Origin of the sequence: Mucilaginibacter psychrotolerans (genome assembly GCF_004519315.1) — a bacterium.
GTDB classification, from domain to species: domain Bacteria; phylum Bacteroidota; class Bacteroidia; order Sphingobacteriales; family Sphingobacteriaceae; genus Mucilaginibacter; species Mucilaginibacter psychrotolerans.
This window is the reverse complement of the sequence record NZ_SOZE01000022.1, coordinates 1-55,304: the sequence shown is the minus strand read 5'-3', so window position 1 is coordinate 55,304 and position 55,304 is coordinate 1. Positions and strand designations below refer to the sequence as shown.

Here is a 55,304-nt window from a genome sequence, read left to right as displayed (position 1 = left end):
ACCTCGCTACCGGCAGGGGTAGGGTTTGGTGTCGCTTGATTCGGCTGCTGCTGTTGTATCTGAGGTTTTACGGCTACGTTATTGCCTGTTTGCGGCTTGTTGTTCATCAGCCACAGGCCTACGCCTAAAAATACCAATAAAAGGGCAGCTGCGCTGCTCCACCAAAGCCAGGCAATTTTGCGTTCCTGTTTCACCGGGAACTTTTTGCGTAGTTCCAGCCAGGCCTCGTCGGCAGGTGGCGATTCGTAATTATCAAACACCTCCCGTATGCGGCTGCTTAGCTTCTTATCAAACTGCTCATCCATGGGTTTGCGTTTCTGTTGTTAATAACTGCCTTAATTTATCCTTGGCCCTGCTTAAATACACACGCGATGAACTAGCCGGCAGGTTTAATATTTTGCCAATTTCATCGTGGTTATAGCCATCAATTTCGTACATGTTGAATATCGTGAGCTGTAGCTGCGGCAGTTGTTTCATTACTTTTAAAATATCCTGTGCGTTCAGGCTATCTATGGCGCTGGCATTGCTGCCCACGCCAACGGCATTATCCAGATCGGTATGGGCCTGGTGTTTTAGTTCTTTGCGGCGCCTGTCAATAGCCGTGTTTACCACTATGGTGCGCAGCCATGCCTTAAAAGGTTTGTCGGTATTGTATGTACTTATGTTGTTGAACACTTTTATAAACGCATCATTTACAACTTCTAAAGCATCATCCTGGTTAATACTATAGCGCACGCTAACACCCATAGCATAGCCATAGAACTGCTTATATAGCAATTCCTGGTGCTTAAGGCTGCCGGTTTTGCATTTACCTACTATTTCATCTTCGGTAATGCGGTGGGTTAGATGCATTAAAAACTGTTAGTTCCGGTTGTTTACAAATCATTACGCCGCCTGCGGGCAAAACGCTACAAATAATACCAAATAATTTATAAAAATAAAAACCCCGTAGCTTTTTTAAGCTACAGGGCACATTTGCCTGGCGGCAATATCAGTTAACTCTTTTTAAATCGTATTGCAAGCTAAGCGTATCAACGCTGTTAACGGCTATCTTTAGCGAAGTGCCATCATAGGCATAATCGTACTCGCCAAATAAGCGCACTTTTCTGATGGTAGAAGTTGCTGAATAGGTGTTATCCTGGAATTTTATACTATTGGCAGAGATGTTCCACAGACCTATACTCCCGGCGTGCACGGTGCTGGTGTCGCCTGTTACCTTGTAGGTAAAATCGCTGTTTAGGGTAACGGATATATTGGCTTTAAGGGTATCAATTTTACTGGCACCAGTTGAACGGTGCAGCCTGCGGAATTCGCCGGCAAAGGTTCCGTTTGGATTGGGTACGGGGTCACTCGGCTTATTAGGGGCGCAACTGCCCAATAAGGCTATCACGATAGTTAACAGGGGAAGTAAATAAGTAAATCTTCTTTTCATGAGCTATTTGGTTTCAATTGGGTTTACGCAGCAATTTAATAAAACGCTACAAAAAGCCTTTTATTTTGAGGCGTTTTTAGCCTCGTTCCAAAACACATCCATCTCTGTCAGCGTCATATCCTGCAATTGCTTGCCGTTTTCTTTGGCTTTACTTTCCAGATATTGAAAACGCTTAATGAATTTACGATTGGTTTTCTCCAGCGCATCCTCTGGGTTTATATTGATGAAACGTGCGTAGTTGATGAGCGAGAACAGCAGGTCGCCAAATTCAGCCTCGGCCTTTTCCTGGTCAATAGCAGTGCCATCGGCAACGTTAAATTCATCTTTAAACTCCTGTAGTTCTTCTTCCACCTTGGCCCAAACCTGCGTTTTGTTATCCCAATCAAAACCTACGCCGCGGGCCTTCTCCTGTATGCGCGATGCTTTTACCAATGCCGGCAACGATGCAGGCACCCCGCCCAATACCGATTTATTGCCTTCTTTAAGCTTTATCTGTTCCCAGTTGCGTTTTACGTCTTCCTCGTTGCTTACTTCAACATCGCTGTAGATGTGCGGGTGGCGGTTGATGAGCTTATCGCATATGCCATTGAGCACGCCCGTGATATCGAAACTATCGGTTTCTGATGCAATGCGCGAGTAAAAAACCAGGTGCAGCATCAAATCGCCCAGCTCTTTTTTTATCTCCTGCATATCGCCGCCCAGTATGGCATCGCTCAGCTCGTAAGTCTCTTCGATGGTGAGGTGGCGCAGGCTCTCCAGGGTTTGCTTTTTGTCCCAGGGGCAATTGATGCGCAGATCATTCATAATGGTGAGCAGGCGCTCAAAAGCACCCGAAGGTGTGGCAGAAGCAATAGGCGGCGTTAGTGACATAGGCCGTAAAGATAGCTTTTTCAGTTTGCAGTTTGCAGTTGGCAGTTTGCAGTTGGATTTGCGTTTAACAATTTGAAATTTAGAAAAACAATCCTGTATGTTTAGAACTTGCCCACTGCCCACTGCCCACTGCCCACTGCCCACTGCCCACTGCCCACTGCCCACTGCCCACTGCCCACTGCCCACTGTTAACTGGAAACTGCCCGCAGCATCTCCCTCTTCCCCGGTGCTCCCGGTGCTTTCTCTACCTTAAGGCCAAGGGCTTTTACCATACGCTTAAGGTTGCCGGTAATGGCATAGGTTACAAATACGCCGCCCGGCTTTAAAAAGCTTAGGGTATGGTTTATCGCAGCTTCGTCCCACATTTCGGGCTGGTAAGCTGCGGCGAACGCGTCGAAATAGATGATATCGAATTTTTGTGTGGAAGAGAAGCTTAGCAACGGGCACCGGGCGGTTTGCAGCTGGATGCTATCGCTGAAACTGCTTTTGGCGGTTAAAGATGCCGGGTAGGTTTGTAAGAAGTTGTTCCAGGTGGTAGCCGATATAAATTTATCATAACCTGTTTGGGCAATCATTTCGGGGCTGAGGGGGGAGGCTTCAATGCCGGTATAATCGAGGCCGATGTTTTGGGCTGCGCAATAATCGGCACTGAGCAGGAAATTAAGTCCGGTTCCGAAACCCACTTCTAAAATGCTCACGGTTGCGTGAATAGTTGGCGCGTTCAGCAGGAAATAAACCAGGCCCGATTGCAGGAACACGTGCCTGCTCTCTTGCAAGGCACCATTACGCGAATGGTAATTTTCGCCTACCTGCGCGTTATAGATCGTATTAGAACCATCGGCAGTGGCAACTATGCTTAAATGTTGGGGTTGTTGGTTAGCATCCATATTGATGCGCCAAAACTAAGGAAATATCAATGTTTTATTACAACACAAGATGGGGCGAGAAATTGTCAATCCGAAATCGAAACTCCGAATTCCCACTAAGCTACCATCGATAGCAGGCTGTTCAGTTTGTGGCAATAATCGGGTAGGGTTACCTGTCCACGGTCGTAAGCGGCAACCAACTCATCAAGTTGTTTGGCTATGTCGCGCCTCGAATCTGAATTCAACTCGGGCTTTATGGTTTTCAATTTATGGTTAATGGCTTTGGCCATCAGCAAAGGCTGTACATCGCGGGTTTCGGCCACCAGTTTGCTCATTTTCTGGCGCTGTTGCTTGTCGAACTTTAATATAAAATATACGATTACGCTGCCAACCACCAGGAAGAAGGAAAAAGTAAATAATGATGAGGAGAAAATTGCTTCCATAGCGCCCTGTATTTTTTTAATATACATTTAATACGATATTACGAGACGATTGGTTGCAGAGGGAATTAATTTATTGGAAATGGGTGTGATTGACTTCTTTTCAAACAGCACAATATCAATCAATTAAAAATTAAAATGTGGATAACTAATAGGTGTCAATGCTATCCCGCAGGCTTGATGCGCGTAAGGTTTAAAATAGATTAAACCCGCGCCTAAACTTGCGCAATTACGATTTATGCTTATTTTTAGGGCAAATATTGCAAGGCTTCTAAAAAAAACTTATGAGTATTAAGAAAGGCGTATTAATTTATGAATCAGGTTTCCGTAAAGATAACGTAGGTGATTACGTTCAAAGTTTAGCTGCACTACAATTTTTAGGTGGCAAAGCCGATACTTATTTGAACCGCGAATTGCTTAACGAATACACCGGCGAAGAGATAGCCCTGATTATGAACGGCTGGTTTACCCACCATCCAAAAAACTGGCCACCTGTTAAGAATATATTGCCCTTTTTTATCTCCTTCCACCTGAATGTGCTGGCGCAGGAGCACTTTTTAAATACGCCGCAAATTGTAGATTACTTAAAGCAACACGCCCCTATAGGCTGCCGCGACCGCAAAACTGCCGAAGTACTTAGCGCCAAAGGTATAGATGCTTACTTTTCGGGCTGCTTAACGCTTACCCTGGGCGAAACCTATGCCAACCCGCAAAAAGAACGCAAAGTGTATTTTGTAGATACCAAGTACGAAGCTATAAAACGCGATAGCTCGCTTATTGGCTTCAGCTGGATATTGCTCACAAAATACAGCACCATAAAAACCATATCGCAACGCCGATCGGGCTTTACCAATTTACGGTGGATGATACGGGCGGCCAGTTTCTATAAAACCTACTCGCCGTATTTTACCGACGAGGTGCTTACCCAGGCCGAATACGTAAAACACGCCGACCCGCTGAAGACTTATAAAGACGAGGACGAAAAATTTGAGTACGCCAAAGAACTGCTGGGCAAATACGCCAAAGCGGCCTTTGTGGTAACCAGTCGCGTGCATTGCGCCCTGCCATCGATAGGGATGGGCACGCCTGCTATTTATGTAAATGACCTTAACCAGGGCGAAGTAAGCGAATGCCGCATGGATGGACTACTGGAACTGTTCAACGTAATTGATTTTGAAGACGGTAAACTTACGCCCCGCTTTAAATGGGATGGTGGAAAAATAAATTTTGATACCAAACTTAGTAACAGCCCCGCTTATTTAAAGTTGAAACAAGATTTGATGGCTAAGGTGAAGGCTTTCGTGACACGATTAAGCGATTAGACAGGATTAAAGGATTAGCACGATTAGACAGGATTAAAAAGTTTAACAGGATTAAAGGATTAGCACGATTAAACAGGATTAAAAGATAAGCAGGATTGAATCCTTTAATCGTGTTGATTTTGCTCCGTTAGAAGAGGTATGTCGTAATCTTGTTAATATTCTGTCTCTCTAAATAGAATCCTGTCAGATTACCCCAATCCCTTAATCCTATTGATGGCGCACTACGCAAACAAAATCCTGTAAAATCGTGCTAATCCTTAAATCCTGTCAACTCCTGTTAATTCCTGTCAACTCGTGTTTAATCCTTTTATCGTGTTTGCTGTCATACCAAACAATAGCTGCCAAGGTTCCGTTATAAGGCCAGCCATGTTATATACCAAATAGATGCCTGTAAATAATTCAAAAACACGGGGGGCTTACCCTAAGTGTTCGGAAGCTTTGAAAAGCGTAAAGGGACGTGCGATTCCCTTCTTGAGAGGGATGGAGGGGTATGTTGGTACGCTATGCGTTACGCCATTGCATAGTGGTGAACAAACGCCTCCCACCACACCATCTACCACGCCCCCTCTTGAGAGGGGAGTAAAAGGTATATTTCGAACAATCAAGGGTTTGTACCCTAAAACATTCCTATATCTTTGCGCCATGTTTTTTAGGCCGTTATTTAAAGCCCCTTTGCCGGCTTTTATCATCTTGTTTTTTGCGGGCGTTTGCCCGGCTTTCGCTCAATCAACCAGCAAAACCAACGATTCTACTCCGTCGTTTCAATTTAAAACCATCGTTATCGACCCTGGCCACGGTGGCAAAGACCCTGGCGCCCATGGTGGATATTCAAATGAGAAAGCCGTGGCACTCAGCATAGGCAAAAAGCTGCGCGATGCCCTTAACGACCAGATGCCCTACCTCAATGTGATCATGACGCGCAGCACCGATAAATTCATAGAACTGCACACCCGCGCACAGATAGCAAACGATAGCAAGGCCAACCTGTTTATATCCATCCATTGCAACTCTACCCCGCAGCGTATAGGAACGCGGCGCGGCGCTATGCTGCTGCTGTACGGTTTCCACCGCAAGCAGGAACAACTAGAAGCCCTGCGCGAGAACGCTTCTATTTACCAGGAGAAAGATTATCAGCAAAAATATAACGGCTACGGTGAAGATGCCGCCATGAATGCCATCGTGCTGGCCGCGTTCCAACAGCGTTACCGCAAGCAAAGCGTGCAATTTGGCGAGTTGTTGAATACAGAATTTACCGAAACCGATGGTCGGGCCAGCGCGGGGGTAAAAGAGCAGGGCGTACTGGTATTGCAGCAAAGCGGTATGCCGGGCCTGCTGATAGAAACGGGCTACATCAACAATGCCGAAGACGAAAGATATCTCAACTCAGATGAGGGGCAGAACCAGATCGTACAATCCATCATTCGGGCTATCAAAAAATATAAGGCCGGTTTCGGTAGTTAATTGCAAAGCGCAGGAAGCCCTCTTGCCGGTTACTCGTTCCCGCTCATCCAAAAAACTGCACCGCCAATGGCCATAGCGGCAATTAAAATGCCTATAAGCGTATCTAATATATGCCTTAATATCTTTTTGGGTTCGGCCTCGCGGCGGTTTATAACCGGTATAAGCGTGTATTTTATGACGAAAAGTAATAGAAGGGCGATGATGCTTACCAGGTAAAACACCTTGCGGAAGTGTATCGATTGCAGTATAGGATCCATATTTGGGGCTTGTTACCGCTGTACTAACAGTGTTTTAGCCCTTATTGTTGGCTTTAAATGCAAATGGCGCTGTTTGCAGCCCCTAAACCAATAATTAAAGTTATTTTTTATTTATCTAAACACAAAGGCAAAGGCGTTGTTATCTTTATAACAAAAAAGAACAACAATTAAAAGCAAACAGATATGAAAGATCAAGCAAAAATTATTGCAGCGCTTTTAGTGGGCGCTGCGGCCGGTGCCGCATTAGGCCTGTTACTGGCTCCCGAAAAAGGTGAAAACCTAAGAGGCGACATTGCCGATTACGTTAACGACCTGGTGGAAAATGCTAAAAACAAAGCACAAAATGCCGCCGGCAGCGTAAAAGAATACAGCAGCAACGCTGTTGACTCGGTAAAATCAAAATATAACGACCTGGTTACAGGCGCAGGTAATGTGGTTGATAGCGCACGCGGCACTGCCGAAGATGCTATTAGCTCAGCAAAAAATTATGCCCAAAACGGTGCCGACGAAGCTAAAGGCCGTGTAAAATCTGCTGCCAGTGACGCCAACAGTGCTATACAAGGCGCATAAGACACTCGCTGCAATAACGCAAAAAAACCGGTGATGAGCCGGTTTTTTTGCGTTTGTTGGGATTGGATATAAGATTTGACAACTTTCTAAAAGTTGTCAAATCTCTTTGGTTGCCGTAGCTAATGATCAGGAATAGAACCACTCTTTAATCACCACTCACCATTCACTTATTTCACCACCCAGGTATTATCGGCTTTAACAGCATCTACAAAAATGCCGGTATCTAAAGTAACCGATTTAAGGCTTTTGCCAATTACTGCTTTAAAGGTTACGTAAACCTCTTTTTGGTTGGCTTCCCATACGGCAGGGGTTTTGTGTATGGTTTGGGTTGTGCCATCGGCAAAAGTTAATACCACATCAAAAGGTATAGCAAAACCGCCAACATTGCTAACGGTAAGCGTATAGCCATCCTTGCCTTTTACGCCCGTGGTAATAGCCAGATCGTTATAGCCATTGCTAAAGAACCAGTTGTTGAAGAACCAGTTAAGGTTTTTGCCCGATACATTGCTCATCGAGTTGAAATAATCCCATGGAATGGGGTGCTTGCCGTGCCACCTGTCCATATAACCGTGCAGAGATTTCTTGAAGAGGTCGTCGCCCAGGTAATCTTTTAAAGCCAGGTAGCTTAACGATGGCTTGCCGTAGGCGTTGTTGCCGTAGCCGCCTTTTTGCTCGCTGCTCATGGTAATAATGGGTTGATCTTCGGCGGTAGATTTATCACCTATCCAGCCGTTGATGCGGAACTGTTTGTAAAAGTTATCTGCTTTTTCTTTACCGTTTTCGGCGGTGCCTATCAGGTATTCCAGCGTGGTTGCCCAGCCTTCGTCCATAAAAGCGTATTTGCTTTCGTTGATGCCCATATAAAAAGGGAACCAGGTGTGTGCAATCTCATGGTCCTGCACCAGTTGGGCAAAGGTAGGGTCGCCAAACTGGCTATCGTTCACCATCATGGGGTATTCCATATCGGCAAAGCCCTTAAAGGCGGTCATTTTAGGGAAGGGGTAAGGCACTCCCGGCCAGTTGGCGCTGAACCAGCCCAGTGCGTTACGGCCATACTGTACCGATTTCTTGAAATCGAAAGCAGCTTCCGGGTAAGCAGCTTGCATGCTGCTACGGCGGCCTGTGGCTTTATCAACCACAACGCTGCCCGCATCCCAAATATAATGGTCGCTTATACCTACAGCCATATCGCTGATGTTATCCGCTTTCCATACCCAGGTGTTGGTAGGGTTTTGGGCGGTTACATTTTTGGCTTTGAGGTCGGCCAGGGTAGCTACGTTGATGGTAGAGTCGCTGGTAAAGGAGGCGGCAAGGCGTTTGGCAACCTCGGGCTGTAATAACTGTGCCGGGTTTTGCAGGGTACCTGTGGCCCAAACAATAAAGTTTTTGGGTACAGTTACGCTGAGGGTGTAATCGTTAAAATCGTTGTAAAACTCTTTAGAGTCTACAAATTCTACACGGTCCCAGCCCTGGTAATCGTCGTAAACCGATACACGTGGGTAGAAATAGGCCAGGTAAAACGAAGTAGAATCGATCATGCCCTCGCGACCGCTCTCCTTACTTACATCAAAGTGCCATATAAAATCCAGCTTTACCGAATCGTGCGGCATTAGCGGTTTGCTTAAGCCCACGCCGGCGTTTGTAGCCGAAGCAACTTTGTTATCCCATTTCTTTTTTTGGCCATTCACCAAAAAGCTATCTACCTGTATACCTTCGGTAAGGTAATCAAGACTGGCACCGCCATCGCGCGAGGCACCAGGGCGGTGAATATTCAGGATAAGCTTAATGTTGAGCCTTTTTAAAGTATCGGGGCTGTTGTTGATGTAGGTGATCTGCTCCACGCCTTTTACGGTGCGGGTGGGTGGGGCCAGGGTTATGGCAATGTTATAGCGGCCAAAGTTTTGCCAGTATTTGCTGCCGGGCTTACCATCTGGCGAGCGGGTACCTTTGGTGTATGCCTGCTTAATTTCGCGCGGCATATACAGGTTTTGGGCCTGCAGTTGTAATAAAAACAAACTGCACACCGCAGTTAACGCAATGGTTTTAAACATAAATTACGAGGTTATAGGGTGGATATATAGAATGTAATGATTAGCGCGCAAATTAGGTAATATACCGTTAATTGTTGAGACGATATTGGTAAACGAATTGTTACAATGTGTTTGTGATATTAATTTGCGTGGCCCCGATTAATTATTTTTCTTTGTTTCAAAGTTATTTTAGTAGGGGTATTAAATAACTCTGCAAAGCCGGGCGAAAGCCTGGCTTTTGTTGTTTTAGCACGAATTGATTGCACACTGATTTCACGAAAGAGGACGAATTTCACGAATTGATTGACAGGAGGTGCAACACCAATCGCTAACCTCTATTCTCCACCCTCTACTCACTAATATACTCCTTCGCAATCAGCATAAACAGCTTATCGTTGTCTTCCGATTCATCAAAATTTTCCTTCAGCAGTTGGGTAACTTCATCATAATGCAGCAGTTTAGCTATCATGATGAGCATGCGGTACGAGGTTATATTCACATGTTCCAACACCTGCACGTACAGCATCAGGTCCAGGTCGTTCAAAGCGGCGAGGGTTTGTTGCTCGTCCAGGCAAAACTCATCTTTTACAATTGATTTTATGGGGTTACACTCATCTTTATCAGGTATTTTACCTATCAGCTGGTATATCTCTTGCATGCGTAAAATTTGCTTTTTTACGTCGCCGCCAATTTCCTCTATGGCCAATTGGAGGCCTTTAGATGAGGCGAGGCTTATCAAATGCTCCAGGTTTTTATCCAGGAAGCATTTGCCGCTATAAATACGGTTGAGGTGGTGGGTGAAAAGTTCCTCTAATAGCGCTTGGTTTGTAGGAATGGGTGTAACTTGCATATTCATAAAAGGTTAGTGTTGGGCTTGTTTAAAAATGGCATCTGTTGTAGCATGTAAAATAACCTGCAGGTGTAAATTATTTTAATTACCGGGTTGCAGCTATCTATATTGATACCTTTGCGTTACAGTAATACCATATGAAATATAAATTAGGCGATTTTGTTCGCTTTGTAGACGAAAAAATGGAGGGTTACGTAACCCGCATCATTGATGAGCAGATGATTGGCGTTACCGGCGACGATGATTTTGAGATACCGGTGCTGGCCAGCAAGGTAACCTTTGTACACGGCCATGCCAAACTGGTGGGCGATGAGCGGCCCGAAGACATCATAGAGGTGGATTTACCTGCCGGCGAGTTCAAAAGCAAAGGCGTTTTTGTAGCCGTAATTGCCGATGCCAGGGCCAATTCGGTAGTGCACCTGCATTTAGTTAATGAAACATCGTATCAGCTGCTGGCATCGGTTAGTACCGAGCAGAACAAGCAATATAAAGGTGAGTTTGCAGGTATTATAGAGCCGCGCAGCTATGCCAAGGTATATTCGGCAAAGTTGGCCGATTTGCAGCTGTGGCCAAAGCTCTTGTTCCGGGTGTTGTTCCATACCAAACAAAACCAGCCTGCCCTTGCTCCGTTGGATGTGAGTGAGCAATTTAAGGCCAAAGATTTTTCGGGCGCAAAAAAGAATGTTCCTTTTATCAATCAGTTAGGTTGGATGATTCAGCTGGACGAGGCCGAACTGGTGATCGATGCCCAGAAGCTAAAAGAAAGTTTTTTTAAACCCGCCGAAGAAAAGCAGGTGGTAGCCAAACCACAAAGCGAAGTTGACCTCCACATCGAAAAACTGCGTACCGATCACCACTTTTTGGGTAGCAGCGAGATCCTCAACATACAGCTTACCAACTTTAAGCATGCGCTGGATGCAGCCATAGTGCACCAGATGCCCGAAATTACCTTTATACACGGTACCGGCAACGGTACCCTCAAAAACGAACTGCATAAACTGCTCAGCAAAAGCAACAAAGTACAAACCTTTATGGATGCCCGTAAGGAGAAGTTCGGCTACGGGGCAACTAAAGTACTACTGAAGTAAAGCTGATGGTCGGGAAATAAACTTTTGCTTATAAGTGGTTTATGCTTTGCTGGCACGATATTTTCGTTTAATTTTAAGTGCCAATTAAAAACACTAAAGCATCAATCGTTATGGAAAAAGCCAATCAAATCTCGCGCCGTAGTTTTATACAAAAGGGGGCCATAGGTACCGGTGCGCTCCTGCTGGGGCAAACGTTAAATGCGCTTAGCAAAGAGAAAAAAATGGGCATTGCCCTGGTGGGGCTGGGTTATTACAGCAGCGGGCAACTGGCCCCGGCCTTGCAGCATACTAAAAACTGCTACCTGGCAGGCATCGTAACCGGCACGCCCGCCAAAGCCGAAACCTGGGCCAAAAAGTATAACATTCCGCAAAAGAACATCTATAACTACCAAAACTTCGATGAAATAGCCAAGAACCCGGATATTGATATCGTGTACATTGTATTGCCGGTGAGTATGCATAAGGAGTTCACCATCCGTGCAGCGAAAGCGGGCAAGCATGTGCTATGCGAAAAACCTATGGCACTCAACGCTTCCGAATGCCGCGACATGATCGCCGCCTGCAAAAAGGCAAATCGCCTGCTCTCGATAGGCTACCGCCTGCACTTTGAGCCGCACACTTTGGAGGTGATGCGCCTGGGGCAGAAAAAAGTATTTGGCAAGGTTACCCAGATAGATACCGGCAACGGCTTCACCTACGGCGGCGACCCTAACGCCTGGCGGCTTAAAAAGGCCATGGCCGGTGGCGGCGGACTGATGGATATGGGAATCTATTCCATACAGGGTTCGCGATACACTTTGGGCGAAGAACCCATAGCCGTAAGAGCTACCCAGGAGAAAACCAAACCCGAACTATTTAAGGAAGTTGATGAGACAGTATTTTGGGAGCTGAAGTTCCCCGGTGGGGCAAAGGTGACCGGCAAAAGCAGTTATAACAACAACTGGGGCTACCTGAATGTGCAGGCCGAGCATGGCAATTTTGAGTTAGAACCTGCTTTTGGCTATGGCGGTTTAGATGGTAAAGTAAACGGCAAGCCTATGAATATCCCCAACATCATTCAACAAGCCGCTCAAATGGACGATTTTGCCACCTGCGTAGCGCTCAACAAGCAAAGCCGCGTACCCGGCGAAGAAGGCCTGAAGGATATGAAAATAGTAGATGCGATTTACCGCAGTTTGGATAGCGGGAAGTGGGAGAATATATAACCGGGATTGAGCGGATTTAACTTCTATCAACTATTATACGACAAAAAAGCATGGATGCTCCTATAATTGGAATGTTTTTAAAATTTGGCAGCGAAGAAAATATTAGGGATTTATATGAAAATGGTACGATATACCTTAATACAATCCAATATTTTAGGCGTGTTGAAGATAACCAGCTAAGAGGTGATTCTTATGAAGGAATATCTCGAATTAAAAATTACCCACCCGGGACCTTTGAGATTCCATCCTTAAAGTTTAAAGGCAATTATCTTAACATTCATTTAAGGGAGTCGCATGAAGAAGTATTGGGGAATATCTTTAGCTTGTATTGCATATCTTCATTTACGATAAATAATCCGTTGACTTTTGAGATGGATTCACGTGTTTTAGGATTCGGTTCACATTGCCTTATGATTAAAGATAATCTTGCTTTTCTGCGTAAAATAGAACACGGACTTAAGGGTATCGGACTTGAATTTAGTCATGGTTTTGTGAAGTATTATGATAAGAATAAGATTAACGGGCGCATCAACTTATTTCAAAAACCTTTAGAATTCTCTTATCAAAAGGAATTTAGATTTTACGTTCAGTCCGATATTTTTGAACCGCTGATGATTAAAATAGGAAGCCTCGAAAGTATATCTGAAGTTGTTTCCACTTCAGATATTTTATCGTTGAAACTTGTTGCCGGGAAATAATTGCTAATTATGCAAACCTCCGATATCACCGATCCTCTTTTCCTGAAAGCTGTGGAAGCTATGGCTGTTGTTTTTTTTAACGCAATCATTTAATCATTTAAACGGCGAAGCCCTTTTGAGCACCTTAAAGAATAAATAAAATACGAAAAATCAACGGTTCAGACCGCACCAGGGATTGAAAGGGGGAGCCACGGCGCGGCAGGCTTGCGCGTAAAGGCAACGGGGCCGAAGCGCAGCGTAGCCCGACAAAGCCCGGCCCGCAGGGGGTGCCATCATCTGAATCAGGATTTTCAGAATTAAAGAATTTTCAGAATTTAAAACAAGACGCTGAGTTGAGCATTCCCTCTAACATCTTCCCTCTAACCTAAAAAAATCCTAATCCCCACCTCCCCAAAACTAATCGCTAAATCACTATATTTATACACCCCTATGTATAAGTTATATATGCGTATAAAAAGATTAATCATGCTGGCAATTTTGCCGCAGCTGCTAACCCTGCTGGGTTGTAAACCAAAAACCATGTATGGCAATAACCCCGAGGTAGGCAAGTACTACCCAATCAACGGCATCAAAATGTATGTGGAAGAGTATGGCAGCGGCCAGCCCTTGCTGATGATACACGGCAATGGCGGCGATATGAGCTCCTTTACCGAAAACGTGCCTTACTTTGCCAAAAAATACCGGGTAATACTGGTGGATAGCCGTGCCCAGGGTAAAAGCGTGGATGCCAGCGCTTCGTTGAGCTTTGAGCAAATGGCCGATGATTTTGCTGTATTGCTGGATACGCTGAAAGTACCCAAAGCTTACGTACTGGGCTGGAGCGACGGCGGCATTAACGCCCTGCTAATGGCCATGCGCCACCCGGATAAGGTAATTAAACTGGCCTCAACAGGCGCCAACATATGGCCCGACAGCACCGCGCTTGACCCGGAAGGCTGGAAACAGAGCGAGAAGTATTATAACGAAAATAAAAACCGCGTTTGGAAAACCCCGCGCGCCAAAAACAGCTGGAAGATTTTTATGCTCGACTGGAACCAGCCCAACATAAAATTGACCGAGCTGCAGCAAATAAAATGCCCTGCGCTTATCATAGCCGGCGACCATGATGTAATACGAGATAAGCATACCCGGCTGATACAAAGTAATATACCCGGCAGTGAACTGTGGATAGTGCCCAACAGCGGCCATGGCACTTTGATAGAGCATGCCAAAGAATTCAACAAAAAAGTGGATGAATTCTTTGAAAAGTGACCTATTTTGTCACCGGTTATTCATATATTACATGTTTAAACATTTAATTTTAGCTAATCTCAATCCTTTATATATCTTTGGGACGTAAAAAATATTAACACAATAACTTAAACAAAATGAAAAAGACACTGTTTTTAGTCGCTGCTGCATTGTTGATGCAGACGGCTGTATTTGCCCAAACTACCTGGAAGAATGACAAAGCCCATTCGCATGTAACTTTCACCATCACCCACTTAGCGGTATCTGATGTTGATGGTACTTTCAAAGATTTCGATGCTACCATCGTTGCTGCAAAACCAGATTTCAGCGATGCTAAAGTTACTTTCGTAGCGCAAACTGCATCGGTAAATACCGAGAATGACCGTCGCGATGGCCACTTGAAAAGCGAAGAATTTTTTGATGTTGCTAAATTCCCAACCCTTACTTTCGTAAGCACTGGTGTTACTGCTGCAGGTGCCGGCAAATACAAACTGGCAGGTAACTTAACCCTACACGGCGTTACCAAACCGGTTGTTTTTGATTTTGTGCACCGTGGTACTATCACCAACCCAATGAGCAAACAACCATCTGCGGGTTTCAAAGTAACAGGTACTATCAAACGTTCTGATTTCGGTTTCGGCAGCAAATATGGTTCGCCAATGCTGAGCGACGAAGTTGAACTGAGCGCAAGCGGTGAGTTTGGTCAATCTAAATAATAATTTTTCAGTCTATACGCAAAACGCGCCTCAAGGATAACCCAGGGGCGCGATTTGTTTTATATGGCTTTTAGTTTTGTTTCTCAGATACGGTTGAAGGTCATTGTTCTGCCGATGAACTTAAAGTGCCAGTAGCCCTTTACTTTAAGCGCGCCCTCATTGTTGATATAGGCCGATGAGTTCCAATGTTTGCCGGCCTGGGCATCGTATATCATGCCGTCTTCCCAGGAATTCGTCTCGGGCTTATAAACTAGTTTTTCGAGCACGTTCATACCCAATAGCTTGCGGTTGCGCAGCGCCGGGTCGGGGTTGTGCTTGTCGGTCCAGCTTTCCATGGCCTTGTCTCCAGCGCCATTATTGAACCAAACAATTTTGGCTTTAAACTGGCTATCTTCCTTAAAAACCTGAACGATTAAGTTCTTTTCCTGGTTTTGCCATTTGCCGCATATTTGTTCTTCAGCAGCAACAGATGCTGGGGCAGTTTTGCCCGCGTTTACTGCAATGAGCAACAATCCAAAAAAGCTTAGTAAAAACGAATGGCTCATAAAAAACTTCCGGTTAAGTTATACAGCATTGCCAGCGCAAATAAAATGCCAAAGCATTATAATACTAAGACGCTTTAAAACTATGCTTTGTTATAAAGCCGCGAGGATAATTTTTAGTACAGGTGTAGCGGAAAATAAGCTGGTTGTCAGCCTCGGAATTTTTCGCTTTGCTTATCTTTTGGGCTGCCTGGGAGGGCTTTGCCGTTTAAAGGATTTTAGAGTGCACAGAATGCACAACCACACGATGATTTTCGGCGTTGAAGAATTAGGCAGATTCGAGCCCACCACCGGGATCACAAAATGTTCCTTCATTTTACGACCTTCCGGGTTTTTGTCGAATCAAAAACAGTTGAACTATTTAAAACACTAAAATCCTCGGGTGTTGAGGATTTTAGTGTTTTAAGTAGACTGGTAATCAATGGCATCAATCAGTTCGCCACATCATTATTCTCTATAGACCTCCGGCTTTTATTGACACCATCATTTAGCCCGCCAAACTTATAATTCAGGCTGATGCCGAACGACCGGTAATAATCGCGCGAGTTGTACAATTGGTTAAAATCGGGCCCGAAGATGCGGGTAATATTATTCCGGTAGCCGGTGAAAGGGTTATTTACACGTGCAGCAAAACCCAATTTGTTTTTGATTAACTCTTTATTCATACTGAAGGCGGTACTAACAAAGCTATTAGAATAACCCTGCAAGCCGGTAGGGTTGCGGCTAACCACATTCAGGTCGGCATTTACCGCCCATCCCTTATTGAAACGTAGCCCGTTTGAAAGCGAAAAGGAGTACATTAACCGGTCATTATGAACAATCTCGCCATCTGCAATGCCCTGCAGCCACAGGTACATCACGTTGCCATTCAGGCTTACATTGTAAATCTTACAAACCGGATAGGAAACGGACAAATTACTGCCAAAGCTGCTTGATTTGCCTGTATTGGCATAGCTGGTGCGGGTAACTTGTGTTGCGGGGTCAAAGTCGGCTACCTGTAAATCCAGGTTGTTCATAAAGGAATAATCCAGTCCTAAGTTTAATGACAGCTTTTTGTTACTGCTGAACCCTGCCTGCACATCGTTCAGTAATACAGGGCGCAGGTTAGGGTTGCCTGTTAACTCGAAGTTGGGGTTTGAGCGATCTATATAGGGATTAAGCCTGTTGATACCCGGCCTGCGGATACGTTGCGAAAAACCAAAATTAAGCGCGGTTTGATCACTGAAATTTTTACTCACCGCGATGGACGGCAGTATGTTAAAATAATTCTGATCGGCCACTGTAGCCGTACTGATAAAATCCGCCCTTATCACAGTTCCCTCTACCCTTACCCCGGCATTGATGTTCCAGCTTTTTAAATTGACCTGATAGGAATTGTATGCACTAAACACATTTTGCTTGTTGGTGTATTGGTTGGACAATGCTGCATCCGCATCAAACTGGCCGGTAGCATTGTTGAAGCTATTGTAGCCAAAGTTGCTGTTACTGCTGCGCAGTATACCTTTTACACCAGCCTCAATGTTTACCTTCTTTACAGGGGTTACAAAATCAACCTGGAAAGTATGCTCATTGAATTTTTGTATGTCGGTTTGGGTATAATCCGGCGTGTTGAAATTTATAGGATTTGTGATCGTTACATCCCCGTTGCGATTATTCCGGTTATCAGCATACTGATACGAGAAGGTTAGTAACCTGTTTTTAACCGTTTTAAAGCCAATCTGATAATTAACGGCGGCATCCCAGCCGTAACTGGTCCCTTTATTATTGTTCAGCAGATCGTAAGACTGGAGGGGCCCATTAGTGCCGTCGAGGCTGGATACCTGTGCCATATGATCGGTTGCACGGCTGCCATTCAAGTTAAACTGCCCTGATAGCAAGTGAAGCGAATCAATTTCGTAGCTCATTTCTGTGCCAAAGTAAGCTGTTTTATTATTTGACCGGCGATCTCCTGTTTGCAGCAGGCTGGTTGCGTTGCTGCCAAAGGTCTCCCTGCTATTTGTAAAAGTAGTTTTAGGCGTGTTAGCAACGCTTGCGCCGCCAAAGGCAGCAATAACAAATTTACCGCTTTTAGCTGTGAAAGACCCTCCTGCACCGGGGCCGCCAACGGGGAAGCTTTCATTTGCATTCAGCGATCCACTGTAACCGTTATTCAGTTTTTTTACAGTGATGATGTTGATGATGCCTGCCAAGCCCTCCCCATCGTATTTAGATGGCGGAATGGTGATCACTTCTATTCGTTGGATAGTGGAGGCTGGCATACTTTTCAATATCGCATTTAAATTGTTTTCCATACTGGGAGAGGGCCTTCCGTTAATGAGCACTTTAAAGCTGGAATTGCCTTTCAGCAGGATATTCTCCTGGCCGTCAAGGGTAATGTAAGGGATCTTGTGCATCATTCCCAAAACGCTATTGGATTTGCTTTCAGGGTCTGCCTGCAGGTCGTAGATGATCCGGTCTGCTTTTTGTTTGATGATGGGCCTTGAACCGGTTATAGCTACTTCTTTTAAGCTGTTAACCTGCTGTTTTAGCGCAATTAAACCCAGATCGGTGTCTTTATGCAGGTTAAGCAAAAATGTTTTTGGTGCGTAACCCAAAGTCACGATAACAATGTGATAGGTTGATGGTGCCAGCATCGATAAAGAAAATGAGCCATCTTCCTTGCTTATCCCGGCCCTGATGGTTTCTCCTTTGTCGTCGTTTAACTTTACGGTTACGAAGGCTAATTTAGTATTTGTGGCCGAATCAATTGTGGTGCCTTTTATGATCAGTTTACCACTATTTGCTTGCCCGAGTACACTGCCGGTTTGCGCGATCACAAAGACAAGTAATAAAATTATGCCTAAGAAATGTTGTTTAGTTTTCATGGTGTTAAAATTTAAGGTGTTAAAATTTTGGGCAAAGCAATCCACGTAAAGGCTAAAGGCCTTTTAAAAATTACTGTATTTACCTGATGTGTATTTTAGGGTAAGCTAACCGGAGTGCGTATTAAAGCGATTGTTTATCGCGATGATTCCGGATAAAAAGGTAGTATAAGAAGAAGCCGGCAGCTACAAATAACATCTCCACGCCATAAGGGAGCGGTGATTCTTCGGCACTGTAAGGGATAAACTGCATAACAATCAACCCCATGCCGGTAGTTGATAGAATGATAGCCCATTTCATGGCTTCGGTACCAAAGCCGGAAAGTTGCTGCAAAAATTTCAGCCCGATTTCATCTAAAGGGCCTGCATCAATAATGCGTTTCTTTAAACGGTAGTTATATAAGGCAAGGATGAATATGGCGATAAGTATAAAGAATATAATGACGATGATAAAGGGCATTAACTGTTTCATGATGTTGCGATTTAAATGATTTTGGTACAGTAGTCCTTAAAAATAACACAACGGTTGCAAATATTTTTCTTTAATTTTTGCAACTGTTAGTCCGCCATTACAGACTACTCTGATATGTTTGATGAAAAGGAAATTGTTTCCAGGGTATTAAAGGGAGATTTTCGTGCTTTTGAGCTATTGGTCAAACAATATGAGAAGCTGGTTTTCTTTGTAGTGAATCGCCTGGTGTATAACCAGCAGGATAAAGAAGATATTTGCCAGGATGTTTTTATAAAAGTACATCATAGCCTGCCCAAATTTCAATTTCAGTCTAAACTATCTACCTGGATTGCCCGTATCGCTTATCTCACAACTGTTGATTATATTAAAAAAAGGAACAAAAACCAAAAGGCTGATTTTCAGGATGATATAGATAATTATCATTTTACCGAAAATAGCCCTGAGTCTGAACTGGTAAAAAAGGATACTGCAGCGTATGTTAACCTGCTTATTGAACAAATGCCGCTGCAGTACCGCACCGTTTTAACCCTATATCATTTAAATGAGTTTACCATCCCCGAAATTGAACAGATCACCGGCATACCGGAAGGAACGGTTAAAAGCCACCTTTTCAGGGCAAGAAAACTATTGAAAGAAAAAATTGACCACGATCTTAAAGATTAGATTATGAAAAAGCTGACCGATGAACAGATCCAGGCGATGCTGGAAATTGAATTGAGGGCACCTGCCGATACTTTATCCGCCCCGGAAGATGAGCAGGTGCAACGCTATCAGTCTTTATTTCAGAAATTAAACCGGGAGCCTGAACAGGGTTTGCCGTTTAATTTTGCCTCAAAAGTTACCGGCCGATTAAAAATTAAATTGAAGAGGCGAAGCGACATACGCTTTAATCTGCTCGCCTTATTGGGTATAGGCGTTGGCTTACTATTGGTCTACGCACTTTTAACTGTGGTGGACCTTACCGCAGGAAACCAATTTTTACTATCGATGCTTAAATTTAAATGGCTCCTTATTTTGGGCACTGCCGTTCTATTAGGTTCTTTGATGTTTGAGCAGAATGTGGTTGAAAAGAACCAGGGTATTTAGTGGTAAAAAATAAGGTTTCAGCAATTTAGCAAATACGTTCCAATCATCTTCCATTTACTTTAATTGCAGATTATGCATAAAGGTTTTATAATACGCATTTACCCTCCGGTTTTAATAATGGGCCTGAAAAGGAATTGTCGCCCCTTTTTTAGATAATTTGTAAACTGTTTAGCACGTTCAATTGATCCATGAAATGATCCAAATGATGTCCGGTCAGGGCACCCTCCTGGAAATTTTAAAATCCTGAAAGTTCTGATTCAGACAGCAGCCAACCCGAATTCTTCTATATTTGAGTTGTAAACCATACATCTCTCATTCATGAAAAAACCGCTACTGCTACTGCCGGTCCTACTGCTATCGTTCTCCGCATCGGCTCAAACAAAAAATATATACCATAAGGGTTGGGTAGATTTTAACAAGAACGGCAAGATGGACGTTTTTGAGGACCCCGCGCAAACCATAGACAAACGCGTGGCCGACCTGCTAAGCCAGATGACCGTGGAAGAAAAAACCTGCCAGATGGCCACGCTGTATGGCTACAAACGGGTGCTGAAAGACGAGATGCCGGTAGACCGTTGGAAAACCGAGATATGGAAAGACGGCATTGCCAATATTGATGAAGAACTGAATAACCTCACCTCGCATACCGACGATGCGCCTACCCAATACTCTTACCCCTTTAGTAAACACGCTACCGCTATAAATACCATTCAACGTTGGTTTGTAGAAGAAACGCGCATGGGTATCCCGGTAGATTTTACCAACGAGGGTATCCACGGGCTTAACCATGATAGGGCTACGCCACTGCCTGCGCCCATATCCATCGGCAGCACCTGGGATAAACCTCTCGTGCGCATGGCCGGGCAAACCGTTGGCCGCGAAGCCAAAGCCCTGGGCTATACCAATGTGTACGCCCCGATTTTAGACCCCGCGCGCGACCAACGCTGGGGACGCGTAGTGGAGTGCTATGGCGAGAGCCCTTTTCTGATCGCCGAGCTGGGCAAGCAAATGGTGCTGGGCATACAGGAGCAAGGCGTAGCATCAACCTTAAAACACTATGCCGTTTACAGCGTGCCCAAAGGTGGCCGCGATGGCAGCGCCCGTACCGACCCGCATGTGGCGCCGCGCGAGATGCACCAGCTTTACCTTTACCCCTTCCGCAGGGTGATACAGGAGGCGCACCCCATGGGTGTAATGAGTAGTTATAACGATTGGGATGGCGTGCCCATAACCGGTAGTTATTACTTTTTAACCGAGCTGCTACGCGAGCAGTTCGGCTTTCAGGGTTATGTGGTGAGCGATAGCGAGGCGGTGGAGTTCCTGTATTCCAAACACCATGTTGCAGCTGATTATAAGGAGGCCGTGCGGCAGGCGGTAGAGGCGGGCCTTAACGTGCGCACCAACTTTACCATGCCGCAAACTTTTATCCTCCCGCTGCGCGAGCTGATTAAAGAGAACAAGATATCCATGAAAGTGATCGATAGCCGCGTGGCCGATGTGCTACGGGTGAAATTCAGGCTTGGGCTGTTCGATAGTCCCTACGTGAAAGACCCTGCCGCAGCCGATAAGGTGGTGCATACACCCACCGATGCGGCCATGAGCCTGCAGATGAACCGCGAGAGCATGGTGCTGTTGAAAAACGCGGGCAACCTGCTGCCGCTGGATAAAAGCAAGCTGAAGAATATACTGGTTACCGGTCCGCTGGCAATAGAGACCAATTATGCCATCAGCAGGTACGGCCCATCACACAACCCTGTTACCACCGTTTTAGATGGGATAAGGAACTACGTTGGTTCTGGCGTAAAAGTAAACTACGCCAAAGGCTGCGATATGATAGATGCCACCTGGCCCGAAAGCGAAATCATCGAAACGCCTTTGACTGCAACGGAACAGGCAGGTATCGATTCAGCAGTGGCGCAGGCACGGCTTTCTGATGTGGTGATAGCCGTAGTTGGCGAGGATGTGGACAGGGTAGGCGAGAGTCTCTCGCGCACGGGGCTAAACCTGCCGGGCCGCCAACTGAAGCTGATACAGGCTTTGCAGGCAACCGGTAAGCCGGTGGTGATGGTGATGATAAACGGGCAGCCGCTCACCATTAATTGGGAAAATAAGTATGTGCCGGCCATTTTAGAGGCCTGGTTCCCCAGCGTGCAAAGCGGGCAGGTAATTGCCGAAACGCTTTTTGGCGATAACAACCCCGGCGGTAAGCTTAGTATCACCTTCCCAAAAACAACGGGCCAGATAGAGTTCAACTTCCCCTTTAAGCCAAACGCCAATGCCGGGCAGGGCGGCCCAAACAGCTGGGGCAAAACCAGTGTGAACGGCGCGCTTTATCCCTTTGGATATGGCCTGAGCTATACCACCTTTGCGTATAGCAACCTGGTGGTAACGCCCGATAAACAGCATTCGCAGGGCGATTTCAGCGTATCGGTAGATATTACCAACACCGGCAGCCGCAAAGGCGATGAAGTGGTGCAGCTGTACCTGAAAGATAACGTGAGCAGCGTAACCACCTACGAGTTCGACCTGCGGGGCTTCGAGCGAATAACCCTGGCTCCGGGCGAAAAAAAGACCGTGCAGTTCACCCTCCACCCGGACGACCTCGCCCTGCTGGATAAAAACATGAACTGGACGGTAGAGCCGGGCACCTTTACCGTGATGATAGGCGCATCGTCGGAAGATATTAAATTGAAGAAAGAGTTTGTGGTGGAATGATGAAGAAGTTATTCAATAAAAAAGAATGGATATTAGACGAGGGGGTATCTGTAAAAGGGCTCCTGGCCGATATTACTGTGGGAGTAAAGTATCCGGAGTACGAACAATTCCTGTCGTTTAAACCCCAAGAGCGGATTAAGCAAATCGACAAATTCCATAAGGAAGGCCTTAAAAAGCTCGTCGACCTGAAATTATTTGATGAATACACCGTAGATGAAACAAAAAAACGCCCTCGTTGGATAAAAACTAAGGTGCCGTTAAGAGTAGCGGAGGTATTAAATAAGTTGGATTTTGTAACCGTACATATCAAATCTATTGATAAGGCCACAAAAATTAAAAAGGAGGAAGCAATTCGGGATAGGTTTTTTTGTGTGAAGATGACCGTGGTGATTCGCTACGAAGGCCTCAAGGTAAAAAAGGAGGATATTGAAAAAAGATTTGTATTGGTAAAAGCATCTTCTTTTGAAAACGCGTATGAGATTTTAGAAAAGAGTAAACATGATTATGCGTCGCCCTATTTAAACTCCGATGGTAGGCTGGTGAAATGGGAGATTGAAAGCTTTGATGATTGTTTTGAGACAGATATTTTTAACGCTGCCGATTTTAACAACCCGGAAGGGGTAGAGGTTTATTCGATATTGAAGAAAAGGAAAGCAAAAAATGCAGTAGTTTGGGATGGGAAGTAACACTATATAAAAAAACATCATACGGCCTGGCACCTTAACCCGATCATCCATGAAATAATTTTTCGCGCTTACACTCTTAATAACCATTTGTGCAAGCTGCCCCCAAACCGCTAAACCACCAGCTGCAAAACACCGGCATGTGAAATCGAAATCTACAAAAAAAGCTACTCCTGAAAGAGGCGATACGCTGCTAATAAGTACCACATCGGCTGTGAGGGTAGATCTGGATACGATACAGTTAGATCACCTTCGGAAGAAATACGGAGATGAAGGCTTTTATGTAGGCGCAGATGACGATGTGTTTTATGCCTATGGCACTGATTCGGTGTTGAAAGCGAATAACCTCCCTGAGGTATCCGCACCGGGAGATAGGTATAAATATTTGAAATTCCTGCGAAGCAATGGGAAGGCAACCATAGTGAAAATTGATACGCTTTCGCGGCCTATTAATTACTTTTTCCTCAAGCCATCGGCAGCGCCATACCAACCGGATATAACCGACCCTGAAGGGGAATATAAAGCTTTTTTTGAATGATTTACGCAGTCGATAATGTTTTCCCATCCTCGCAGTGTCTCTTTGAAAAGTACGCTGCGGCTTTTTTTAACTTCTGTTTTTTTGTATTTTAACAAAGTATTTTAAGTCACCCCGAAAACCTAAGCATAAATATAGATGTCAAAAATAGCGCCCTCTGCATCAAGCCTAAAAGCAATCCTACTATTAATATTGTTGGTGTTTTCCTGTACGCTTGCCAACGCCCAGCACATCTATTCTATAACGGGTAATGTGAAGGACGACGGCGGCAACCTGCCCGGTGCAACGGTTTATATTACCGGCACTAAATTAATTACCGCTTGCAACGCAACTGGCGATTTCTTGTTCGCTAATTTGGTGCCCGGTACTTATGGGGTGGTGGTACAAATGGTGGGTTATAAACCGCTGGCAAAATCGGTTACGGTTAACGGGCAGTCGGTGAAAGTTGATTTTAAGTTAGAAACAGTAACTAACAGCTTGCAGCAAGTGGTGATACATGCCGAAACCAATTGGGAAGAGCATTACCGGATATTCCAAAAACGCTTTTTAGGCACCACATCCAACGCATCTGATTGCAAGATCATCAACCCCAAAATACTCCATTTCCATTTCGATAAGGAAACAAGCGTACTGAGCGGCAGCGCAGAAGAATTTTTAATTATAGAGAATCAGGCATTGGGTTACCGGATAAAATACCTGCTCACCAATTTTGAGTATAACGAGCAAACGAGCATTTTAAAGTACCAGGGCTATCCCTCGTTTGAGGAGATGCAGCCAAAGACCGACCGCGTGGCCCAAGCCTGGCAACGCAACCGCGACAAAGCATACAAAGGCTCTGTGATCCATTTTTTGCGGGCGATATACAACGGCAACGTTTATACCAGCGGCTACGAAATTTTTAAGGTGTTGAACAAACCCCTGCCCGGCGAGGAACCCGACCCGAAGAAACCCATCTTCTTCGACAGGCGGCCCGTGCTATGCGATTCGCTGGTGAAGGTGGTAGATGCCGATTTTAAGGAACTCAGCTTTAAAGATTGCCTTTTTGTGCTCAACTACCGCGAACAGGATGCCTCGGAACTGGCTGCCAGCGGTTATAAAATAGACAAACCGGTGGGTGGCCGGCTGCCTAATGGACAGATATCGGTAGTGCGCCTGCTCGACCCCAGTGTGACCATAGATGCCAACGGCAACTACAGTGACCCTGGCGGCTTGTTATTTGAGGGTTACATGGCCTGGGAGCAGGTGGCCGATATGCTACCGCTGGAATATGGCAAAGCGGAGTAAGGGTCATTGGGTTAAGCAGTTTTTAATCCGCGAAATTCAATCAATATCGATGAAAAAAAATCAGTGAAATCATCATCAAATCGGTGAAATCAAACTATAATCGGTGCAATCACAAGCAATATCGGTGTAATCAAAAAAATGGAAACTATCACCACACGGTTGGCTACATTAGCCGATATGCCCGCATTGCTGCAATTTGAGCAGGGCGTAATTACGGCCGAGCGCCCCTACGATTCAACCCTCAAACCCGATCCGGTAAACTATTACGATATTGAGCTGATGATTGCTGCCCCGCACATCCACCTGGTTGTGGCCGTACTAAACGGTGAGCCTATTGGCAGCGGCTACGCCCGGATACAAGAATCTAAACACTTCCTGAACCACCCGCAACACGCTTACCTTGGGTTTATGTACGTATTGCCGCAACACAGGGGCAAGGGCGTAAACAACCTGGTGATGCAGGCCCTTAAGGATTGGGCCGTAAGCCAGGGCATAACCGAATTGCAGCTGGAAGTGTATTACGACAACGCCCCTGCAATAAAAGCCTACGAGAAAAGCGGCTTCAGCAAAAGCATGATACAAATGCGTATGGGTTTGTAAATACGGCTATCACTATCATTAAATTAAGGAACCCCATGGGGGTTCAACGTCGGTAGCACAATAATGAGCCACGCAAAATCGTGCCGTCAGGTACGAAACTCGCGATGTTGCGTACCTAACGGCACGCTAAAATATCTGCTATTTGTTTTCTACCGACATTTTGCACCTATGGCGCAACCTCAATAAACCTTAACTTATTCACATTGATACGGCTATTGTAAATTTATCCGGTGCTTGGTTCGTATCGGGCTGATATGTAATACCTTTATACTACAGCGCTAATTAGAACCTATCATGAACTTTGCAAAATTCGCCTTTACCGATGGTATTAAAGCTTTACAGGAACAAAACGGCAGCCGCCAAAGCTATGCCCGCATGGAGGCGCTAACAGATACAGACGGTTTAACGGAATCAGAAATTGAGTTTATTGAAAGCCGCAATAGTTTTTATATGGCCAGCATTGGCGAAAACGGCTATCCCTATATACAGCACCGGGGCGGGCCAGTGGGTTTTATAAAAGTGATAAACGCAGGCACAATAGGCTTGGTTGATTACAGGGGGAATAAACAATTTATCTCCTTGGGTAATTTGCTTGTTCACCAGCAGGTGGCCCTGTTCCTGATGGATTATCCGCACAGAACACGCCTTAAAATTTACGCTGATGCCCGCATTGTAGATATGAAAGACGACCCCGCGCTGTTTAACTTATTAGACCCTGCCGATTACAAGCATACGCCCGAACGCATGTTTCTTTTTGATGTAAAGGCTTTCGATTGGAATTGCCCCCAGCATATTACCCCACGCTATACCGAAGAGGAAATTAAGCGGGCCTTCGCCCCGCAAAACGACTACGTATTGAAACTGGAATATGAGTTGGAGAATCTAAAAAAGCAGTTGGCGGATAAGAAATCCTGAGTATTGATAATTAACAGGTAAGCTCCCCTTATTGCTTCGTGAAAAATTGTGTGCGTTCATAATGCACACGGTAATTTTTACCATCGATGCTGTAAGGCGAATCACTTATGACCAGGCCCTTCATTTGCAGGTCGGGATCGTGTAGGGCCGTTATCTCATATTCCGTGGGCGCAAAGCCTACTATTTGCGTGCTCAGGTACGTGCGGTTGCCTTCCGTCCGTAGGGTGTAAGCGTGTTTCAGCGTTACGCCATACTCGGTATCGTACGATGTTACCGAGCCCGCGCCGTCAAAAGTAAGCTTAGTTTCCAGGCCATGCAGGTAGCTTACCCGTGTAAGTTCGGCACCGGTTGCGTTGTCAAATATCACATCGGTGGTCAGGTTGGCTTTCCACTCGCCTTTCAGCAAAGCATCAGCCCCGGGGGCGCTATCTTCTTTTTTGCAGGATGTTAAAAAGCCAGCGAATATTAAAACCAGTAGTATCTTATTCATCGTCAGTAGTTTATTGGGCGTATATTGGTGTAGTAAATATACTGGTATTTAATTACAGCGTATAGTTATTAAAAAAACAAGGGGGTATGTATAGCTAAAATGAATATGTTGTACTTTGACGCATTATTTTTATTTTTATCGGATTGAATTTTGCACTTATCTTAAAAACTGTACCGAACATACTGAATGGAAATAAAAAGTAACGGCATTAAAGGCAGCTGGTTGAAAAATATGATCATTAAGCGCCTGTATTTCGATAATGCGATGTCGTGCGCGGGGCTTAGCCAGCTTTTTGATAAAAGCATCCCCTCTATAACAAAGGCCATCAACGAGCTTATAAAAGAAGGTTTTGTGGTAGAGGAAGGGTACGCGCCATCAAGTGGAGGCCGCCGCCCGTTGATGTACGCCATCAATGCCAAAGCCATGTATATTTTGGCTGTAGCCATGGACCAGCTTACCGCCCGCCTGCAGTTGATAGATCTGCAAAACAACCCCGTTGCGGCAATGGTTACCGTTGATATAAAATTGCACAATAACGACGAGGCACTGCCTACGCTGATAAAAAGCCTGAACGATTATGTAACCGCAAGCGGTATTCCTAAGAGCAAGATAGCTGGCATTGGCATAGGCATGCCGGGTTTCATCAACGCGGTTGAGGGTATCAACTACACTTATATGGATGCGGGGGGACAAAGCCTGAGCGATCATATCAGCCAGCACACCGGCATTACCACTTATATAGATAACGATAGCAGTTTGATTGCCCTTGCCGAGCAAAAGTTTGGCATAGCCAAATTTCAGCAGGAAGTAATGGTGATAAACCTGGGCTGGGGTATAGGTTTGGGAATGATCATAGATGGCAAGATATTCCGCGGATCTAACGGGTTTGCAGGCGAGTTGAGCCATATCCCCTTATCAGACGATGGTGCGCTTTGCACCTGTGGCAAGCGTGGCTGCCTGGAGGCCGAAGCCAGCATGCTGGTAGTAGCCGAGAAAGCCGAGGAAGGTATTAAAGAGGGCCGTGTAACGAGCTTGAAAACCATGGACGGTAACTTTAAACTGATGGGTGACTCGTTAATGGATGCCGCCAACCAGGGTGACCAGTTTGCGCTGGAACTGTTATCAGATGCGGGCTATAAAATAGGCAAAGCACTGGCTATCCTCATACATATCATGAACCCCGCTAACATCGTATTAAGTGGCCGTGGTGCAAAAGTGGGCAAGATATTGCTGGCGCCTATACAGCAGGCCCTGCATAAGTATTGTATCCCACGCCTGGCTTCGGGTACAGAGCTGTTGATTTCGGCCCTTGGCTTCGATGCCGAGCTGATAGGCGCGGCGGTGCTGGTGATGGAGAATTTTGATAAGGAAGTGAAGGTTAGGGGTTAGTTAATTAGAGGCTAGAGCTCAGAGGTTGGTTAGTTCTGTGCCTTTAATTTTTTTCTGCTCTCCGGCCACCAATCTCTAAACAGTAATGGAATCGCCGGGTTCATATATCTCAATAAACTCTATTCCCGTTTTGGCAAAATGCCTGGCGTAGTTCTGGAAACGCGATTTCACAAAGAATGGCTTTGCGAAGCCATCGTGCACGGGCAGGATTTTTTTTGGCTTTAATTTATCGCCAAAACCCGCTATGCGTAGCTCGTTGGCAAAGGGGGCCATGGTTACCAATAGCAAAAGTTCAATTCCCTGGTATTCAGTCAGCTTATCCTCCATAGAATCTACGGGGTGCAGTACCTTATCATTGATGATGAAGCCCGTCATCTGCGGTATTGGGCTATCCAGCAACGGCTCGTGCCGTACAGGGATGGCTTGTAGCTTAAATGGCCCGACAGTATAAATACCTTCTTCAATTAACGAATAATGCAGGCCGGCTTTTTGTATGGCAGTGCCCACCTCCATGTTGGTATAGATGGTAGCATGGCTTAAACTCACAATTTGCTTCAGGTTATCGATATCCAGGTGGTCGGGATGTATGTGGGTGACGACGATACTATCTACTTCGGCAAACATTTCGGGCGTTACGCTGCCATCGGCAAATGTAAAATTCCCCGGGTCGAACAGAAGTTTATGTCCCTCCAGCTCAAATAAAAGGCACGAATGGATGTATTTGGATATCTTCATCATCAACTGCTATTTACCCATAGAACCCATCTCCACAAAAAAGGTTTGGCCTAAAGTATTTCCTTCAACGCTTCAAAACTATCAATGGTGGCCACCTGCCCGCTTTCTACCACGCCGAAGCCGTAAGATGCGAATATGAATGGCACGCCAGCTTTGGTGGCTGCATCGTAATCGCCCATGGTATCGCCTATGTACACTGGTGATACCAGGCTATTATCCTCAACGATATCACGTATGTTATCGGCTTTGGGGTTGCCCTTGGTACCGTAGCATTGGTGCGCCAAAAAATGATGGTGCATGTTGTTCAAATCTAAAAACAATTCGATGTAGCCGTTTTGGCAATTGCTTACGATATACAGATTGTAACGTCGGCCCAGGTATTCCAGCGTTTCGGCCAGTTTTGGGTACAGGGTGCCGCCTTGTTTGTGCAGTATCTCCAGTTCGCTTACCGAGCATAGCTTTTGCACCTCAGCACGCTGCGCAGCATCCAGTGTGGGGAATAGCTTCTCGAATATCTTATCGTAAGTCATCCCCGTGATAGAGCGTACGCGTTCTCGGGTCATTACCTCGTGGCTCATGTAAGGCACCTGGTTAAGGGCGGCTTGCCATGCCCGGGCAATGGTTTCGGTACTATCCCAAAGGGTACCGTCGAGGTCGAAGATAATGCTGTCGTATTTGCCTTTAAGTGTGCTATCCATTTCTGCGTTTTGTGTCGCAAAAATAGCAGATTATTTTTAGCCAGAGCTTTTTGCCCGCCATTAATATAACGGGAATTGGCCGAATGCCAACATGGATGCGATGGACGGAACAGCCATCAGTAAAAACACGTGGGCTAATTGTACGGTATCGGCATCACCTTTAACAAATACGCGGTAAAGGTCGTTTTTTATGGTTGATAGGGTAGTTTTCATGGCAGTACTAATTAATATTCTTTGTTGTGTTTCTGCATAATTCGACGGGGATTATAGGGGAAGGTTTAATGTGGGAGGTGGTTTACGGTGTGCAGTGAGCTGGATATTTGAACCTGGATTTATGTAATTAGCTTTGAGTAGGTTATGGCTGGTTTAAACTTTAACAAACATTTTATAAATTTGTATAGATTTAATCGACAATAGAAAATGGGCAATAAACCTATGCTTGCAAACAACGCGGTAGCTGCCAATGCGAAGAGCGTTGAAATTAAGTTGGATAAGAAAAAATTCAAAGCCAATTTTGCGAAGGTAACTATTGAAGAAATCAACGCTAGCCGACCGTCTGTTTATAAATATTTACTTCCGTAATTGTTCAATTCGTATTACCCTTTTCACCAGATACGGCTGGTTAAGCCGCTTGCTAACAAGTATCTAAAGGAAATTATTACTTATAACTTCAGGTCAGAAAAAAATTATTATTTGGTTGAAGTGGAGCGTTATGCTTTGGATATTTACGTCGTGAAGTTTTACTTGAAAAAGCATAAGCAAAGCCCTTACAAATACAACATACTAACCAACGAGCATAAAGGGTCGAGAGTAATTAACACATGCGTGCAAATTATGCTTTCGATTTACCATAAAAACGAATTGCCAAGTTTCGGATTCGTCGGAGCGAATACCATTAACAAAGAAAGCGGATTTGAAGAACCTAAAGCGCAAACAAAAAGATTCATAATTTACCGTAGGGTAATGTATGCGCTGCTGGGCACCAAAACCTTTACACATTATTACGATGCTTTAAACAGCACGTATTTAATGGTTAACAATAAATCGGAGTCGGTCCACCAAAAATTCATACGTGCCAAAGATATGTTTGAAGAACTATTCCCAATTATATCCTAATGGTATGGCCTCATTCAAATTGGTGCTTTGAAGAAAGCGAACGGTGCTTCTCTTTTCAACTTTTTTTTGGCCGATAAATTTTTATAGGTTAGGTTTGAAAGAATTGAAAAATCCCTGCAGATATTTATGAGCGCCGAACTGATACTGGAAACCATATCCATAACCAAGAATTTTTTTGGCGATAAATCTACCGGGGTAAACAACATCACCATTTTTATCCCTAAAGGGAAGATAACAGCTATAGTGGGCGAAAGCGGTAGCGGTAAAACTACATTACTTAAGCTGCTTAGCGGGAACATCAAGCCCGATTCTGGCGATGTGTTCTTCCATTCGCAGGCTTTGCCCTTGCGCAGCAATGGCCTCACCGCCCAGCACGCAGCCATTACCATGGTGAGCCAGGATAACCGCGACATGGATATGGGTGCGTCGATTTGGGAGAACGTTTGCGCGGGCCTGCCTACCGGCGATATAAACTACCAGGTGCAGAAAACCACCCAGGCCCTTAATTTATTGGGCATATACGGCTTAAAAGAACAGGCCTTCGGCAAGTTGAGCGGTGGCGAAAAGCAGCGCGTTACCATTGCCAAAGCCCTGATAAACCGCCCCGAAGTGCTGATGCTCGATGAGCCTTTTAACCAGGTGGATGCCAATTACCGCGATGATTTGCAACACGATATCCGCCAGATTGTAAAAGAATGGGGCGTAACCGTAATACTGGTATCGCACGACCCGGCCGAGCTGCTAAGCATGGCCGATGAACTTATTGTAATAAAAGAGGGTGAGATAGTTGAGCAAGGATCGCCCGAAAAGCTTTACCACTCGCCTAAGCTTTTATACACCGCCAAAATACTGGTGAACTGCAGCGAACTTACCGCAGCCCAGGCGGCGGTTTGCGGGATAAAATCTAAACGCGGAACGGTGGTTATTTATGCCGAGCATATTGCCATCGGCGGTATCGGCACAAAAAAATGGACGGTAAAGCAGGTGCTGTTCAAGGGCTTTTACGAAGAGTTGGTGATAGAGCGCGACGAGGTATCCTTACGCGTTATCAATTACAACCGCGCTAAATACAAACCCGGAAGCAAACTGGGTATTAAAATAGAGAAGTACTACGAGTTTGGGAAGTGGCTTAGTTAGAGTCCATAGTCGATAGCAAAAAAGATCATCTGATAAATCCGAAATCGAAAATCCGAACTCCGAAATCACTTATATTTTAATTATCCTTCCGTCTTTTTTATTCTTTGGTTTATCAGCCTCCGGCTTGGGGATATTACGCACGATGGTAACCAGCGCCGCGCCGATAACCGATATAGCCTTTACGCCGAAGTGCAGGAACGGCTTCATTACTTCCAATGCGTTATGGTTGTTGCTATGGGTGGGCTGGCTCTTGCCGGTACCTATTTTCTTCTTTTCCATAAAGAAATAAGGGTCGGCATGGTGATTTTGTTTGAGCCAATTAACTAATTTGTCATTGCGAGGCGGCCTGTGGGAAGCCTGCGCGACGAAGCAATCTCGTCACTGCGTTACAGTTCGCAGGTGAGGAGATTGCTTCGCCGCTCCTTTCCCTGCACTACCCTGGCTCGCAACGACATAGTTTTTCAGGCTTGTCATCACCTGCTAAGCCGAAATCTTCCTCTTCAACGTTATCACCGTAACCTCCGGCCAAATCCCCAGCCTGCCCGAGAACGCCAAAAAGCCAAAGCCCCTGTTTACATATAAGTAACGGTTTTTATGGTTGATTAGGCCGGCCCAATCCAGGTATCGGTATTTTACAGGGCTCCATCTGATGCCCGCGGTTTCTATGCCGAACTGCGCGCCATGTGTATGCCCTGATAAGGTGAGGTGGATATCGGTAGGGTGATAGCGCACTTTTTCTTCCCAGTGGGTAGGGTCGTGGGAGAGGAGTATCTTGAACGTATCTTGAGCAACGCCGTGCAAGGCTTTGTCGAGGTCGCCCAGTTGGATGAAGCCCTTGCCCCAGTTTTCTACGCCGATGAGGCTTATCTTTTGCCCGTTTTTTTCTATCTCCACGTTTTCGTTAAGGAGCAGGCGGTACCCCAGCTCGGCGTGGTGGCGCTTCAGCTTTTGCAGGTTGGCGGCTTTTTCTTCGGGACTATCCCAGGGGATATAATCACCATAATCATGATTCCCCAATATAGAGAACTGCCCGTAGGGGGCCTTTAGCTGGCCGAACCTATCGATATATTGTTCGATTTCCCAGGCGGCGTTGTTCACCAGATCGCCGGTAAACACAAACAGGTCAGATTTTTGGGCTTTCGCCAAATCAATCCCCCGCTGCATAGCTGTTACGTTATCAAAGCTCCCCGAATGAATATCCGATAGCTGGGTAATGGTGAAGCCATCGAAGGCCTCTGGTAATTCATCGTAATAAATGGTAGTGCGGTGTACCTTATAATCGTACTTGCCGCGTATCATGGCATAAAGGAACCCGCTGAAAGGTATGGCGGCCAATATCAAACCCACCTGTACAATAAACTTGCGCTGCTCAGGGAAAAAGGGCTGCTCTTTGGGTTTATCGTGCAGGATATTATCGCTTATGCCGTATAAGAAACGGCCCAGATCGCCCAGAGAAATTGCGATGATGAAAACCAGTTTGGTAACAAAAAAAGTTAGCAGCAGGCTCAGCGTCCACTCGTGGTAGGGTGTCATTCCGCGCGAAGTGCTGTAACTACCGAATCCCGCCATAAAAACCACCGTTACGCCTACGGAGATAACTGCATAGCCCCAAAGCACAATCAATCGCCGGGGCCTCGATGGCCATTTTGCCGTGAGCGTACGCAGGCCGATAATCACGTACCAATCCATCAGCAGCGTGAGGGCCGCAATTATCAGAAATACATTTAAAAAGCCGCCTTTATGCATGGTAGTAACAGGTAAGTGCGCAAGATAAACAAGCTAAGGGAAATAGGGCGTAAAAAATGAGGGGCTATTGCGCTAAATAACTATTTTTAAAGCCTCAACTAAAATTTCTCTCAATGATCTCACGTACGCTCACCATCGCTGTTTTATTACTCGCTTCCACCGCTGCCATTGCGCAGCAAACCCAAAAAGACACCCTCTTTTTTGAAGATTTTAATGCCAAAACCCTCAACCGCAGCAAATGGAATGTGGAAGTTACGGGTAACACCGTAAACGAAGAGCAGCAAGCCTATGTCGATTCGGTCGGTACCATCTATATGATTAACGGCAAAGCTGAAGGCGCAAAAAGCGGTGCATTGATTTTAAAGGCCGTTTACAAACCTGGCCATACCAGTAAAGAGCATAATAAATACGATTTCGTTTCAGGCCGGATAAACACCCGCGACAAGATGATGTTTACCTATGGTACTTTTTCTGCCCGGATGAAGATACCCGCAGGCGGCGGCTTATGGCCGGCATTTTGGCTATTAGGTAGTGGAGAATGGCCTGAGTGCGGCGAAGTTGATATTATGGAAACTGTTGGCGACGGCAGCTGGACCAGCAACGCCCTGCACGGGCCGGGTTATTTTGGTAACACACCACTGGTACACCGTAACCCTTTCCCTAAAGGTATAGACGTTACGCAATGGCACGTGTACACGGTTGATTGGACCGCCAAGAGCCTAACTTTTAAGGTAGATGGCAAGGTAACCTATACCATAACGAAAGCTATGGTAGAAAAATATGGCCGATGGGTGTTTGATACGCCTAAATTCATCATCCTCAATTTTGCACTGGGCGGCGGCTTCCCACACTCGGTAAATAAAGCCGACAAACCCTACTTCGGCATAACACAATCTACGGTAGACAAAATAAAAGCCGGGGATGCTAAAGTATTGGTAGATTGGGTGCTGGTAACCAAATAAAATCAAATGGCCCTGAGGATTAACCACAGGGCCATTTGCCTTATAAGAGGAAAAGGTGTTAAGCTATTAATAACGCCTAACTACAACGCGTTTGTAAGGGCGGTGATAGGCAACTGCCCTGCGGTACACAGGGCGTTCTACCACTACAGTGCGGCGGTAATTTCTGTGGTAAACAGGGCGTGTAGCTACCACCGTGCGGCGGTAGTGGGTACGGTATGCCGGCCTTTCTACTAAAACAGTACGGGTGTGTACGGGTGCGCCCACACGGGCGCTAACTACTACTTGTGCTTTAGCGCCTTCAAAGGCGAACAGGGCTACTATGGCTATGGCTAATACTTTTAAATATTTCATGATCGGTGTTATTTTAATGGTTGTATAAATTGTTGATTGCTTTTTAATTAGTTACCGTAGTAATTATTGTTGTGGCCGTAATGGTTATCATTATTGTGATAGCCGTTATGGTCGTCATGATCACGGTGGCGGTCATTACGATGTCGGTTATGGTACCGGTCGTTATCTATTGCGCAGCCCGATAATGCGCCTACGCCCAAGAACAACAGGGCCAGTATCTTTATCATTTCCTTTTTCATGGTGTCTATAATTTAGTGTCAATTACTGTTTCTTTAGTAGTTAAACTAAGGCCGTAAAGCAAAGTTTAGTCCGTAGGAACCGTATCACACAAAAGTTACATTGTGTTTTGGCGCCTGAATAGATGCCGTGCGCCACATGCATTTGTTACAAATAAAATTAGGAGATGGTATGGCCTGCGTGTATATTTATGGCATAAACCAGTTTACTATAATGTCTGTATCTCACCAGAAAGAAACCTTAAAAGCAAGCGTATTTAAGTCCGCATTAATAGGTGTATTGTTTTGCCTGCCATTTATGGCAAAAGCGCAAGCCACTTTTAATCATGCTGCGCTTTGCAGTGCCAACCTTAAGGTGAGCAACAAATTTTATACTACCGTACTGCAGCTGAAGATTATCCCCAACCCATTCCAGGATACGGTGCATACCTGGTACAGCATTGGCCCTAACCTGCAGATGCACATTATACAAGCCAATTGCCCCAAGGCCGATTACCCCCGCGGTGTGCATCTGTGCTTCAGTGTACCATCTATCCCGGCTTTTATCGAACGCCTAAACAGCATGAATATACCCTACACCAATTGGAAGGGCTTGCCCGGTAAAACCGAGCACCGGGTTGATGGCGTGAACCAAATTTATATCAACGACCCCGACGGTTACCTCATAGAAATCAACGACGCTAAGTAAATAACATTTCTATTGACATTTATTTTCTATGGCACACAACCCCATGGAATAATTTTTGCGTATAATTAAATATGAATGGCTACGTAAACATTCCTAACACGGTTTTTTGTAAACGCTGCCGCAATTGTGGTGCACGGCCCATCATAGCGCATGCAGGAATAGAGGGTTACGTAGTGAAATGCCCTAATGATGATAGCCATTACCAAACCGTCCCCGGCATTATCGATATCGAAGACTGGAACATCCACAACACCGAGCTTTACGAGAACGATTACGACCTTAAAGCAATGGGCGGGGATAGATAGATGTATAAAAAAACGTCATTCTGAACTTGTTTCAGAACCCCACAGGACAGGTAGGCTCAACGCCTAACCACTCTCAATCGCTGCCGTGCTTTGATTTGCCGGAAAATTCTGTATAGCTTTTTGGCTAAGAATTCTTTTCAATTTCCACACGTAAAGCACTACCCGCATCCCGTCTGTTCCGCCAATCCCGCTATCCGCTTTACGTTGTGCCGCTACTATCGGGTTTAGTGAACTTAATTCTGTGCCCATCGCAAACAAAATAAAGCCTGTTGCTATTATCCACACAACCATCGGTGCAATCATTATAATCAGTGCAATCGGTGAACAAAAAATCGGTGATGTCGGTGAAAGTCAAATCAATCGGTGCAATCATTTAAATCGGTGCCTTCGGTGAGAAAAAAATCGGTGCAATCATCCTCAAATCGGTGTAATCCCCAATAATATGAACAGGACAATCGGAATCGTACTCATTATCGTCGGCGCAGTTATGCTGATATGGACAGGCTTCACCTATACCAAAAAAGAAAAGATAGTAGATGCAGGCCCCATTCAAATATCGGCCGATAGGCAAAAAAACGTAAACTGGCCGCCATATCTTGGTGGTATTTTGCTGGTTGGCGGTATTGTTATAGTAGTTACCGCAAAAAAATAGCAGGGCCTTTGTATATTAGCCTGCATGGAAGCAACCTTTTTTGCAACGCAGGAAGAATTCAGGTATTGGCTGCAGCATAACCATGCCACACAGGCGGAGTTGCTTGTTGGTTTTTATATAACCAACAGTGGTAAACCCAGCATCACCTGGCCGCAGTCGGTAGATCAGGCGTTGTGCTTCGGCTGGATAGACGGTGTGCGCAAAAATATCAATGAAGATAGCTACAGCATCCGCTTTACCCCGCGCAAGCCTAAAAGCATCTGGAGCGCTGTTAATATCAAAAAGATAGCAGAGCTTACGGAGAAAGGACTGATGCAACCTGCAGGCATAGCCGCCTACGCGCTCCGCGAGGAAAAACGCTCGGCCATCTACAGTTTCGAAAAAGACGAAATACCCTTCTCAGTCGCTTACGAAAAGCAATTCAAAGCCAATGAAAAAGCCTGGGCGTTTTTCCAGTCGCAGGCACCCTGGTATAAAAAGCTATCACAGCACCGCGTTATGAGTGCCAAACAGGAAAAAACTCAATTAAGCAGGTTAGAAAATTTGATAAAGGCAAGCGAAGAGGCGAAGCGAATAGGATAGTTTTACACTAACTTTCCTGTTTTCAAGGCTGATTGTAGGGTGTGCACGCGCAGTTTAGGCGTGTACCAGCGTTCGGCAAGCTGCTTTACCCATGGGCGTTTGTAGCCAAAAAGCATTTTGAGCATGTTTACCTTGTTAGAGCCGGTAGGGTAGCCGTATTTGTACCAGGTAAAACGGGAAGCGTCAATCTTAAAATGTTCGGCAAATTCATCAATAAAAAGGTCTATTTCTATATCGAAGATATCCAGGTCGAGATCGATGCTGGTGTTTGGCGAAAGGTCATCAAGGTTCACACGCTGCACCTTATACTTGCGACAGTAATCAATAATAAAATCTCTTAACTGTGGGTGTATTTGCTCCATGCCTGCGCCTTGTAATACATGAGATGCATTTTTTGGCAATAGGTTGCATGGGATGTTAAAATTTTGAAAAATTTAGGTGTTCCTATTAACCACATCGTCATTGCGAGTATCCATCAGGGGGTAACCCTGAAAAAAAAGGTTATGACGCGTAAAAATGTATACTGATAATCAATAACTTAAAACCACGTCATTATAAGGAACGAAGCAATCTCTGCGGAGGACAAGTCACTTTGCAGGTCGCTCTGCTAATCGGGAGATTGCTTCGTGCCTCGCAATGACGCGGCGGAGAGCATAAGTCAGAAAGTGCTTTCTACACTTTCTTCTCCAATTTATACATATCCAACGGCTGCTTCAGTACACCAAAGTTCTCGGGGATATCCAACGGCACTATTTCGCCGGTTTTGTGGTATCCGCGCCGTTCGTACCAGGCTAACAGTTCTTCGCGTAAAGTAATAACCGTCATCACCACCGTGTGGAAACCTGCTTCGCGGGCGTAGATTTCGCCGGCTTCGAGCAGTTTACGACCGATGCCTTTGGCCTGCAAAAGCGGCGACACGCTAAGCATACCCAGATATATTTTGTCGCCCTGTTTTTTGAGGTAAACGCAGCCGGTAATACTGCCATCGGCTTCGGTATGTTTTAAGATGGCGGCATCCGGGTCGGCAAATTGTTCTTCCAGATCGGCAGTGCCTATGCGCTGTCCATCTATCATACCCGCTTCGGTGGTCCAGCCCTTAAAAGAAGCCTCGCCGCGGTAGGCAGAGTTAATGAGTGCAGTAAGTTCGGGTATATCGGCAACGGTAGCTCTAGTTATGTTCATAAATGATGGAGAGGTTAGAAAAGTTGGAAGGGTTAGAGAAGTTAAAAAGGTTGGAGAAGTTGAGGCCATTTTTACGCTTAGTAACCTTTCCAACTCCTTTTAACTTTTCTAACATTTTTAACTATAATAGCATAAAATCCTCGCGCGGAGGCGCAAACAAGTCAATCAATTTGCAGTCGGTTATGGCGAGGCCGCCGTGTGGTACATTGGGCGGTATAATGGCAAACATGCCTTTCTCCATTAACTGCGGTATGCCGTTTACGGTAAGCTGGAAAGTACCTTCCAATACAAAAGCACATTGCTCATGAATATGCTGATGCGGCGGCACCTCGTTGCCTGCATCTACCTCAATAAAATTGATGGTATTGGTAGCAGTGTGTATAATTTTAGAATGATAGCCCGGTGCTATATCCCTGGTTTTTATGTCTGCGAAGTATTTGAAGATAGATGTATCCATAAGCCCCCTTTAAATCTCCCCCGGTAGGAGAGACTTTTATTTTTACGTGAATATTAATTTCTTAAAGCCCTCCCTCCCGGGGAGGGTTTGGGTGGGGCTTATTCAGCCCACAATATATTTACTCCCCGGCAAATACGATAACAGTTTTATGCCGATATAAGTAGCTATAAAGGTACTCACGGCCAGCACCGGTATCACCAGCCTGGGTTCGCCATGCAGCCAATTGTTCACGGGGCCGAAAAACTGGTTCAATACCAGTATATGCGCCAGGTACATGCCGTAGGTAAGTCCCGAGAATTTCGCCACCGCCAACTCCGTTTTGGCACTTTTGAAACTGATAAGGCTGAACAGCAAGAACATGCCGGTGGCCATCATGGCTACGTTGATGGTGGGAAAAGCCCAGGATAACTCCAGTAAGGGCAGGGTTTTAGCGGTTGGCCATTGATGTGCAAACACCTGGTGGGTAATGATATAACCGGCAATAACCAGTGCTAGTCCGATGCCGATGGTTTGTGCTTTTGATAAGCGCACATGCTCTTTGATATATTGCCCCAATACCAAATAGCCTATATAGCCCGAAAAATAGTAAACGCTGCTGAACTTGTTCCAGAACACTTCGCCGAGCACATCGGGGTAAACGGTGCGGATATAGGGTAAAAACAGGGTGAAAACCCATATGGCTAAAAAGAATAATTTAAAGTTCTTCGATGCCGTTTGCGCCCAGGGCGATATCACCGGGATAAACAGGTAAACGCCAATGAACATATACACAAACCACAAGTGCCCCGCGCTCCAATTGATGTTCACCGGGATGTTGGCCATATTGGCCCACATGGTGCCCGCCTTATCGGTACCCAGAAAATACGGTACGATGCAATACATTACCGACCATATCAAAAACGGGAACAACAGCCTCGTAAACCTCTTCTTATAAAATACCGATGCCGGTTCCTTTATCGGCAGCAGCAAATACCCTGATATCATCACAAAAAGTGGCACGCAGGCACGCATCAGGCTGCCATAATGGTTTACCCAGGTGTAATGCGTGGGCTGCACAGCGCCCGCTGCGGTGATATAAAAAAACTCGCCGCTGTGTACAATCAGCACCATTAGGCAGGCAAAAATGCGCAATACATTGAGGTAGGCCGTGGGGCTGGGTTTAAACACGCTGGAGGGATTTGTGATACTCGTCATTTACGGGATAATTGGTGGGGTAATTTATATAATCTTACCGTAATTTAGTGCAGCTATTAAAACTTAGCTCCTGTTTACAGGTTTAACTTCTACAACCTATATGTGTTATGGCCTTTATTGATTATTATAAAATTTTAGGGGTGGAGAAAACCGCGACAGATAAGGACATCAAAAATGCCTATCGAAAGCTCGCCCGCAAGCACCATCCCGACCTTAACCCGGATAACCCCGAATCCAATAAACTTTTTCAGCAATTGAATGAGGCGAACGAAGTTCTGAGCGACCCCGAGAAACGTAAGAAATACGACAAATACGGCGAAAACTGGCAGCATGGCGAAGCTTATGAACAAGCACAGCAAAGTCAAAAACGGCAGAACAGCTACGGTGGCGGCTTTGGCGGCGGCGGTGCCCAGGATTTTGGCGGCGGCGGCGATTTTTCGGATTTTTTCAACTCTATGTTTGGCGGTGGCCCGCCGGGAAGCGGCGGCAGCAGGCAGCAGCAACGCTACCGCGGACAGGATTTGAACGCGACCTACCAAATGAACCTGCGCGATGCGTTGGAATCGAAAAAACAAACACTTGCCGTTAATGGGAAAAATATCCGCCTTACCGTCCCCGCAGGGATAGAGAACGGGCAAACCATCAAGATACCGGGGCATGGAGCTGCAGGTACTAATGGCGCCCCGGCAGGCGATTTGTACATCACCTTTACCATACCGGATGACCCAGAGTTTAAGCGCACGGGTAGCGATTTGCACAAAACCATAAACCTTGATTTGTACACCGCCATTTTGGGCGGAGAAATTACGGCAGATACGCTCAGTGGCAAGGTGAAGCTTAAAGTAGCAGCCGGCACGCAAGGTGCAACTAAGGTAAAACTGAAAGGCAAAGGCATGCCCGTTTATAAAAAGGACGGACAGTTTGGCGACCTGTACATCACCTACAATGTACAATTACCCACCAACCTTACCGAAAAACAGCGCGGATTGTTTGAAGAATTAGCCAAATCTTAAAAAAAATCAAGCCAATGAAAACGTTGAATTTGATAACCGTACATGATTTTTGTATTTACCACAATGTGGAATACGCCTTTATAGACCAATTGCAGGAAGCCGGAATGATAGCAATAACTGTGGTTGATGAAACTTCCTGTGTGTCAATAGATGAGATACAAAAAATAGAACGCCTTGCCCGCCTGCACACCCAGTTGGATATTAACGAGCCGGGCATTTTGGTGATAGACGAATTGTTGGATAAAGTAGAAAATATGCAACAGGAAATAGCGCTGTTACGCAATCGATTACGCCTTTACGAAGATTAACAGATAAAAATTTGGCATAATTTTTTAAACCCTTGGTGCTGTGGGGAGTCATACCTGCAAAACGAGCAAGAATTTATAATTAAAAAATTATAGTCATGAAGTTTATTAAATTTTCGATAATCGCATTAGTATTAACCGCTTCGGTGCAGTTTGCAAAGGCCCAGGTAAGGGTAGGCGCCAGCATTCATTTAGGTTATAACCAACCCCGCAGAATAGTTCACCCGGTTTATTATAGCGAGCCTGCACCTGTTTATTACGAACAGCCTGTCTATGTAAACCGTCCCGTTTATGTTGCTCCGATTTATCGCAGGGTGTATTACAGACCGCAATACCGTAGGGTAGTTTACCGTGAACATTTTTATGAAGGTCACGGTCGCGGACACGGCTGGGGTCGCGGCGGCAGGAGATGGTAATTTTCTTGGTCAGTTAAAATATTTGAAGCCCCTCGGTTGAGGGGCTTTTTTTATTTTCAATCACCCTAAAACCATCATTTCGTCTTTGCGAGGAGCGCCGCGGGGTAGAGCGGTGGGGGCGACGAAGCAATCCCCGGCAAGCAGAGCCGATCTGCATGGCGCCTCTGCTTGCCGGTGATTGCCACGCTATCGCTCGCAAAGACGATGGTAATAAATAGCTGGTGGCCCTATTTTTTCAAAAAAACATTCAGTGCCTGCTGCGTAAACTCCGATAGCACCAGCTCCCCACTTATAGCAGCCCGTTCTGCCAAAAGCTCATCCCAATCTACAGTGCCTTCCCAAAGGATTTGCTTAAGGCCTACGAGCGCTTCCGGGTGGTAGGAGGCTAGTTTTTGGCTAAGGCTGGCTATTGCTTCATCCAATGCAGGGATATCGGCATATACCTCGTTATAAAGCCCTTTATCCATTGCCCACTGCGCCGATTGGAAATCTGTTGCACGGATAGTAAGCCGCGAGAATGCAGGCAGGCCAATTTTGCGTATTACGGCTGGGGAAATTACGAATGGACCAATGCCTATGGCCAGTTCGCTGAGTTTGATGGATGCTGCCTCGGTGGCCAGGCAATAGTCGGCCGCTGCCGCCAGGCCTACGCCGCCGCCTACTGCTTTGCCCTGCACACGGGCAATGATAATCTTAGGCGATTTTCGGCAGGCGTTTATCACATTGACAAAGCCCGAGAAAAACGCCGCTCCCGCTTGCTTATCTTTTATCTGTAGCAACTCATCGAAGCTGGCACCGGCGCAAAAAGTACGCTCGCCGCCGCTTTTGAGTACGATGACCTTTGTATTTGGGTTTGCACCCGCATGATCTATGGCATCGGCCAATTGCTTAAGCAGAGCTGATGGCAGTGAGTTTTGCGCCGGGTGAAAGAAAGTGATGGTGGCAATACCCTCATCGCTGATGTGTATGGATACGCTGCCGTTATTTGGGTTACTCATAATGGTTATATGGATGCAGGGGCAATATCATGAAATTTAAGGAAGTAGCAAATCTTTCCAGACTTTGTCCTTGCGAGGAGCGGCGCGTTGGAAAGCGTGGTGGCGCGACGTGGCAATCTCGTCGCTATGCATTGCCGATTTGCGCGCTCTGAGATTGCCGCGGCTCCCCCGCACACGGTCTGCCCATAGGAGCCTCGCAATGACAAAGTTTTTTAGCTGGGTTAGCGCATTACTAAATAGGCTTACCCCTCTGCCAGCGGCAACTCTATATAAAAGGTAGAGCCCTTACCTGGTTCACTCTCTACCCCGATGCGACCCTTATGGTTTTGGATAATTTCGTGCGAAATATACAAGCCCATACCAAGGCCGCTGGCCATATTCTTTTTATCCTCTACCCGGTAAAAGCGTTCAAAAATCTTATTTTTTTGGTCATGAGAGAGGCCGATACCCTTATCTATAACAGAAATGCGTACGTAATTGCCATGCCGGGCGGTATCTATTTCAACAGTTTTATTTACGTACGAGTATTTAACTGCATTGTTTACCAGGTTCATCAATACCTGCTCCAATCGCTCCTGGTTGCCGCGGATGATGTAGTTTTGGCCCGCATGGCTGCTGAACGCGAAATGCGGGTACATGAGCATGGCGTTTTCCATACACAGCCCTATCAGATGGTTCACATTCACATCGGCAATATTATATTCCAGCCCACCAGCCTTTATTTTGCTTACATCCAAAAGATCGTTTATCAGCGATTGTAGCTTATTTAAAGATCCGCCCGCTTTAGTAACATAGTTTTTGATAGCCGCCGGCAATTCTTCTTTTTTATAGGCAGCCATGAGTTGCAGGTAACCTTTCAGACTGGTAAGCGGAGTTTTTAGTTCGTGGCTGGCAATACCTATAAACTCGTCTTTACGCTCCATTTCGCGCTTCTGGTCCTCAATGTCGGTAGCGGTGCCTACCCAAAATATAATTTCCCCCTCGTCGTTACGCAAGGGTTGCGAACGGTTCAAGTGCCAGCGGTAAACGCCGTCGTGGCGACGGTAACGGTTCTCTACCTCAAACATCTCGCCCGATTGTAGCGATGCCGTGTATTTGGCTGCCGTTTCTGCCAGATCATCGGGGTGTATCAAGTCAGTCCAGCCAAAGCCGCCTGTTGCTGCAAAATCAAGTCCGGTGTAATCGTACCAGCGTTGGTTATAAGCGTTTACGTTACCATCGGGCAGGTTGGTCCAGGTCATCTGTACGATGTTATTGGTAAGTAGTTTAAAGTGCTCGCGGCTGATGGTGAGATCATGCGTGCGTTCTTTAACGGTTGCCTCCAGTGATTCGTTGAGCGATTCGGTAACCGAGCGGGCCTCTTCGAGTTGTTCGTTACGTAGCTTAAGTTCTTTTTCGGTGGCCTTTAATATCGTGAGATCTGTTATAATGAGGCTAAGCGCAGTGCCGCTGTCCAGCTCTATTGTTGTACAGCTAAACAGGCAATGCATATCCTTTTCGCCGCCATCCTTTATCGTGATTTCTTTTTTGCAATCGTCTTCCCAGCTGTCGTCTATCAAGGCTTGCAATTTTTCTTTTGCTTTTTCGGGTACAAAAGAGAGTATCGGCATGCCTATCACATCCTCCAGGGGTGCATCAACCATTAGTGCAAACCTGGTATTACAATATAAAACGATGCCTTCGCGGTTTATGGTGGCCGCGCCCTCGTTCATCTTTTCTATGAATACACGGTAGGTTTGGTCGGCAGTTTTTAGGGTGTATAGCTGGTGTCCGTCGGTGTCTTTTACCACCAAAGCATCCACCTGGCCGGTACGGATAGCCTGTATGGTATCTGTAGCTTCTTCCAGTTGCTGGCGCAGCTCTTCAATTTCGGCTAATAAGCTGTTATTTGAATTGTTTTGCTCCATGATGTTAATTGATTTCGGGTAGGCCAAGCCCTTTTAAAACTTTATTGGTGTTGCTCATGTCGCCTATCATGCGGCGCTCTTTGCCGGGGGCTTTTTTGATGAGCAGCGGGAGGGCTATAATGTCTTCGTCCTCCGCAAGTTCTGGTTGCTGATGGATGTCTATAATCTTCAAATCGTACTGCCCGGGGATATACTTTTCGCAAAGCGCATTCAAATTTTCTACCGCGCGGATAGAGTTGGGCGATGCTCCCGTTATAAATAAACGCAATACGTAAGCAGTAGGCTCCTCATTGCCCTCGTAATCTGTAAATTCTATATCCTTATCGGCCATAACTTCTGATAGGTACAATTAAGCGGGTCGAATGTTCAGTCCAACCAGTACCTTTTCTTCGTTACTTAAATCACCGATGATTTTGCGGATAGGCTCGGGTACTTTGCGCACCAGGGTTGGGATAGCCAGTATCTGGTCGCCTTCGGCTAATTGCGGGTGCACCAGCAAGTCTATTACTTCTATGCGGTATTGTCCTTTCAGGTGCTCCTCGCAGTATTTTTTAAGGTTACTTAATGCCGTTACCGATTTTGGGGTTTTGCCGGCTACGTATAGCCTCAGTTCCCATTTTTTATCTTCAACTATTTCGTCAATTTCCATTTTTATTTTCCTCCGGTGGGTTTAGATCTACCGCTTTCCCCTCGCCGTATCCTTGTAATCTCTTCCCGGTTTTTTTCTAAAATTTGTTTCTTCAGTTCTTCTTCCAGGTAAACTTTGTTCAATTCTTCCTCAACTGATTCGTACTCGCTGTTTAGGCTCAAAATTGTTGCTTCCAGCACCTTGCGCTTGCGTGCAATCTCGCGGTCTTTACGGCTAATCGAATGATCGTGAATGGCCTGCCCCGTTTGTTCAAGCAGCATCTGCTGCTTCCGTGCTGAGCCGGTAAGTACGCCATCAGGGCCGAGGTAAACGTCTATTAAATTTAAGCCCTCGTCAGATATCACAAATTCGCGTACCTGGTTGCTGTGTTTCATGCCGCGTGCCTTCATTACGTACAAGCCACGGTTGCGTTCGCCATTGAATTCTATATCGCGCACAAGCAACCACGAATCTACCAGCGACGATACGCCTTCGTCTGTCTGTTCGTTTACGATGGTATTGAGCGATAAAGCCGTAAACATTACGGTTATGTGCTCGTCCTGCAAAAAGTCTATCAGGCGCACCAGCATATTTTTCACTTCGCTTACCGACCCTACATTAATGAAGTTGGTAATCGGGTCCATTATCACTACCGATGGTTTGAATTTTTTGATCAGCTTATGTATAGCTACTAAGTGCATCTCCAGCCCATACATATTGGGCCTGGTGGCATTAAACAGCAGCAACCCTGCATCAACATGCTTTTGAAGCTCTACGCCTATCGAGCGCATATTGCGCATGATTTGTTTCGGTGATTCCTCCATGGCAAAGTAAACGCAACGTTCGCCGCGGTTACAGGTTTCATTGGCAAAATAGGCAGAGATACTGGTTTTGCCGGTGCCTGCTGTGCCCGATACCAGCGTACTGCCGCCCCGGTAAAAGCCTTTGCCGCCCAGCATTTCATCCAAAGCCGGGATGCCGGTTGACAGTCTTTCGGTAGATACTTGTTTTGCCAGCTTTAGCGAGGTTACGGGCAATACAGATATGCCGTCTTCATCGATGAGGAAGGGGTACTCGTTAGTGCCATGTACAGTGCCGCGGTATTTGATGATGCGCAGCCTACGGGTTGATATCTGGTTGATAACGCGGTGATCTAACAGGATTACGCAATCTGACACATATTCTTCCAGCCCCTGGCGGGTAAGGCTGTTGCCGTCGCCTTTTTCGCCGGTGATAATGGCAGTTACTCCTTTGCTTTTCAGCCAGCCAAAAAGCCTGCGTATTTCCATACGTAAAACGCTTTGGTTATCCAGGCCCGAGAAAAGGTTCTCCAATGTGTCGAGCACTATACGTTTTGCGCCGATGCTATCTATAGCATAACCAAGGCGAATAAACAAACCTTCCAGATCATACTCCCCGGTTTCTTCAATTTCGCTGCGGTCGATATGCACATGGTCTATGCGCAGTAATTTCTCATCCTGCAGTTTTTTAAGATCGAAGCCTAAAGAGGCGACATTCATAGCCAGCTCATCGCTCTTTTCTTCAAAGGCAACAAAAACGCCGGGTTCATTAAATTCAGTGGCCCCACGTACGATAAACTCTATCGATAGGAGGGTTTTGCCGCACCCGGCCTCGCCGCATATCAACGTAGGCCTGCCGGTCGGCAACCCGCCTTCGGTAATTTCATCCAGCCCGGTGATACCTGTTAAGGTTTTGGGTAGGGTGGGATAGGCGGATTTGCTATTTTGGATAATACTCATTTAAGGGTAATTGGTTTTTAACTATATCATAAAAGAATAAATAATAAGGTTTTGCGCAAGCTTATTGCTTGTATGCGCCTTTTTACCTATTTTATTTCGTTATAGGTATCTTACAAAAACATGCCGAATTAACTTGATGGGCCAGTTATTGTTTGATTTATCACATTTTATTTACAATAGCCCGGTTAATTTAACTAGAGCTAAAATATGTTAAATGAAGGTTTAGGATGAATGCTGCCGATTACATTTAATGCACTCAAAAGTGTATGTTTTTTTATACGCTTGCTTCCGGTCAAGTATGTGAAAATGCTACCAATTCTTTGATTTAGTTAAGCTCCGCAGCTGGATTGCGCGTCTTTTTTAAAATAAGCAACTGCATAATATTCGAGTTAAAAAAAACCTAATCGGTTACACTGTGTTATACAACCTGAGGTTTTACACTGTTTGTGAAGTATTCCAAAAAAAGCATAAATTTAACCTTTAGTTATAAAAAATATTGATTTCGTAATACCGATATTGATTTCTATCTTTCATCCATTATAAACCCGCCGGAAGTTTAAGTGTGTCGCCTAATCAACTATCCTGCATATTTTAACCAAGGTCAAAAAATATATCAATTGCTACAAAAACAGAAAAAAACCATCCTCGAGCTCTGGATGAAAAATCAATTAGCTGATGAAGGCTTGCGCGAAGACCTGATCAGTAACGACGAGCTGAGAAGCCAATCGGAAGAGTTAGTTAATTCCCTGGTGGGCAATTTATCTTCAGAAAATTTTTCCAACATCGATTCGGAGGAATGGAGCCCAGTGATTGAGATACTGGGCGGCATTGCCATCACCCGTGCAAGGCAGGGTTTTAGCCCGCGCGAAACCGGCAATTTCATTTTCTCGCTGAAAGAGGCCTTGCTGGATGTACTGCAGCAGGAACTTGCAGGCAACCTTCAAGCTTTGTTTACCGAAAGCCTGAAGATAAACCGCATCATGGATAACCTGAGCGTGATAACCTTCGAAACCTTTATTAAAGGCCGTGAAGAGGTTATTTTACGCCAAACGGATGAGATTGCAGAGATCTCTACACCGGTTATCCGTATTTGGAATGGCATACTGGCTTTACCCATCATAGGTACCCTGGATAGCGCACGTACGCAAATTGTAATGGAGAACCTGTTGCAGGAAATTGTAGAAACAGGGTCGAGCATTGCTATTTTAGATATTTCGGGCGTGCCAGCGGTAGATTCGCTGGTGGCGCAGCACCTCATAAAAACGGTTAGCGCTACCAGACTGATGGGTGCCGAGTGTATTATTAGCGGTATACGCCCCGAAATTGCACAAACCGTTGTGCATTTGGGTATCGACCTATCCAACATCATTACCAAGGCAAGCCTGGCCAGCGCATTGGCGCATGCCTTTAAAGTGATGCGTTTAGAAGTAAGAAAAGTAGCTACCGTTCAAAAATAATATACGATGGATAAAATTCCTATTCTTAGGATGGGATCGTACCTGTTGGTAACCATACAGGTAGACCTTTACGACCGGCTTGCTTTAAACCTGGAGGCCGACCTGGTACAAATGGTGCAAAAAACAAGCGCAAAAGGGGTACTGATTGATATTTCTGCGGTATCGATAGTAGACTCGTTTATGGGTCGCATTATTGGCAATATTGCCGGCATGTGTAAAATATTAGATTCGGAAACGGTGGTTGTGGGCATGCAGCCTGCGGTAGCCATCACGCTGATAGAACTTGGCTTACCTTTAAAAGGCGTGCATACCGCGCTGGATGTGGAAAAAGGAATGGCCCTGCTAAAATCGATGATCGACGAGGATAGATACGACGACGATGATGATGACGAGGGAGCCGATGACATTATCCTTAAGTAAAGATACCGTATTGGTAGAGAAGGAGCAGGACGTGGTTTTTTTAAAGAACCGGGTTAAAGAGGTTGCCGTTAAAATAAAAATGGGCCTGGTTAACCAAACGCGCCTGTTAACCGCTGCCAGCGAACTGGTGCGTAATATGATGCGCTACGCCAACGGAGGGAAATGCCATGTTGAGGTGGTATCCAGCGGGCGCATTAACGGCGTACGGCTTACCTTTATAGATAGGGGGCCAGGCATACCCGATATTGCCGCCGCCATGCGCGATGGCTTTAGTACCGGCAAAAGCCTGGGGCTTGGCTTGCCTGGTACCAAAAGGCTGGTAAACGAATTTGATATAAAGAGTAAAGTTGGGGAGGGCACTACGGTGACGATATTGAAATGGGCAAATGGTTGATGCAACACATACAAGTTTTATAGCGAACGACAGGAGTTACTTTTCTCTGATAAAAAAAGAGATACACCGCACAGCCACCGAAGCAGGCATGGGCGCCACCCGGATAAACGAGTTGGATCTTATTGTAGCCGAGATGACATCGAACCTGTTTAAATACAGCGATGATGGTGAAATATTGATGGGTGTGTTTGCCAACAACGGCGCGCCTTATATCGAGTTAATCAGTATAGATAACGGCCCTGGTATGGTAAATCCGGCCCGGATGATGGTAGATGGCGTATCTACCTCAAATACCCTGGGGCATGGCCTCGGCAGCATGAAAAGGCTGTCGGATGTGTTTGAACTGTATTCGCAAATTGGCTGGGGTACTATTGCCATGAGCCGTGTTTATCACGAACCACAACCGTATAAGCCAAAGCCGGCAGTTACCATGCGCCCCATTGTGGTGGCAAAGCCCGGCGAAACCACCAGCGGCGACGGCTTTGTGTTTAAAAAAACAGAGAAATACTTTAAAATTATGCTGGCCGATGGTTTAGGCCACGGGCCCGAAGCTAACAAGGCCATCAACGAAGCAGCGGCGGCATTTAGGGTTTTCCCGGATTATAGCCCTACAGAAACCCTGCGGTTTATCCATACCCAGATAAAAAAAACGCGCGGTGCAGTTATCAATATTATGGGTTACAATATCGAAACAAAAACATGGAGCAGTGCCGGAGTAGGTAATATTGCTGCACGGATGTTTGGGCCGGTGAGTTTTCGTAACCATATGTCGTACAATGGCATTGTGGGGCATAATATGCCTAACACCATGAACGACCAGCAGTACCCGGCCGATACCTATAACCAGGTAATGCTGTGTTCAGACGGGATCAAAACACGGATAGATTTTGCCAAATACCCGCAAATAAATAAATTCGACCTTACCGTGCTGGCGGCCGCAATTTATAAAGACCATGCCCGGAGGAGCGATGATATGTCGGTAGTGATAGCTAAAGCGAATTGAGATGATTAAATTTTTAACCATTACGCTGGAGAATGAAATGGACCTTGTGTTGGCACACAGGCGGTCTATGAAGGTTGCAGAGAAGCTGGGGCTTACGGTTGCAACGCAAACTACTTTCGCTACGGCGGTATCGGAAATTGCACGCACGGTGATAGAACATACCGACGATGGCGTACTAACAATAGGCTTGCTACAAAATGAACAGCGGTATTCGCTGGTGGCACTGGTAACTTACGATAGCGCCATCCGCTTCACCAATGCCGACAAGGGTTTTTATTACGCACAAAAACTGGTTCCGGAATTTTTACTTAGCGAAGGTGCAGGCAGCAATACTATCGAAATGAAAATTGGGCTGCCGCGTTCGCTGAAACTCGACCCACCCAAAATAACCGCGCTAAAGAAATTCTTGGAAGAAGGGGTACCCATAAACGCCTACGATGAAATTAAGCAGCGCAACGTAAGCCTTAACCGGCTGGCCGAAGAGCAGGAAGAAGAGCTGCGCCGCTCCAAGATCATCGACGAGCAAAAAACCGAATTCATCTCCATAGCAAGCCACGAAATAAAAACGCCGATAACCGTGATAAAGGCTTACACTCAACTGGGTAAAAAGCTGGAAGGCGAGTGCAGCGATAAGGTAAAAGATATCCTGAACAAGGTGGATATACAAACTACCAAGTTGTTATCGCTGGTGCAGCAACTGCTTGACGTATCCAAGATAGAAAACGGCAGTTTGCTTTATAATAAAGAGCTGGTGGAGTTTAACAGCTTTATAACCGACATGGTGGCAATTTTGCAGCACATATTGCCGCAGCACACCGTTACCGCCATCCTGTGCCAGGATATAACCGTATATATCGACCGCCTGCGCATGGAGCAGGTTTTCTCGAACCTTATTGGCAACGCTGCCAAATATTCAAAAAAGGGTACCGCTATTAGAGTCACCTGCTCTACAACACACGATGGGCAGGTACTGGTGGCCGTTGGCGACGAAGGCATAGGGATGTCTGCCAAAAGCATGGAATCCATCTTTAACAAATTCTACCGCGACCGCGACATAATCCGCACTCATTCGGGCCTTGGTATGGGCCTCTACATTTCCTCCAAGATCATCGCCGACCACGGCGGCCGCATCTGGGTAGAAAGCAATGAAGGCCAGGGCTCAACGTTTTTCTTTTCGCAGCCGGTGGTGAAAAGTGTAGCGGAATGATTTAAATATCCGCCACGCAAATTAAACCGGTAGCGGCGCAAAAGCTGGTCGAGGCTTCGAAATATTACAAATCGGAATTCCTTCTGCCATGCCGGAAACAATTAGAGGCTGGATCAAAAATAACACTCCAGTTGAGCAACAAATTAAAATTTTGTCAAAATATATCTTTGTGAACTTTGTGCTAATACATAAGCAAATCTTAGCGCCCTTTGTGGTTAATTTTACCACAAAGAGCACAAAGGAAGAAACACAAAGGACACAGAGCCAAATTTTATTCTAATTGGTTTTTATGAAATAGATTTATGATACAGCCTCGGGGTACTATCAGATGCGGCGGATTACCTATCACTCTCCATAAGTGCTCCAAGCCGCTATACCTTCTGGCTCGGCTTGTTTCACTTCGGCACTTTTTACCTGGCTCATTTGCTTATCCAGTTTATCGGCGGCTTTAAGCTCTTTGCTGAAATCTTCGGGCAGTTGGGTTTGCCCTTCGGTTTCCTGTACCTGTTCTAAAGGTTTTTCTACATATACAAAATTTTTGCCCATGCCTTTTATCTCGCCCTCGTTCCATGGTCCGCGTACGGTGCCGTCTGATAGGTTATAAACGTTTTGCAGGTAACGTGGGTCTGCACCTAACACGCCCGGCGGGAAGTTAGGCTGTATGCTATCTAACGCGGCCTCGAACATTTTATAATGCGTAACCTCGCGCGTCATCAAAAATGACAGCGTTTCGTGGATGTACGGATCGTCTGTAAATTTCATCAGATGCTCGTAAACCAGCTTCGCTCTTGATTCTGATGCCAAATTGGTGCGCAAATCAACCGTAAGGTCGCCGTTAGAATTGATGTACGATGCACACCAGGGTATGCCCTGGCTGTTACGCGGCGTTGGCCCCCCGCCGGTGATAATAGGGAACTGTGGGTTGGCAGATAAAGCGGCGTGTATAACGCTTTCCTTTTCGGCCTTGCCGTTCATGGCAACCATTATCTCGCTTTGTTCAGCAGCGTCTTTCAAATCGCCGTTTACGCCTTTCAGTAGCATCTGGATGGTTGCGCCTACTATTTCCAGGTGGCTAAACTCCTCAGTGGCGATATCCATCAGCATATCATACTTATCAGGATGCGGCTGCTTGGCCCCGAAAGCTTGTGTAAAATACTGCATCGCAGCAGCAAGTTCACCATTTTCGCCGCCGAATTGCTCTAATAAAAGGTTTGCAAAGCGCGGGTCAGGGCGTGATACCCTGGCATTAAATTGTAGTGATTTAACGTGATGAAACATGGTAATAATTTTTTAAGGTAAATGAATCAGATTGTTGAGGAAGGGCTATAAAGAAACTGTATCGTGTGTTGCTAATACAACTAAAAGGAATGGTTAATGTTTGCCTGAATTCTCTTTATAGGTAATTTAATTAACGCGCGATGGAGATCGCTCAAATGCGTGATGGGTTCACGATTTACTGATCAGCGTTAATTGCTGGTTTCCAACATAACGAACTTATTTATCGACAAGTGTTTTACGTGAGATTTAGCATATCCTCGCGCGGATGCAATTCTAAGCTTTGAAGTGATAGGCGACCTGCATTTGAGTTGCCCTATGCTGAATGACTAAGGCAAATAGAAACTACTTGTTTTTGCCAAAAACAGGGAAAGAAGTAATAAAGGGTGCGCAGGTGAAGGTTGGTAGTATAAAGTATTTAGTTAATTGGAAGGGGTAACCGATATTGAAGTTTGAAAACCAATTTCTACCTCTGCAGTAAGGGTAGCGATACAAAAAACGACGCGCCCATGTCCTTGCCTTTGCTTTCGGCCCAAATTTTGCCGTTGTGCAGCTCCACCAATATTTTGGCAATTGAAAGGCCAAGTCCGTTGCTGGTTTCTTTGTTGGTGGGGATGGAGCTTAAACGCGCAAATTTGGTGAATAACTTTTTCATGTCCTCCTCATTAAGCCCCTGGCCCTGATCGCTGAATTCCACAATCAGGTTACCGTCCTTCTCTTCCGAACAAATGGTAATCCAGGTGTTTAAGCGGGAGTATTTAATGGCGTTGCTAAGCAGGTTTTCAAAAACCTCCGCTATGCGGCCTTTATCTAACCTTGCCATGCTTTTGCAGTTAAGGTGCAGCAAAATTTTTTGATGTTTCTGTTCTGCTAAAACCTGTAGGTTATTAACTGCTTTTTCAATCAGGCTGGTAGTGTTCACGTTTTCAAAGTGTAGCATCATTGCGCCATTATCAACTTTGGCCAGGTTTAGCAGTTCGTTCAGGTCTTCCAGTATGCGTTGGCTGGCATTAGTTACTTTTTCAGCCATCGTTCTGATGGGTTCTTCTGTACTTTTTTGTTTGATAAGCTTTGCGTAGAGCGATATAGCGGTAAGTGGGTTTTTGATATCATGCACCGCAATATTCATCAGGTCGGTTTGTACGCGTACAATGTTGCGGGTGGTTTGGCGTAACTCCAGTTCGTCAACAATAATTTCCGAGAGGTTCTTCAGCATTTCCAGCTGTTTTTCGGTCACTACTCTTGGTACAGCATCTACTACGCTCACGGTACCTAGCAGGTGCCCGTCGGGCGTTTTTATGGGGGTACCGGCATAAAACCTCACCGATGTATTGACCAGTACCGGCGCGGCACTTAGTATAGGCTCTAAGAGCATATCACTGATTACGGTTGTATCGGCACTGAGTACTGCCAGCCTAGCAATTGCTTCTTCGGGTATTTTAAAAGTATCGTTAGTATCTACTTTGGCTTTAACAAAAACACGATCCTGATCTACAAAGCTTACGAAGGCGCTTGGGGTATCAAAAATCTGGGCAGCAAGCGTGGCTATCTTGTCGAAGGTTTTGTCGGCTGGTGTATCAAGTATTTCGTACTTGTACAGTTTCCTTAAGCGCTCTTCGTCATTTAGCGGGATAAGGGATACCTGTTTAATAAAAGGATCCATAATGTATATCAAAGAGTATCTGATTGAAATTTAAAGAGGCATCTAAATGTACTGTTAATTAAATTGGTATAAGGTTAAATTATTTCCTTAGAGCCTGTTTAAAAATGGCTGAATAAAATTGTTCTGTGTTGAAAAGTTGATAAAAAGGCCATCGCTAATCGGTCAAATAAATACTAATTGTGAATAACGACAAACGCAGTTAGTATGAAA

66 protein-coding genes (1 of these 66 running past the window's edge) are annotated in these 55,304 nt (G+C 45.5%); 33 read left to right on the top strand and 33 right to left on the bottom strand.

Features of this window, described 5'->3' with window-relative positions; all coding sequences use genetic code 11:
* From E2R66_RS19215 to E2R66_RS19190, 6 genes are all read right to left on the bottom strand, one after another.
* On the bottom strand, positions 1-305 hold the start of the coding sequence (locus tag E2R66_RS19215) for a hypothetical protein (RefSeq protein WP_133233590.1). 1,129 nt of this gene lie to the left of the window's left edge; the window shows 305 of its 1,434 coding nt (coding positions 1-305); its start codon is at positions 303-305; its stop codon lies beyond the left edge, outside the window.
* The gene (locus E2R66_RS19210; RefSeq protein WP_133233588.1) at positions 298-852 is read right to left on the bottom strand and encodes an RNA polymerase sigma factor; all 555 of its coding nucleotides are present in this window, start codon (positions 850-852) and stop codon (positions 298-300) included. The genes E2R66_RS19215 and E2R66_RS19210 overlap by 8 nt, the downstream gene beginning before the upstream one ends.
* Before the next feature lie 139 nt (positions 853-991).
* Positions 992-1,432, bottom strand: a complete 441-nt coding sequence (locus E2R66_RS19205) for a hypothetical protein (protein ID WP_133233586.1) — start codon at positions 1,430-1,432, stop codon at positions 992-994.
* Positions 1,433-1,492: 60 nt separating this feature from the next.
* A complete protein-coding gene (mazG, locus tag E2R66_RS19200) occupies positions 1,493-2,302 on the bottom strand; it encodes a nucleoside triphosphate pyrophosphohydrolase (RefSeq protein WP_133233667.1) in 810 nt (269 codons plus the stop codon).
* A 188-nt stretch (positions 2,303-2,490) separates the two neighbouring features.
* Complete coding sequence (gene mnmD / locus E2R66_RS19195) at positions 2,491-3,189, bottom strand: tRNA (5-methylaminomethyl-2-thiouridine)(34)-methyltransferase MnmD (RefSeq protein ID WP_133233584.1); 699 nt, start codon at positions 3,187-3,189, stop codon at positions 2,491-2,493.
* A gap of 95 nt (positions 3,190-3,284) precedes the next feature.
* Positions 3,285-3,638: a hypothetical protein gene (locus E2R66_RS19190; protein ID WP_158288453.1), complete on the bottom strand. Its 354-nt coding sequence runs from the start codon at positions 3,636-3,638 to the stop codon at positions 3,285-3,287.
* A gap of 254 nt (positions 3,639-3,892) precedes the next feature.
* On the opposite strand from E2R66_RS19190, the gene E2R66_RS19185 reads away from it, so the two are divergent.
* Positions 3,893-4,930: a polysaccharide pyruvyl transferase family protein gene (locus E2R66_RS19185; protein WP_133233580.1), complete on the top strand. Its 1,038-nt coding sequence runs from the start codon at positions 3,893-3,895 to the stop codon at positions 4,928-4,930.
* A 642-nt stretch (positions 4,931-5,572) separates the two neighbouring features.
* Positions 5,573-6,391: an N-acetylmuramoyl-L-alanine amidase family protein gene (locus E2R66_RS19180; RefSeq protein ID WP_158288452.1), complete on the top strand. Its 819-nt coding sequence runs from the start codon at positions 5,573-5,575 to the stop codon at positions 6,389-6,391.
* A 29-nt stretch (positions 6,392-6,420) separates the two neighbouring features.
* Here the strand turns inward: E2R66_RS19180 and E2R66_RS19175 are convergent, their stop codons facing one another.
* Positions 6,421-6,648, bottom strand: coding sequence for a flagellar basal body-associated FliL family protein (locus E2R66_RS19175; RefSeq protein WP_133233576.1), 228 nt, complete (start codon positions 6,646-6,648; stop codon positions 6,421-6,423).
* A gap of 183 nt (positions 6,649-6,831) precedes the next feature.
* Here E2R66_RS19175 and E2R66_RS19170 point away from each other — a divergent pair, with 183 nt between their 5' ends.
* Positions 6,832-7,218: a YtxH domain-containing protein gene (locus tag E2R66_RS19170; RefSeq protein ID WP_133233574.1), complete on the top strand. Its 387-nt coding sequence runs from the start codon at positions 6,832-6,834 to the stop codon at positions 7,216-7,218.
* A gap of 167 nt (positions 7,219-7,385) precedes the next feature.
* Here the strand turns inward: E2R66_RS19170 and E2R66_RS19165 are convergent, their stop codons facing one another.
* Both E2R66_RS19165 and E2R66_RS19160 read right to left on the bottom strand, forming a co-directional pair.
* On the bottom strand, positions 7,386-9,269 hold the full coding sequence (locus E2R66_RS19165) for a M1 family metallopeptidase (RefSeq protein ID WP_133233572.1): 1,884 nt from the start codon (positions 9,267-9,269) through the stop codon (positions 7,386-7,388).
* Between the two features lie 328 nt (positions 9,270-9,597).
* The gene (locus E2R66_RS19160) at positions 9,598-10,098 is read right to left on the bottom strand and encodes a DUF892 family protein (RefSeq protein ID WP_158288451.1); all 501 of its coding nucleotides are present in this window, start codon (positions 10,096-10,098) and stop codon (positions 9,598-9,600) included.
* A gap of 137 nt (positions 10,099-10,235) precedes the next feature.
* Here E2R66_RS19160 and E2R66_RS19155 point away from each other — a divergent pair, with 137 nt between their 5' ends.
* From E2R66_RS19155 to E2R66_RS19135, 5 genes are all read left to right on the top strand, one after another.
* Positions 10,236-11,186, top strand: coding sequence for a Smr/MutS family protein (locus E2R66_RS19155; protein ID WP_133233568.1), 951 nt, complete (start codon positions 10,236-10,238; stop codon positions 11,184-11,186).
* 110 nt (positions 11,187-11,296) lie between these two features.
* Complete coding sequence (locus E2R66_RS19150; RefSeq protein ID WP_133233566.1) at positions 11,297-12,391, top strand: Gfo/Idh/MocA family protein; 1,095 nt, start codon at positions 11,297-11,299, stop codon at positions 12,389-12,391.
* 50 nt (positions 12,392-12,441) lie between these two features.
* The gene (locus tag E2R66_RS19145; RefSeq protein WP_133233564.1) at positions 12,442-13,089 is read left to right on the top strand and encodes a hypothetical protein; all 648 of its coding nucleotides are present in this window, start codon (positions 12,442-12,444) and stop codon (positions 13,087-13,089) included.
* 465 nt (positions 13,090-13,554) lie between these two features.
* Positions 13,555-14,340, top strand: coding sequence for an alpha/beta fold hydrolase (locus tag E2R66_RS19140; protein ID WP_133233562.1), 786 nt, complete (start codon positions 13,555-13,557; stop codon positions 14,338-14,340).
* Positions 14,341-14,456: 116 nt separating this feature from the next.
* Positions 14,457-15,035 carry a YceI family protein gene (locus tag E2R66_RS19135; protein ID WP_133233560.1) on the top strand — a complete coding sequence of 193 codons (579 nt, stop codon included), beginning with the start codon at positions 14,457-14,459 and terminating at the stop codon, positions 15,033-15,035.
* A gap of 83 nt (positions 15,036-15,118) precedes the next feature.
* On the opposite strand, the gene E2R66_RS19130 is transcribed toward E2R66_RS19135, so the two are convergent.
* From E2R66_RS19130 to E2R66_RS19120, 3 genes are all read right to left on the bottom strand, one after another.
* A complete protein-coding gene (locus tag E2R66_RS19130; RefSeq protein ID WP_133233558.1) occupies positions 15,119-15,580 on the bottom strand; it encodes a DUF2147 domain-containing protein in 462 nt (153 codons plus the stop codon).
* Between the two features lie 428 nt (positions 15,581-16,008).
* Positions 16,009-18,441 (bottom strand): TonB-dependent receptor domain-containing protein, encoded by a 2,433-nt coding sequence (locus E2R66_RS19125; RefSeq protein ID WP_133233556.1) that lies wholly within the window; start codon positions 18,439-18,441, stop codon positions 16,009-16,011.
* Positions 18,442-18,562: 121 nt separating this feature from the next.
* Positions 18,563-18,910, bottom strand: a complete 348-nt coding sequence (locus tag E2R66_RS19120; protein ID WP_133233554.1) for a hypothetical protein — start codon at positions 18,908-18,910, stop codon at positions 18,563-18,565.
* 114 nt (positions 18,911-19,024) lie between these two features.
* Here E2R66_RS19120 and E2R66_RS19115 point away from each other — a divergent pair, with 114 nt between their 5' ends.
* The 8 genes from E2R66_RS19115 (at position 19,025) to E2R66_RS19080 (ending at position 26,728) form a co-directional block, all read left to right on the top strand.
* A complete protein-coding gene (locus tag E2R66_RS19115; protein ID WP_133233552.1) occupies positions 19,025-19,573 on the top strand; it encodes an RNA polymerase sigma factor in 549 nt (182 codons plus the stop codon).
* A gap of 3 nt (positions 19,574-19,576) precedes the next feature.
* A complete protein-coding gene (locus tag E2R66_RS19110; protein ID WP_133233550.1) occupies positions 19,577-19,996 on the top strand; it encodes a hypothetical protein in 420 nt (139 codons plus the stop codon).
* Positions 19,997-20,314: 318 nt separating this feature from the next.
* Positions 20,315-22,711 (top strand): glycoside hydrolase family 3 N-terminal domain-containing protein, encoded by a 2,397-nt coding sequence (locus E2R66_RS19105; RefSeq protein ID WP_133233548.1) that lies wholly within the window; start codon positions 20,315-20,317, stop codon positions 22,709-22,711.
* Positions 22,708-23,397: a DUF4288 domain-containing protein gene (locus tag E2R66_RS19100; RefSeq protein WP_133233546.1), complete on the top strand. Its 690-nt coding sequence runs from the start codon at positions 22,708-22,710 to the stop codon at positions 23,395-23,397. Before E2R66_RS19105 ends, E2R66_RS19100 begins: the two co-directional genes overlap by 4 nt.
* 139 nt (positions 23,398-23,536) lie before the next feature.
* Positions 23,537-23,932: a hypothetical protein gene (locus E2R66_RS19095; RefSeq protein WP_133233544.1), complete on the top strand. Its 396-nt coding sequence runs from the start codon at positions 23,537-23,539 to the stop codon at positions 23,930-23,932.
* A gap of 135 nt (positions 23,933-24,067) precedes the next feature.
* Positions 24,068-25,213, top strand: coding sequence for a carboxypeptidase-like regulatory domain-containing protein (locus E2R66_RS19090; RefSeq protein WP_133233542.1), 1,146 nt, complete (start codon positions 24,068-24,070; stop codon positions 25,211-25,213).
* 138 nt (positions 25,214-25,351) lie between these two features.
* The gene (locus tag E2R66_RS19085) at positions 25,352-25,813 is read left to right on the top strand and encodes a GNAT family N-acetyltransferase (protein WP_133233540.1); all 462 of its coding nucleotides are present in this window, start codon (positions 25,352-25,354) and stop codon (positions 25,811-25,813) included.
* A gap of 294 nt (positions 25,814-26,107) precedes the next feature.
* Positions 26,108-26,728, top strand: coding sequence for a pyridoxamine 5'-phosphate oxidase family protein (locus E2R66_RS19080; RefSeq protein ID WP_133233538.1), 621 nt, complete (start codon positions 26,108-26,110; stop codon positions 26,726-26,728).
* Between the two features lie 28 nt (positions 26,729-26,756).
* Here E2R66_RS19080 and E2R66_RS19075 read toward each other — a convergent pair whose 3' ends face one another.
* A complete protein-coding gene (locus E2R66_RS19075; protein ID WP_133233536.1) occupies positions 26,757-27,218 on the bottom strand; it encodes a hypothetical protein in 462 nt (153 codons plus the stop codon).
* A 186-nt stretch (positions 27,219-27,404) separates the two neighbouring features.
* Between E2R66_RS19075 and E2R66_RS19070 the strand changes: the two genes are divergently transcribed.
* Positions 27,405-28,607, top strand: coding sequence for an ROK family protein (locus tag E2R66_RS19070; RefSeq protein WP_133233534.1), 1,203 nt, complete (start codon positions 27,405-27,407; stop codon positions 28,605-28,607).
* Positions 28,608-28,682: 75 nt separating this feature from the next.
* Here the strand turns inward: E2R66_RS19070 and E2R66_RS19065 are convergent, their stop codons facing one another.
* Genes E2R66_RS19065 through E2R66_RS28425 form a run of 3 tightly spaced genes read right to left on the bottom strand, consistent with a single transcriptional unit; the run spans position 28,683 to position 30,253 of the window.
* Positions 28,683-29,345, bottom strand: a complete 663-nt coding sequence (locus E2R66_RS19065; RefSeq protein ID WP_204985960.1) for an MBL fold metallo-hydrolase — start codon at positions 29,343-29,345, stop codon at positions 28,683-28,685.
* Positions 29,346-29,392: 47 nt separating this feature from the next.
* Complete coding sequence (locus E2R66_RS19060; protein ID WP_133233532.1) at positions 29,393-30,040, bottom strand: HAD family hydrolase; 648 nt, start codon at positions 30,038-30,040, stop codon at positions 29,393-29,395.
* Between the two features lie 60 nt (positions 30,041-30,100).
* Entirely contained in the window at positions 30,101-30,253 is a 153-nt protein-coding gene (locus E2R66_RS28425) for a hypothetical protein (RefSeq protein WP_158288450.1), read from the bottom strand.
* A gap of 207 nt (positions 30,254-30,460) precedes the next feature.
* On the opposite strand from E2R66_RS28425, the gene E2R66_RS28420 reads away from it, so the two are divergent.
* The 3 genes from E2R66_RS28420 to E2R66_RS19050 all read left to right on the top strand — a co-directional run bounded on the left by E2R66_RS28420 (position 30,461) and on the right by E2R66_RS19050 (position 32,293).
* Positions 30,461-30,622 (top strand): hypothetical protein, encoded by a 162-nt coding sequence (locus E2R66_RS28420; protein ID WP_158288449.1) that lies wholly within the window; start codon positions 30,461-30,463, stop codon positions 30,620-30,622.
* Positions 30,623-31,156 carry a hypothetical protein gene (locus E2R66_RS19055; RefSeq protein ID WP_133233530.1) on the top strand — a complete coding sequence of 178 codons (534 nt, stop codon included), beginning with the start codon at positions 30,623-30,625 and terminating at the stop codon, positions 31,154-31,156. It abuts the gene before it with no gap.
* Positions 31,157-31,282: 126 nt separating this feature from the next.
* Positions 31,283-32,293: an ABC transporter ATP-binding protein gene (locus tag E2R66_RS19050; protein ID WP_133233528.1), complete on the top strand. Its 1,011-nt coding sequence runs from the start codon at positions 31,283-31,285 to the stop codon at positions 32,291-32,293.
* Positions 32,294-32,362: 69 nt separating this feature from the next.
* Here E2R66_RS19050 and E2R66_RS19045 read toward each other — a convergent pair whose 3' ends face one another.
* Positions 32,363-32,572 (bottom strand): hypothetical protein, encoded by a 210-nt coding sequence (locus tag E2R66_RS19045; RefSeq protein ID WP_133233526.1) that lies wholly within the window; start codon positions 32,570-32,572, stop codon positions 32,363-32,365.
* Positions 32,573-32,773: 201 nt separating this feature from the next.
* Positions 32,774-34,039, bottom strand: a complete 1,266-nt coding sequence (locus tag E2R66_RS19040; RefSeq protein WP_133233524.1) for a metallophosphoesterase — start codon at positions 34,037-34,039, stop codon at positions 32,774-32,776.
* A gap of 113 nt (positions 34,040-34,152) precedes the next feature.
* Here E2R66_RS19040 and E2R66_RS19035 point away from each other — a divergent pair, with 113 nt between their 5' ends.
* Positions 34,153-35,001, top strand: coding sequence for a glycoside hydrolase family 16 protein (locus tag E2R66_RS19035; protein WP_133233522.1), 849 nt, complete (start codon positions 34,153-34,155; stop codon positions 34,999-35,001).
* Between the two features lie 66 nt (positions 35,002-35,067).
* Here the strand turns inward: E2R66_RS19035 and E2R66_RS19030 are convergent, their stop codons facing one another.
* Positions 35,068-35,352 (bottom strand): hypothetical protein, encoded by a 285-nt coding sequence (locus tag E2R66_RS19030; RefSeq protein ID WP_133233520.1) that lies wholly within the window; start codon positions 35,350-35,352, stop codon positions 35,068-35,070.
* Between the two features lie 47 nt (positions 35,353-35,399).
* Entirely contained in the window at positions 35,400-35,591 is a 192-nt protein-coding gene (locus E2R66_RS19025) for a hypothetical protein (protein ID WP_133233518.1), read from the bottom strand.
* Between the two features lie 211 nt (positions 35,592-35,802).
* On the opposite strand from E2R66_RS19025, the gene E2R66_RS19020 reads away from it, so the two are divergent.
* Entirely contained in the window at positions 35,803-36,276 is a 474-nt protein-coding gene (locus E2R66_RS19020) for a VOC family protein (protein WP_133233516.1), read from the top strand.
* Positions 36,277-36,347: 71 nt separating this feature from the next.
* On the top strand, positions 36,348-36,581 hold the full coding sequence (locus E2R66_RS19015) for a hypothetical protein (protein WP_133233514.1): 234 nt from the start codon (positions 36,348-36,350) through the stop codon (positions 36,579-36,581).
* Positions 36,582-36,644: 63 nt separating this feature from the next.
* Here the strand turns inward: E2R66_RS19015 and E2R66_RS19010 are convergent, their stop codons facing one another.
* Entirely contained in the window at positions 36,645-36,884 is a 240-nt protein-coding gene (locus E2R66_RS19010) for a hypothetical protein (protein WP_134737949.1), read from the bottom strand.
* A 139-nt stretch (positions 36,885-37,023) separates the two neighbouring features.
* Here E2R66_RS19010 and E2R66_RS19005 point away from each other — a divergent pair, with 139 nt between their 5' ends.
* Both E2R66_RS19005 and E2R66_RS19000 read left to right on the top strand, forming a co-directional pair.
* Entirely contained in the window at positions 37,024-37,233 is a 210-nt protein-coding gene (locus tag E2R66_RS19005; protein WP_133233510.1) for a hypothetical protein, read from the top strand.
* A 24-nt stretch (positions 37,234-37,257) separates the two neighbouring features.
* A complete protein-coding gene (locus E2R66_RS19000; RefSeq protein ID WP_133233508.1) occupies positions 37,258-37,815 on the top strand; it encodes a YdeI/OmpD-associated family protein in 558 nt (185 codons plus the stop codon).
* A gap of 2 nt (positions 37,816-37,817) precedes the next feature.
* Here the strand turns inward: E2R66_RS19000 and E2R66_RS18995 are convergent, their stop codons facing one another.
* The 5 genes from E2R66_RS18995 to E2R66_RS18980 form a co-directional block, all read right to left on the bottom strand.
* Positions 37,818-38,177 carry a DUF1493 family protein gene (locus E2R66_RS18995; protein WP_133233506.1) on the bottom strand — a complete coding sequence of 120 codons (360 nt, stop codon included), beginning with the start codon at positions 38,175-38,177 and terminating at the stop codon, positions 37,818-37,820.
* Positions 38,178-38,487: 310 nt separating this feature from the next.
* Positions 38,488-38,997: a GNAT family N-acetyltransferase gene (locus tag E2R66_RS18990; protein ID WP_133233504.1), complete on the bottom strand. Its 510-nt coding sequence runs from the start codon at positions 38,995-38,997 to the stop codon at positions 38,488-38,490.
* Positions 38,984-39,112, bottom strand: coding sequence for a hypothetical protein (locus E2R66_RS29150; RefSeq protein WP_262710311.1), 129 nt, complete (start codon positions 39,110-39,112; stop codon positions 38,984-38,986). Before E2R66_RS29150 ends, E2R66_RS18990 begins: the two co-directional genes overlap by 14 nt.
* 6 nt (positions 39,113-39,118) lie before the next feature.
* Positions 39,119-39,454, bottom strand: coding sequence for a cupin domain-containing protein (locus tag E2R66_RS18985; protein ID WP_133233502.1), 336 nt, complete (start codon positions 39,452-39,454; stop codon positions 39,119-39,121).
* Positions 39,455-39,556: 102 nt separating this feature from the next.
* The gene (locus tag E2R66_RS18980) at positions 39,557-40,648 is read right to left on the bottom strand and encodes an acyltransferase (protein ID WP_133233500.1); all 1,092 of its coding nucleotides are present in this window, start codon (positions 40,646-40,648) and stop codon (positions 39,557-39,559) included.
* Between the two features lie 107 nt (positions 40,649-40,755).
* Here E2R66_RS18980 and E2R66_RS18975 point away from each other — a divergent pair, with 107 nt between their 5' ends.
* The 3 genes from E2R66_RS18975 to E2R66_RS18965 all read left to right on the top strand — a co-directional run bounded on the left by E2R66_RS18975 (position 40,756) and on the right by E2R66_RS18965 (position 42,382).
* Complete coding sequence (locus E2R66_RS18975; RefSeq protein WP_133233498.1) at positions 40,756-41,661, top strand: DnaJ C-terminal domain-containing protein; 906 nt, start codon at positions 40,756-40,758, stop codon at positions 41,659-41,661.
* A 14-nt stretch (positions 41,662-41,675) separates the two neighbouring features.
* Positions 41,676-41,969 (top strand): chaperone modulator CbpM, encoded by a 294-nt coding sequence (locus E2R66_RS18970; protein WP_133233496.1) that lies wholly within the window; start codon positions 41,676-41,678, stop codon positions 41,967-41,969.
* Positions 41,970-42,064: 95 nt separating this feature from the next.
* Positions 42,065-42,382: a hypothetical protein gene (locus E2R66_RS18965; protein WP_133233494.1), complete on the top strand. Its 318-nt coding sequence runs from the start codon at positions 42,065-42,067 to the stop codon at positions 42,380-42,382.
* A gap of 227 nt (positions 42,383-42,609) precedes the next feature.
* Here the strand turns inward: E2R66_RS18965 and E2R66_RS18960 are convergent, their stop codons facing one another.
* From E2R66_RS18960 to kaiC, 5 genes are all read right to left on the bottom strand, one after another.
* Positions 42,610-43,380 (bottom strand): enoyl-CoA hydratase/isomerase family protein, encoded by a 771-nt coding sequence (locus E2R66_RS18960; RefSeq protein ID WP_133233492.1) that lies wholly within the window; start codon positions 43,378-43,380, stop codon positions 42,610-42,612.
* A 242-nt stretch (positions 43,381-43,622) separates the two neighbouring features.
* Complete coding sequence (locus E2R66_RS18955; protein ID WP_133233490.1) at positions 43,623-45,287, bottom strand: PAS domain-containing sensor histidine kinase; 1,665 nt, start codon at positions 45,285-45,287, stop codon at positions 43,623-43,625.
* 4 nt (positions 45,288-45,291) lie between these two features.
* Entirely contained in the window at positions 45,292-45,618 is a 327-nt protein-coding gene (locus tag E2R66_RS18950) for a circadian clock KaiB family protein (RefSeq protein ID WP_133233488.1), read from the bottom strand.
* Positions 45,619-45,636: 18 nt separating this feature from the next.
* Complete coding sequence (locus E2R66_RS18945) at positions 45,637-45,936, bottom strand: circadian clock KaiB family protein (RefSeq protein WP_133233486.1); 300 nt, start codon at positions 45,934-45,936, stop codon at positions 45,637-45,639.
* A 2-nt stretch (positions 45,937-45,938) separates the two neighbouring features.
* Complete coding sequence (gene kaiC, locus E2R66_RS18940; protein WP_133233484.1) at positions 45,939-47,675, bottom strand: circadian clock protein KaiC; 1,737 nt, start codon at positions 47,673-47,675, stop codon at positions 45,939-45,941.
* 560 nt (positions 47,676-48,235) lie between these two features.
* On the opposite strand from kaiC, the gene E2R66_RS18935 reads away from it, so the two are divergent.
* Genes E2R66_RS18935 through E2R66_RS18915 form a run of 5 tightly spaced genes read left to right on the top strand, consistent with a single transcriptional unit; the run spans position 48,236 to position 52,156 of the window.
* Positions 48,236-49,132 (top strand): STAS domain-containing protein, encoded by an 897-nt coding sequence (locus E2R66_RS18935; RefSeq protein ID WP_262710310.1) that lies wholly within the window; start codon positions 48,236-48,238, stop codon positions 49,130-49,132.
* A gap of 6 nt (positions 49,133-49,138) precedes the next feature.
* Positions 49,139-49,552, top strand: a complete 414-nt coding sequence (locus E2R66_RS18930) for an STAS domain-containing protein (protein WP_133233480.1) — start codon at positions 49,139-49,141, stop codon at positions 49,550-49,552.
* Entirely contained in the window at positions 49,533-49,946 is a 414-nt protein-coding gene (locus tag E2R66_RS18925; RefSeq protein ID WP_133233478.1) for an anti-sigma regulatory factor, read from the top strand. The genes E2R66_RS18930 and E2R66_RS18925 overlap by 20 nt, the downstream gene beginning before the upstream one ends.
* A complete protein-coding gene (locus E2R66_RS18920; protein WP_133233476.1) occupies positions 49,939-50,949 on the top strand; it encodes an ATP-binding protein in 1,011 nt (336 codons plus the stop codon). Before E2R66_RS18925 ends, E2R66_RS18920 begins: the two co-directional genes overlap by 8 nt.
* 1 nt (position 50,950) lies before the next feature.
* Positions 50,951-52,156, top strand: a complete 1,206-nt coding sequence (locus E2R66_RS18915; RefSeq protein WP_133233474.1) for a sensor histidine kinase — start codon at positions 50,951-50,953, stop codon at positions 52,154-52,156.
* A gap of 345 nt (positions 52,157-52,501) precedes the next feature.
* Here the strand turns inward: E2R66_RS18915 and E2R66_RS18910 are convergent, their stop codons facing one another.
* Both E2R66_RS18910 and E2R66_RS18905 read right to left on the bottom strand, forming a co-directional pair.
* Positions 52,502-53,434, bottom strand: a complete 933-nt coding sequence (locus tag E2R66_RS18910) for a manganese catalase family protein (protein WP_133233472.1) — start codon at positions 53,432-53,434, stop codon at positions 52,502-52,504.
* Between the two features lie 463 nt (positions 53,435-53,897).
* Entirely contained in the window at positions 53,898-55,094 is a 1,197-nt protein-coding gene (locus tag E2R66_RS18905; RefSeq protein ID WP_133233470.1) for a GAF domain-containing sensor histidine kinase, read from the bottom strand.
* Positions 55,095-55,304 lie beyond the last annotated feature (210 nt).

Coding starts and splice junctions, on each gene's coding strand:
- E2R66_RS19210 (WP_133233588.1), bottom strand. CDS start 852: ATGCATCTAACCCACCGCATTACCGAAGATGAAATAGTAGGTAAATGC.
- E2R66_RS19205 (WP_133233586.1), bottom strand. CDS start 1,432: ATGAAAAGAAGATTTACTTATTTACTTCCCCTGTTAACTATCGTGATA.
- mazG (WP_133233667.1), bottom strand. CDS start 2,302: ATGTCACTAACGCCGCCTATTGCTTCTGCCACACCTTCGGGTGCTTTT.
- mnmD (WP_133233584.1), bottom strand. CDS start 3,189: ATGGATGCTAACCAACAACCCCAACATTTAAGCATAGTTGCCACTGCC.
- E2R66_RS19190 (WP_158288453.1), bottom strand. CDS start 3,638: ATGTATATTAAAAAAATACAGGGCGCTATGGAAGCAATTTTCTCCTCA.
- E2R66_RS19185 (WP_133233580.1), top strand. CDS start 3,893: ATGAGTATTAAGAAAGGCGTATTAATTTATGAATCAGGTTTCCGTAAA.
- E2R66_RS19180 (WP_158288452.1), top strand. CDS start 5,573: ATGTTTTTTAGGCCGTTATTTAAAGCCCCTTTGCCGGCTTTTATCATC.
- E2R66_RS19175 (WP_133233576.1), bottom strand. CDS start 6,648: ATGGATCCTATACTGCAATCGATACACTTCCGCAAGGTGTTTTACCTG.
- E2R66_RS19170 (WP_133233574.1), top strand. CDS start 6,832: ATGAAAGATCAAGCAAAAATTATTGCAGCGCTTTTAGTGGGCGCTGCG.
- E2R66_RS19165 (WP_133233572.1), bottom strand. CDS start 9,269: ATGTTTAAAACCATTGCGTTAACTGCGGTGTGCAGTTTGTTTTTATTA.
- E2R66_RS19160 (WP_158288451.1), bottom strand. CDS start 10,098: ATGCAAGTTACACCCATTCCTACAAACCAAGCGCTATTAGAGGAACTT.
- E2R66_RS19155 (WP_133233568.1), top strand. CDS start 10,236: ATGAAATATAAATTAGGCGATTTTGTTCGCTTTGTAGACGAAAAAATG.
- E2R66_RS19150 (WP_133233566.1), top strand. CDS start 11,297: ATGGAAAAAGCCAATCAAATCTCGCGCCGTAGTTTTATACAAAAGGGG.
- E2R66_RS19145 (WP_133233564.1), top strand. CDS start 12,442: ATGGATGCTCCTATAATTGGAATGTTTTTAAAATTTGGCAGCGAAGAA.
- E2R66_RS19140 (WP_133233562.1), top strand. CDS start 13,555: ATGCTGGCAATTTTGCCGCAGCTGCTAACCCTGCTGGGTTGTAAACCA.
- E2R66_RS19135 (WP_133233560.1), top strand. CDS start 14,457: ATGAAAAAGACACTGTTTTTAGTCGCTGCTGCATTGTTGATGCAGACG.
- E2R66_RS19130 (WP_133233558.1), bottom strand. CDS start 15,580: ATGAGCCATTCGTTTTTACTAAGCTTTTTTGGATTGTTGCTCATTGCA.
- E2R66_RS19125 (WP_133233556.1), bottom strand. CDS start 18,441: ATGAAAACTAAACAACATTTCTTAGGCATAATTTTATTACTTGTCTTT.
- E2R66_RS19120 (WP_133233554.1), bottom strand. CDS start 18,910: ATGAAACAGTTAATGCCCTTTATCATCGTCATTATATTCTTTATACTT.
- E2R66_RS19115 (WP_133233552.1), top strand. CDS start 19,025: ATGTTTGATGAAAAGGAAATTGTTTCCAGGGTATTAAAGGGAGATTTT.
- E2R66_RS19110 (WP_133233550.1), top strand. CDS start 19,577: ATGAAAAAGCTGACCGATGAACAGATCCAGGCGATGCTGGAAATTGAA.
- E2R66_RS19105 (WP_133233548.1), top strand. CDS start 20,315: ATGAAAAAACCGCTACTGCTACTGCCGGTCCTACTGCTATCGTTCTCC.
- E2R66_RS19100 (WP_133233546.1), top strand. CDS start 22,708: ATGATGAAGAAGTTATTCAATAAAAAAGAATGGATATTAGACGAGGGG.
- E2R66_RS19090 (WP_133233542.1), top strand. CDS start 24,068: ATGTCAAAAATAGCGCCCTCTGCATCAAGCCTAAAAGCAATCCTACTA.
- E2R66_RS19085 (WP_133233540.1), top strand. CDS start 25,352: ATGGAAACTATCACCACACGGTTGGCTACATTAGCCGATATGCCCGCA.
- E2R66_RS19080 (WP_133233538.1), top strand. CDS start 26,108: ATGAACTTTGCAAAATTCGCCTTTACCGATGGTATTAAAGCTTTACAG.
- E2R66_RS19075 (WP_133233536.1), bottom strand. CDS start 27,218: ATGAATAAGATACTACTGGTTTTAATATTCGCTGGCTTTTTAACATCC.
- E2R66_RS19070 (WP_133233534.1), top strand. CDS start 27,405: ATGGAAATAAAAAGTAACGGCATTAAAGGCAGCTGGTTGAAAAATATG.
- E2R66_RS19065 (WP_204985960.1), bottom strand. CDS start 29,345: ATGATGAAGATATCCAAATACATCCATTCGTGCCTTTTATTTGAGCTG.
- E2R66_RS19060 (WP_133233532.1), bottom strand. CDS start 30,040: ATGGATAGCACACTTAAAGGCAAATACGACAGCATTATCTTCGACCTC.
- E2R66_RS28425 (WP_158288450.1), bottom strand. CDS start 30,253: ATGAAAACTACCCTATCAACCATAAAAAACGACCTTTACCGCGTATTT.
- E2R66_RS28420 (WP_158288449.1), top strand. CDS start 30,461: ATGGGCAATAAACCTATGCTTGCAAACAACGCGGTAGCTGCCAATGCG.
- E2R66_RS19050 (WP_133233528.1), top strand. CDS start 31,283: ATGAGCGCCGAACTGATACTGGAAACCATATCCATAACCAAGAATTTT.
- E2R66_RS19045 (WP_133233526.1), bottom strand. CDS start 32,572: ATGGAAAAGAAGAAAATAGGTACCGGCAAGAGCCAGCCCACCCATAGC.
- E2R66_RS19040 (WP_133233524.1), bottom strand. CDS start 34,039: ATGCATAAAGGCGGCTTTTTAAATGTATTTCTGATAATTGCGGCCCTC.
- E2R66_RS19035 (WP_133233522.1), top strand. CDS start 34,153: ATGATCTCACGTACGCTCACCATCGCTGTTTTATTACTCGCTTCCACC.
- E2R66_RS19030 (WP_133233520.1), bottom strand. CDS start 35,352: ATGAAATATTTAAAAGTATTAGCCATAGCCATAGTAGCCCTGTTCGCC.
- E2R66_RS19025 (WP_133233518.1), bottom strand. CDS start 35,591: ATGAAAAAGGAAATGATAAAGATACTGGCCCTGTTGTTCTTGGGCGTA.
- E2R66_RS19020 (WP_133233516.1), top strand. CDS start 35,803: ATGTCTGTATCTCACCAGAAAGAAACCTTAAAAGCAAGCGTATTTAAG.
- E2R66_RS19015 (WP_133233514.1), top strand. CDS start 36,348: ATGAATGGCTACGTAAACATTCCTAACACGGTTTTTTGTAAACGCTGC.
- E2R66_RS19010 (WP_134737949.1), bottom strand. CDS start 36,884: ATGATTGCACCGATGGTTGTGTGGATAATAGCAACAGGCTTTATTTTG.
- E2R66_RS19005 (WP_133233510.1), top strand. CDS start 37,024: ATGAACAGGACAATCGGAATCGTACTCATTATCGTCGGCGCAGTTATG.
- E2R66_RS19000 (WP_133233508.1), top strand. CDS start 37,258: ATGGAAGCAACCTTTTTTGCAACGCAGGAAGAATTCAGGTATTGGCTG.
- E2R66_RS18995 (WP_133233506.1), bottom strand. CDS start 38,177: ATGGAGCAAATACACCCACAGTTAAGAGATTTTATTATTGATTACTGT.
- E2R66_RS18990 (WP_133233504.1), bottom strand. CDS start 38,997: ATGAACATAACTAGAGCTACCGTTGCCGATATACCCGAACTTACTGCA.
- E2R66_RS29150 (WP_262710311.1), bottom strand. CDS start 39,112: ATGTTAGAAAAGTTAAAAGGAGTTGGAAAGGTTACTAAGCGTAAAAAT.
- E2R66_RS18985 (WP_133233502.1), bottom strand. CDS start 39,454: ATGGATACATCTATCTTCAAATACTTCGCAGACATAAAAACCAGGGAT.
- E2R66_RS18980 (WP_133233500.1), bottom strand. CDS start 40,648: ATGACGAGTATCACAAATCCCTCCAGCGTGTTTAAACCCAGCCCCACG.
- E2R66_RS18975 (WP_133233498.1), top strand. CDS start 40,756: ATGGCCTTTATTGATTATTATAAAATTTTAGGGGTGGAGAAAACCGCG.
- E2R66_RS18970 (WP_133233496.1), top strand. CDS start 41,676: ATGAAAACGTTGAATTTGATAACCGTACATGATTTTTGTATTTACCAC.
- E2R66_RS18965 (WP_133233494.1), top strand. CDS start 42,065: ATGAAGTTTATTAAATTTTCGATAATCGCATTAGTATTAACCGCTTCG.
- E2R66_RS18960 (WP_133233492.1), bottom strand. CDS start 43,380: ATGAGTAACCCAAATAACGGCAGCGTATCCATACACATCAGCGATGAG.
- E2R66_RS18955 (WP_133233490.1), bottom strand. CDS start 45,287: ATGGAGCAAAACAATTCAAATAACAGCTTATTAGCCGAAATTGAAGAG.
- E2R66_RS18950 (WP_133233488.1), bottom strand. CDS start 45,618: ATGGCCGATAAGGATATAGAATTTACAGATTACGAGGGCAATGAGGAG.
- E2R66_RS18945 (WP_133233486.1), bottom strand. CDS start 45,936: ATGGAAATTGACGAAATAGTTGAAGATAAAAAATGGGAACTGAGGCTA.
- kaiC (WP_133233484.1), bottom strand. CDS start 47,675: ATGAGTATTATCCAAAATAGCAAATCCGCCTATCCCACCCTACCCAAA.
- E2R66_RS18930 (WP_133233480.1), top strand. CDS start 49,139: ATGGATAAAATTCCTATTCTTAGGATGGGATCGTACCTGTTGGTAACC.
- E2R66_RS18925 (WP_133233478.1), top strand. CDS start 49,533: ATGACATTATCCTTAAGTAAAGATACCGTATTGGTAGAGAAGGAGCAG.
- E2R66_RS18920 (WP_133233476.1), top strand. CDS start 49,939: ATGGTTGATGCAACACATACAAGTTTTATAGCGAACGACAGGAGTTAC.
- E2R66_RS18915 (WP_133233474.1), top strand. CDS start 50,951: ATGATTAAATTTTTAACCATTACGCTGGAGAATGAAATGGACCTTGTG.
- E2R66_RS18910 (WP_133233472.1), bottom strand. CDS start 53,434: ATGTTTCATCACGTTAAATCACTACAATTTAATGCCAGGGTATCACGC.
- E2R66_RS18905 (WP_133233470.1), bottom strand. CDS start 55,094: ATGGATCCTTTTATTAAACAGGTATCCCTTATCCCGCTAAATGACGAA.